The 54,544-nt window shown below is 71.4% G+C and carries 52 protein-coding genes and 1 tRNA gene (2 of these 53 only partly in view); 30 read left to right on the top strand and 23 right to left on the bottom strand.

Annotation, left to right across the window (positions count from 1 at the left end; all coding sequences use genetic code 11):
* Window positions 1-147 carry the 5' end (the start) of an AMP-dependent synthetase/ligase gene (locus tag QTI20_RS24015; RefSeq protein WP_286553766.1) on the bottom strand. Its footprint begins 1,818 nt before the window's first position, so 147 of the gene's 1,965 nt are visible here — the first part of the coding sequence; its start codon is at window positions 145-147; its stop codon lies off the left edge, out of view.
* A gap of 84 nt (window positions 148-231) precedes the next feature.
* Here QTI20_RS24015 and QTI20_RS24010 point away from each other — a divergent pair, with 84 nt between their 5' ends.
* Genes QTI20_RS24010 through QTI20_RS24000 form a run of 3 tightly spaced genes read left to right on the top strand, consistent with a single transcriptional unit; the run spans window position 232 to window position 2,023 of the window.
* Window positions 232-1,002 carry a Crp/Fnr family transcriptional regulator gene (locus QTI20_RS24010; RefSeq protein WP_286553767.1) on the top strand — a complete coding sequence of 257 codons (771 nt, stop codon included), beginning with the start codon at window positions 232-234 and terminating at the stop codon, window positions 1,000-1,002.
* Window positions 999-1,763, top strand: a complete 765-nt coding sequence (locus tag QTI20_RS24005) for an SDR family NAD(P)-dependent oxidoreductase (protein WP_286553769.1) — start codon at window positions 999-1,001, stop codon at window positions 1,761-1,763. The genes QTI20_RS24010 and QTI20_RS24005 overlap by 4 nt, the downstream gene beginning before the upstream one ends.
* A 2-nt stretch (window positions 1,764-1,765) precedes the next feature.
* On the top strand, window positions 1,766-2,023 hold the full coding sequence (locus tag QTI20_RS24000; protein ID WP_286553770.1) for a hypothetical protein: 258 nt from the start codon (window positions 1,766-1,768) through the stop codon (window positions 2,021-2,023).
* A gap of 61 nt (window positions 2,024-2,084) precedes the next feature.
* On the opposite strand, the gene QTI20_RS23995 is transcribed toward QTI20_RS24000, so the two are convergent.
* From QTI20_RS23995 to QTI20_RS23985, 3 genes are all read right to left on the bottom strand, one after another.
* Window positions 2,085-4,556, bottom strand: coding sequence for a TonB-dependent siderophore receptor (locus QTI20_RS23995; RefSeq protein ID WP_286553771.1), 2,472 nt, complete (start codon window positions 4,554-4,556; stop codon window positions 2,085-2,087).
* A gap of 118 nt (window positions 4,557-4,674) precedes the next feature.
* The gene (locus QTI20_RS23990) at window positions 4,675-5,634 is read right to left on the bottom strand and encodes a FecR domain-containing protein (RefSeq protein WP_286553772.1); all 960 of its coding nucleotides are present in this window, start codon (window positions 5,632-5,634) and stop codon (window positions 4,675-4,677) included.
* A complete protein-coding gene (locus QTI20_RS23985; protein WP_286553774.1) occupies window positions 5,631-6,164 on the bottom strand; it encodes a sigma-70 family RNA polymerase sigma factor in 534 nt (177 codons plus the stop codon). Before QTI20_RS23985 ends, QTI20_RS23990 begins: the two co-directional genes overlap by 4 nt.
* 174 nt (window positions 6,165-6,338) lie before the next feature.
* Here QTI20_RS23985 and QTI20_RS23980 point away from each other — a divergent pair.
* Window positions 6,339-6,414, top strand: a tRNA-Gly gene (locus QTI20_RS23980).
* 85 nt (window positions 6,415-6,499) lie between these two features.
* On the opposite strand, the gene pdxR is transcribed toward QTI20_RS23980, so the two are convergent.
* Complete coding sequence (gene pdxR / locus QTI20_RS23975; RefSeq protein WP_286553776.1) at window positions 6,500-7,993, bottom strand: MocR-like pyridoxine biosynthesis transcription factor PdxR; 1,494 nt, start codon at window positions 7,991-7,993, stop codon at window positions 6,500-6,502.
* A 110-nt stretch (window positions 7,994-8,103) separates the two neighbouring features.
* Between pdxR and gabT the strand changes: the two genes are divergently transcribed.
* The 3 genes from gabT to QTI20_RS23960 are packed head-to-tail and all read left to right on the top strand — an operon-like array spanning window position 8,104 to window position 11,316.
* The gene (gene gabT / locus QTI20_RS23970) at window positions 8,104-9,375 is read left to right on the top strand and encodes a 4-aminobutyrate--2-oxoglutarate transaminase (RefSeq protein WP_286553778.1); all 1,272 of its coding nucleotides are present in this window, start codon (window positions 8,104-8,106) and stop codon (window positions 9,373-9,375) included.
* Complete coding sequence (locus QTI20_RS23965; protein ID WP_286553780.1) at window positions 9,372-10,847, top strand: NAD-dependent succinate-semialdehyde dehydrogenase; 1,476 nt, start codon at window positions 9,372-9,374, stop codon at window positions 10,845-10,847. Before gabT ends, QTI20_RS23965 begins: the two co-directional genes overlap by 4 nt.
* Before the next feature lie 37 nt (window positions 10,848-10,884).
* Window positions 10,885-11,316 (top strand): DUF4189 domain-containing protein, encoded by a 432-nt coding sequence (locus QTI20_RS23960; protein ID WP_286553782.1) that lies wholly within the window; start codon window positions 10,885-10,887, stop codon window positions 11,314-11,316.
* A gap of 21 nt (window positions 11,317-11,337) precedes the next feature.
* Here the strand turns inward: QTI20_RS23960 and QTI20_RS23955 are convergent, their stop codons facing one another.
* The 5 genes from QTI20_RS23955 to QTI20_RS23935 are packed head-to-tail and all read right to left on the bottom strand — an operon-like array spanning window position 11,338 to window position 16,812.
* Window positions 11,338-12,477 carry an ABC transporter permease gene (locus QTI20_RS23955; protein ID WP_286553784.1) on the bottom strand — a complete coding sequence of 380 codons (1,140 nt, stop codon included), beginning with the start codon at window positions 12,475-12,477 and terminating at the stop codon, window positions 11,338-11,340.
* Entirely contained in the window at window positions 12,477-13,661 is a 1,185-nt protein-coding gene (locus QTI20_RS23950; protein WP_286553785.1) for an ABC transporter permease, read from the bottom strand. The genes QTI20_RS23955 and QTI20_RS23950 overlap by 1 nt, the downstream gene beginning before the upstream one ends.
* Window positions 13,662-13,668: 7 nt before the next feature.
* Window positions 13,669-14,655 carry an HlyD family secretion protein gene (locus tag QTI20_RS23945; protein ID WP_503011431.1) on the bottom strand — a complete coding sequence of 329 codons (987 nt, stop codon included), beginning with the start codon at window positions 14,653-14,655 and terminating at the stop codon, window positions 13,669-13,671.
* Complete coding sequence (locus QTI20_RS23940; protein WP_286553790.1) at window positions 14,655-16,082, bottom strand: TolC family protein; 1,428 nt, start codon at window positions 16,080-16,082, stop codon at window positions 14,655-14,657. The genes QTI20_RS23945 and QTI20_RS23940 overlap by 1 nt, the downstream gene beginning before the upstream one ends.
* Before the next feature lie 4 nt (window positions 16,083-16,086).
* Entirely contained in the window at window positions 16,087-16,812 is a 726-nt protein-coding gene (locus tag QTI20_RS23935) for a MerR family transcriptional regulator (protein WP_286553793.1), read from the bottom strand.
* Window positions 16,813-16,965: 153 nt separating this feature from the next.
* Between QTI20_RS23935 and QTI20_RS23930 the strand changes: the two genes are divergently transcribed.
* Window positions 16,966-17,595 carry a TetR/AcrR family transcriptional regulator gene (locus QTI20_RS23930; protein WP_286553795.1) on the top strand — a complete coding sequence of 210 codons (630 nt, stop codon included), beginning with the start codon at window positions 16,966-16,968 and terminating at the stop codon, window positions 17,593-17,595.
* 21 nt (window positions 17,596-17,616) lie between these two features.
* Here QTI20_RS23930 and QTI20_RS23925 read toward each other — a convergent pair whose 3' ends face one another.
* On the bottom strand, window positions 17,617-18,849 hold the full coding sequence (locus QTI20_RS23925) for a branched-chain amino acid ABC transporter substrate-binding protein (RefSeq protein ID WP_503011445.1): 1,233 nt from the start codon (window positions 18,847-18,849) through the stop codon (window positions 17,617-17,619).
* 448 nt (window positions 18,850-19,297) lie between these two features.
* On the opposite strand from QTI20_RS23925, the gene QTI20_RS23920 reads away from it, so the two are divergent.
* From QTI20_RS23920 to QTI20_RS23870, 11 genes are all read left to right on the top strand, one after another.
* Complete coding sequence (locus QTI20_RS23920) at window positions 19,298-21,115, top strand: acyl-CoA dehydrogenase family protein (protein WP_286553798.1); 1,818 nt, start codon at window positions 19,298-19,300, stop codon at window positions 21,113-21,115.
* Complete coding sequence (locus QTI20_RS23915; protein ID WP_286553799.1) at window positions 21,112-21,471, top strand: SDR family NAD(P)-dependent oxidoreductase; 360 nt, start codon at window positions 21,112-21,114, stop codon at window positions 21,469-21,471. Before QTI20_RS23920 ends, QTI20_RS23915 begins: the two co-directional genes overlap by 4 nt.
* A 28-nt stretch (window positions 21,472-21,499) precedes the next feature.
* Window positions 21,500-23,029, top strand: coding sequence for a class I adenylate-forming enzyme family protein (locus QTI20_RS23910; RefSeq protein WP_286553800.1), 1,530 nt, complete (start codon window positions 21,500-21,502; stop codon window positions 23,027-23,029).
* A gap of 12 nt (window positions 23,030-23,041) precedes the next feature.
* Window positions 23,042-23,806, top strand: a complete 765-nt coding sequence (locus QTI20_RS23905) for an SDR family NAD(P)-dependent oxidoreductase (RefSeq protein ID WP_286553801.1) — start codon at window positions 23,042-23,044, stop codon at window positions 23,804-23,806.
* A gap of 228 nt (window positions 23,807-24,034) precedes the next feature.
* Window positions 24,035-24,133 carry a K(+)-transporting ATPase subunit F gene (gene kdpF / locus QTI20_RS23900; RefSeq protein WP_183027985.1) on the top strand — a complete coding sequence of 33 codons (99 nt, stop codon included), beginning with the start codon at window positions 24,035-24,037 and terminating at the stop codon, window positions 24,131-24,133.
* 2 nt (window positions 24,134-24,135) lie between these two features.
* Window positions 24,136-25,938 (top strand): potassium-transporting ATPase subunit KdpA, encoded by a 1,803-nt coding sequence (kdpA, locus tag QTI20_RS23895; RefSeq protein WP_286553802.1) that lies wholly within the window; start codon window positions 24,136-24,138, stop codon window positions 25,936-25,938.
* 123 nt (window positions 25,939-26,061) lie between these two features.
* Window positions 26,062-28,155, top strand: coding sequence for a potassium-transporting ATPase subunit KdpB (gene kdpB, locus QTI20_RS23890; RefSeq protein ID WP_286553803.1), 2,094 nt, complete (start codon window positions 26,062-26,064; stop codon window positions 28,153-28,155).
* A 13-nt stretch (window positions 28,156-28,168) separates the two neighbouring features.
* Complete coding sequence (kdpC, locus tag QTI20_RS23885; RefSeq protein WP_286553805.1) at window positions 28,169-28,741, top strand: potassium-transporting ATPase subunit KdpC; 573 nt, start codon at window positions 28,169-28,171, stop codon at window positions 28,739-28,741.
* A gap of 9 nt (window positions 28,742-28,750) precedes the next feature.
* Window positions 28,751-31,528, top strand: coding sequence for a DUF4118 domain-containing protein (locus QTI20_RS23880; protein ID WP_286553806.1), 2,778 nt, complete (start codon window positions 28,751-28,753; stop codon window positions 31,526-31,528).
* 8 nt (window positions 31,529-31,536) lie between these two features.
* Window positions 31,537-32,241 (top strand): two-component system response regulator KdpE, encoded by a 705-nt coding sequence (kdpE, locus tag QTI20_RS23875; RefSeq protein ID WP_286553807.1) that lies wholly within the window; start codon window positions 31,537-31,539, stop codon window positions 32,239-32,241.
* 108 nt (window positions 32,242-32,349) lie between these two features.
* Complete coding sequence (locus QTI20_RS23870; protein ID WP_286553808.1) at window positions 32,350-32,907, top strand: hypothetical protein; 558 nt, start codon at window positions 32,350-32,352, stop codon at window positions 32,905-32,907.
* A 16-nt stretch (window positions 32,908-32,923) separates the two neighbouring features.
* Here QTI20_RS23870 and QTI20_RS23865 read toward each other — a convergent pair whose 3' ends face one another.
* Window positions 32,924-34,102 (bottom strand): mechanosensitive ion channel family protein, encoded by a 1,179-nt coding sequence (locus tag QTI20_RS23865; protein WP_286553809.1) that lies wholly within the window; start codon window positions 34,100-34,102, stop codon window positions 32,924-32,926.
* Between the two features lie 231 nt (window positions 34,103-34,333).
* Here QTI20_RS23865 and QTI20_RS23860 point away from each other — a divergent pair, with 231 nt between their 5' ends.
* Entirely contained in the window at window positions 34,334-35,815 is a 1,482-nt protein-coding gene (locus QTI20_RS23860; protein ID WP_286553810.1) for an iron-containing redox enzyme family protein, read from the top strand.
* A gap of 19 nt (window positions 35,816-35,834) precedes the next feature.
* On the opposite strand, the gene QTI20_RS23855 is transcribed toward QTI20_RS23860, so the two are convergent.
* The 3 genes from QTI20_RS23855 to QTI20_RS23845 all read right to left on the bottom strand — a co-directional run bounded on the left by QTI20_RS23855 (window position 35,835) and on the right by QTI20_RS23845 (window position 38,454).
* Complete coding sequence (locus QTI20_RS23855) at window positions 35,835-36,248, bottom strand: DoxX family protein (RefSeq protein ID WP_286553811.1); 414 nt, start codon at window positions 36,246-36,248, stop codon at window positions 35,835-35,837.
* A 6-nt stretch (window positions 36,249-36,254) separates the two neighbouring features.
* Window positions 36,255-36,704, bottom strand: a complete 450-nt coding sequence (locus QTI20_RS23850) for a hypothetical protein (protein ID WP_286553813.1) — start codon at window positions 36,702-36,704, stop codon at window positions 36,255-36,257.
* Window positions 36,705-36,804: 100 nt separating this feature from the next.
* A complete protein-coding gene (locus tag QTI20_RS23845) occupies window positions 36,805-38,454 on the bottom strand; it encodes an adenylate/guanylate cyclase domain-containing protein (RefSeq protein WP_286553815.1) in 1,650 nt (549 codons plus the stop codon).
* A gap of 58 nt (window positions 38,455-38,512) precedes the next feature.
* Here QTI20_RS23845 and QTI20_RS23840 point away from each other — a divergent pair, with 58 nt between their 5' ends.
* Window positions 38,513-39,223, top strand: coding sequence for a Crp/Fnr family transcriptional regulator (locus tag QTI20_RS23840; protein ID WP_286553817.1), 711 nt, complete (start codon window positions 38,513-38,515; stop codon window positions 39,221-39,223).
* Here the strand turns inward: QTI20_RS23840 and QTI20_RS23835 are convergent.
* Both QTI20_RS23835 and QTI20_RS23830 read right to left on the bottom strand, forming a co-directional pair.
* Complete coding sequence (locus tag QTI20_RS23835; RefSeq protein WP_286553818.1) at window positions 39,220-39,648, bottom strand: PPC domain-containing DNA-binding protein; 429 nt, start codon at window positions 39,646-39,648, stop codon at window positions 39,220-39,222. The two genes, QTI20_RS23840 and QTI20_RS23835, sit on opposite strands and share 4 nt — an antisense overlap.
* A gap of 27 nt (window positions 39,649-39,675) precedes the next feature.
* A complete protein-coding gene (locus QTI20_RS23830) occupies window positions 39,676-40,563 on the bottom strand; it encodes a YihY/virulence factor BrkB family protein (RefSeq protein WP_286553819.1) in 888 nt (295 codons plus the stop codon).
* Window positions 40,564-40,801: 238 nt separating this feature from the next.
* Between QTI20_RS23830 and QTI20_RS23825 the strand changes: the two genes are divergently transcribed.
* The 6 genes from QTI20_RS23825 to QTI20_RS23800 all read left to right on the top strand — a co-directional run bounded on the left by QTI20_RS23825 (window position 40,802) and on the right by QTI20_RS23800 (window position 44,996).
* Window positions 40,802-41,158, top strand: a complete 357-nt coding sequence (locus QTI20_RS23825) for a hypothetical protein (RefSeq protein WP_286553820.1) — start codon at window positions 40,802-40,804, stop codon at window positions 41,156-41,158.
* Window positions 41,159-41,350: 192 nt separating this feature from the next.
* Window positions 41,351-41,575 (top strand): DUF3606 domain-containing protein, encoded by a 225-nt coding sequence (locus QTI20_RS23820; RefSeq protein ID WP_183028000.1) that lies wholly within the window; start codon window positions 41,351-41,353, stop codon window positions 41,573-41,575.
* Between the two features lie 51 nt (window positions 41,576-41,626).
* Window positions 41,627-42,439, top strand: a complete 813-nt coding sequence (locus QTI20_RS23815; protein WP_183028001.1) for a pseudouridine synthase — start codon at window positions 41,627-41,629, stop codon at window positions 42,437-42,439.
* A gap of 69 nt (window positions 42,440-42,508) precedes the next feature.
* Window positions 42,509-43,168 (top strand): response regulator, encoded by a 660-nt coding sequence (locus QTI20_RS23810; protein WP_286553823.1) that lies wholly within the window; start codon window positions 42,509-42,511, stop codon window positions 43,166-43,168.
* Window positions 43,165-44,541, top strand: a complete 1,377-nt coding sequence (locus tag QTI20_RS23805) for an ATP-binding protein (RefSeq protein ID WP_286553825.1) — start codon at window positions 43,165-43,167, stop codon at window positions 44,539-44,541. Before QTI20_RS23810 ends, QTI20_RS23805 begins: the two co-directional genes overlap by 4 nt.
* A 113-nt stretch (window positions 44,542-44,654) precedes the next feature.
* Entirely contained in the window at window positions 44,655-44,996 is a 342-nt protein-coding gene (locus QTI20_RS23800; RefSeq protein ID WP_286553827.1) for a hypothetical protein, read from the top strand.
* Window positions 44,997-45,009: 13 nt separating this feature from the next.
* Here the strand turns inward: QTI20_RS23800 and aqpZ are convergent, their stop codons facing one another.
* The 5 genes from aqpZ to QTI20_RS23775 form a co-directional block, all read right to left on the bottom strand.
* On the bottom strand, window positions 45,010-45,708 hold the full coding sequence (aqpZ, locus tag QTI20_RS23795) for an aquaporin Z (RefSeq protein WP_286553828.1): 699 nt from the start codon (window positions 45,706-45,708) through the stop codon (window positions 45,010-45,012).
* A gap of 186 nt (window positions 45,709-45,894) precedes the next feature.
* Window positions 45,895-46,893 (bottom strand): Csu type fimbrial protein, encoded by a 999-nt coding sequence (locus QTI20_RS23790; RefSeq protein WP_286553830.1) that lies wholly within the window; start codon window positions 46,891-46,893, stop codon window positions 45,895-45,897.
* A complete protein-coding gene (locus tag QTI20_RS23785) occupies window positions 46,893-49,253 on the bottom strand; it encodes a fimbria/pilus outer membrane usher protein (RefSeq protein WP_286553831.1) in 2,361 nt (786 codons plus the stop codon). The genes QTI20_RS23790 and QTI20_RS23785 overlap by 1 nt, the downstream gene beginning before the upstream one ends.
* 11 nt (window positions 49,254-49,264) lie before the next feature.
* Entirely contained in the window at window positions 49,265-50,065 is an 801-nt protein-coding gene (locus tag QTI20_RS23780) for a fimbrial biogenesis chaperone (RefSeq protein WP_286553832.1), read from the bottom strand.
* 30 nt (window positions 50,066-50,095) lie between these two features.
* A complete protein-coding gene (locus QTI20_RS23775; RefSeq protein WP_286553834.1) occupies window positions 50,096-50,590 on the bottom strand; it encodes a Csu type fimbrial protein in 495 nt (164 codons plus the stop codon).
* 339 nt (window positions 50,591-50,929) lie between these two features.
* Between QTI20_RS23775 and htpG the strand changes: the two genes are divergently transcribed.
* The 3 genes from htpG to QTI20_RS23760 all read left to right on the top strand — a co-directional run bounded on the left by htpG (window position 50,930) and on the right by QTI20_RS23760 (window position 53,697).
* On the top strand, window positions 50,930-52,975 hold the full coding sequence (gene htpG, locus QTI20_RS23770; RefSeq protein WP_286553836.1) for a molecular chaperone HtpG: 2,046 nt from the start codon (window positions 50,930-50,932) through the stop codon (window positions 52,973-52,975).
* A gap of 59 nt (window positions 52,976-53,034) precedes the next feature.
* On the top strand, window positions 53,035-53,418 hold the full coding sequence (locus tag QTI20_RS23765; RefSeq protein ID WP_286553837.1) for a hypothetical protein: 384 nt from the start codon (window positions 53,035-53,037) through the stop codon (window positions 53,416-53,418).
* 63 nt (window positions 53,419-53,481) lie between these two features.
* Window positions 53,482-53,697, top strand: coding sequence for a 4-oxalocrotonate tautomerase (locus tag QTI20_RS23760; protein ID WP_183028011.1), 216 nt, complete (start codon window positions 53,482-53,484; stop codon window positions 53,695-53,697).
* A gap of 51 nt (window positions 53,698-53,748) precedes the next feature.
* Here the strand turns inward: QTI20_RS23760 and QTI20_RS23755 are convergent, their stop codons facing one another.
* Window positions 53,749-54,544, bottom strand: the 3' portion of a protein-coding gene (locus QTI20_RS23755; protein ID WP_286553838.1) for an IclR family transcriptional regulator. It continues 26 nt past the right edge of the window; only the last 796 of its 822 coding nucleotides appear in the window; its start codon lies off the right edge, out of view — the gene reads right to left on this strand; the stop codon is at window positions 53,749-53,751.

Genomic DNA, 54,544 nt, shown 5'->3' with positions numbered 1-54,544 from the left:
GCGCACCGCTTGCGCGGTCTCGCCCCAGGTCCAGGTCTGCCAGATGCCCAGGTCCTTCTCGCGCACGGCCGGCGCGTCGGGCTGCGCGGCGGCATGGGCGCGCAGCAGGCGGGGAAAGGTGGTGTCGGCCGGTGTGCTTGTGTTCACGATGGGGCGACTGTAGGACCGACTTTGACGCCAAGTTGTCGTTCCAACGACAATCTCAGGGTCTCCACTCCCCGGACTTTCCCCATGCTTCACGCGACGCCCGCTGCCGGTTCGATCCGTGACCGCGTGCGCGCGGCCCGGCCCGACGAGCTGCGCAACATCCCCTGGCTCGATGCACTCGCGCCCGCGGAGCGGCAGCGCACCGAGCTGGCGCTGGTGGTCGGCGAGGCCGAGCCGGGCGACCTGATCTGCCGCGTGGGGCGTCCGCCCACCTACTGGTTCGGCGTGGTCGAGGGCCTGCTCAAGATGAGCAACGACAACGCCGACGGCACCTCGATGACCTACAGCGGCCTGCCGCCCGGCGGCTGGTTCGGCGAGGGCACGGCGATGAAGCGCGAGCCCTACCGCTACAACATCCAGGCGCTGCGCCGCAGCGTGATCGCGGGCCTGCCCATCGACGACTTCCACTGGCTGCTCGACCACTCGATCGGCTTCAACCGCTTCGTGATGAACCAGCTCAACGAGCGCCTGGCCCAGTTCATCGCCGCGCGCGAGGCCGACCGATTGAACAACCCCGACGTGCGCGTGGCGCGCAACCTCTCGGCACTGTTCAACCCGGTGCTGTTCCCCGGCGTGGGCCAGCTGCTGCGCATCACGCAGCAGGAGCTGGCCTACCTGATCGGCCTGTCGCGCCAGCGCGTGAACGAGGCGCTGCGCACACTCGAGGCACAAGGCATGATCCAGGTCGAGTACGGCGGCCTGCGCGTGCTCGACCTGCCGGCGCTGCGCGCCAGCGTCTCGGCCCCTTCTTCCAGTTCTTCTTCCGCCATCTTCCTTCAGGACAAAAAGCAATGAGCGCAAAGCACCTCACCCTCCTCACCGGCGCCTCCCGCGGCATGGGCCGCGCCATGGCCGAACAGCTGCTCGAGGCCGGCCACACGCTGGTCTGCATCTCGCGCAAGACCGACGACGCGCTGGCCGCCAAGGCCGCGCAGCACGGCGCCAAGGTCGAGCAGTGGTCCTTCGACCTGTCCGCGCCCGCCGGCGCTGCCGAGCGCGTGGCCGCCTGGCTCGCCACGCAGGACGCGCAGGCCTTCGACAGCGTCACGCTGATCAACAACGCCGGCACCGTCGGCCAGCTGGGCCCGCTGGAGAAGGCCGATGCGGCCGACCTCGCGCAATCGCTGCGCATCGGGCTCGAGGCGCCGCTGCTGCTCACGGCCGCCTTCCTGCGCGCCACGCAGGACTGGCGCGGCGCCCGCAAGGTGCTCAACATCTCCTCGGGCCTGGGCCGCAACGCCATGGCCAGCCAGGCGCCGTACTGCGCGGCCAAGGCCGGCATGGACCACTTCTCGCGCGCGGTCGCGCTCGAGGAGGCGCTGCGCCCCAACGGCGCGAAGATCGTCTCGCTCGCGCCCGGCGTGATCGACACCGACATGCAGGTCGCGATGCGCGGCACCGAGGCCGGCCTGTTCCCCGACCGTGCGCGCTTCGAGAAGCTCAAGGCCGACGGCCTGCTCGACTCGCCCGCCACCGCCGGCGCCAAGGTGCTGGCCTACCTGGCCCGTGCGGACTTCGGCAGCAAGCCGGTGGCCGACGTGCGCGACCCCGCCTGAGCATGGCCACCGCCCAGGCCCTGAGCACCGCGGAGTACAAGCTCTTCCCCAATCCGCGCAACCAGCACCGCGTGGTGTTCGCGCACCAGGTCTTCGTGCCTTATCCGTACATGCTCATCGAGATGGAGAGCTACTACCTCCAGGGCCGCTACAGCCTGTTCGCGGCCCACCGCATCGTGGACAACAAGGCCGGCCAGCTGGCGACCTTCGAGGACGCGGCGGACGAGGCGAAGTTCAAGGCGAAGTTCGTGCCGGACTGAGGGGGCATACCCGCCCCTCCCGCTGGGCGCGGCACACGAGCGCCGCGCCGCCTTCGTCCGCTCAGAACTGGTAGCGCATCTTCAGCCACGCGTTGCGCGGCGCGCCGTAGCTGTAGCCGTTGTAGCCCCCCAGGCCCGCGTAGTAGGCCTTGTCGCCCACGTTCTCGATGTTCAGCGAGGCGCTCAGCTGCTTGCTGATGTCGTAGCGGGCCATCAGGCCGATCAGCGCCAGGCCGCCCTGGGTGACCACGCCCTGGGGATGCGCGTAGGAGATGGCGTTCTGCCAGCTCAGGCTGCCGCCCACCGTGAGCCGGTTCCAGGCGCCCGGCAGCCGGTGGCTGGTCGCGATGCGCAGCAGGCGCGTGGGGAAGCTCGGGTTGAGCAGCACATCCTCGCGGTCGCGCTTCGCGTGGTAGGTGTAGCCGCCCATCAGCTGCCAGCCGGTCGCGAGTTCACCCGCCACCGTCGCTTCGAAGCCCTTGCTGCGCGCGCCCTTGACCGCGCGGTAGGGCTGCGTGCCGTCGGGCAGTGGCGCGGCGCCCAGGTCCTCGACCGCCACGTTCTCCTCCTGCGTCCTGAACACGGCGAAGCTGGTCTGGAGCCTGCCGCCCCAGTGTGCGCCCTTGATCCCGGCCTCGAGGTTGGTGCCGCGCTGCGGCGCGAGCACCGTGTTGTTCGCGTCCTTGTAGACGTTGGGAATGAAGATGTCGGTGTAGCTCGCGTACACCGAAAAGGTCTTGTCCAGGTCGAGGATGACGCCCGCATAGGGCGTGAACACGCCGTTCGCACGCGTGGGCGGGTTGGTGCTGACGCCGCCCGTCGCCAGCAGGTGCAGCTGCTCGTCGTTCTCGTACCAGGTGGCACGTCCGCCCAGGATCAGGGCCAGCGGCTCGGCCAGCTGGAAGCGCAGCGCGCCGTACAGCGAGGTCTCCTCGGTCTTGCCGCGCGTGCGGTAGAGCGGGTAGGCGAACTCGGGCTTCGGCACCTCCTGCAGCGTGTAGAAGTTGAAGGGCCGCCGATCGATCGCGCCGGGCACCGAGGAATTGATGTCGATGTGGTAGTCGTAGCGGCTGAAGCTGCTGCCGACGACGGCCTCGTGCGTCCGGCCGAACAGATCGAACGGGCCCTTGGCCTTGATGTCGAGGGACTTGTTGGTGCCCGCCGCCGGGTTGTCGCGCATGTCGATGAGCGCGTCGCCGGTCTGCCGGTCGACCAGCGAATAGGCATAGAAGTCGCCCGAGCTGCGCTGGCGCTCGCTCTTGAGATAGCTCGCGTCCAGCTTGAGCTGCCAGCCGCCGTCGAACTGGTGGCTCAGGTTGACGAAGGCGCGCTGGCTCTCCATGTCCCAGTTGCTCCATCGCGCGCTGTGGTTGTACGAACGCGGGAACCGTGTGCGCGAGCCGTCGCTGAAGAACAGCGGCGTCTGGCCGAACTCGGCGCCGTCGATGGCGGTCTTCTGGTATTCGAGGCCCAGCGCGAGCACGGTGCCGGGCGCCAGGTCGGCCTCGACGATGCCGTAGAGCACGTCCTCGCGGCGCTTCTTGAACTCGGTGAAGCTGTGGCCTTCGTTGTGCGAGGCGACCACGCGGGCGCGCAGCGTGCCGGCGGCGTTGAGGCTGCCGCCCAGGTCGGCCTCGGCGGCGTAGCGGTCCCACGAGCCCACGCCCGCGCTCACATGGCCGGAGAAGTCCGTGCCCGGGCGCTTGCGGATCAGGTTGATCGCACCGCCCGGCGCGCCCACGCCGTCCATCAGGCCCGAGGCGCCGCGCACCACCTCGACCCGGTCGTAGACCGTGGTGCTGAGCATGTCGGAGGCGCCCGCGACCGTGGTGAAGGCCTTGGTCGGCACGCCGTCGAGCAGGGTCACGAGCTCGAAGCCGCGCGAGGTGAAGAGCACGCGTTCGTCGAGCGTGTCGGTGGCGATGCCCGGTGTCTGGCGCAGCACGTCGGTCAGCGTCGAGAGGTTCTGGTCGTCCATCTGCTGGCGCGTGACCACGCTCATCGACTGCGGCGTCTCGCGCTGCGTCAGGTCCAGGCCGGTGCCGGCCGCGGCGGAGCGCGTGGCGTAGGCGCCCGTGCCTTCGCTGGTGGCGTCGCGCCCGGCCTGGGCCGTGACGGTGATCGAGGGCAGTGCCGGCTCCGCGGCCGCGGCACCGGGCGCGACAGGTGCGGCGGTCGGCACGCGGCGCAGCACGTACTCGCCGTTGCTGCTGCGCGCGGCCTCGAGGCCGCTGCCCGCGAGCAGCGCGGCCAGGCCCTCGCGCGGGCCGTAGCTGCCCGACAGGCCGGGGCTGCTGCGGCCGCTGGTCAGCGCGCCGTCGATGGCCAGCAGGATGCCGGCCGTGGCGGCGAAGCGGTTGAGTGCCTGGTCGAGCGTGCCGGCCGGGATGTCGTGGCGCATGACGGCGGGCGTGCCTTGCGAAGGCTGGGCCGCAGCGAATGGCGTGGCGGCGCCGAGGCCGATGGACAGGCAGGCGAGCAGCACGGCGTGCGACAAGGGCGCGCGCGGCGTGCGCCGGATGGTGGATGGCATGGACGTTTCCCTCTTCGATGGTTGGTATGAAGCGGGCCGCTGCGCGCGGCCTCTTCCTGTTTCCCGAACGAAAGAAGAAAAGTGCTACTGCCGGGCGGTGTTTTTTTTTCGGGTGCGCTCAGTCGCGCGGCCCCACGCTGACCCAGTAGCGCGTGGCGTAGCGCACGCGGATCGGCAGCGCCTGGGCCAAGGTGGCGAGCACGCGGTCGGTGTCCTGCAGCGGATACACGCCCGAGACGATCTGCCCGGCCACCGCCGGGTCGCAGCGCAGCACGCCGCTGCGGTAGCGCCCGAGCTCGGCGAGGAAATCCGCCAGCCGCATGCGCTCGGCCACCAGCAGGCCGCGCGTCCAGGCCGCCGCGACCGCGTCGGTCGGCTCCGGCGTGGTCACGGCCACGCGGTCGAAGCGGGCCTGCTGGCCGGCATCGAGCCGTCGCAGGGCGTTGGGGTCGTCGGCCGGGCGCAGCTCGACCGCGCCTTCGAACACCGCCACCGCCGAGGCATCGTCGGCCTGGCGCACGCTGAAACGCGTGCCCAGCGCGCGCACGCTGCCCTGCGCGGTCTGGACCACGAAGGGGCGCGGCGCGGCGGCGTCGTCGTCGTGCGCGGTGGTGACGAGGATCTCGCCCGCGCGCAGCAGCACGCGACGCTGCGCTGCATCGAAGTGCAGGTCGATGGCGCTCGCGGTGTTGAGCACGACCCGCGTGCCGTCGGGCAGCACCAGTTCGCGCCGCTCGCCGCGCGCCGTCCGGTGCGCGGCCATCGCGGTCTGCCACTGCGGCGTCTGGCGCACCCCGTAGGCCGTGACCCCCGCGGCCACGGCCAGTCCGCCGAGGGTGCGCAGCACCGCGCGCCGCGCCGGCGGCGGCTTGGGCGCGCGCAGCACCTGCGCGGCCACGGGCGCCGGCAAGGCATGGATCTGTTGTTCGATGCGCTGCACCTGCTGCCAGGCGCGCGGGTGTTCGGCGTCGGCCGCCAGCCAGCGCTGGAATGCCGCCTGCTCCGCTTCGCTCGCCTCGCCCGACCAGAGCGTGACCTGCCACTCGAGCGCCTGGCGCCGGACCGTCGCGGCGCTCATGGCCGGGCGTCCTCGGGCGCGTCGTCGTCGAGCGCTTCATGGCAGGCCAGTGCCGCCTGCAGCATGTACTTGCGCACGGTCGCCACCGACATGCCGATGCGCTGCGCGATCGCGCTGTAGGTCAGGCCGTCGAACTGCGACAGCAGGAAGGTCTCGCGCACCCGCGTGGGCAGGCGGTCGAGCATGGCGTCGATGCGCAGCAGGGCCTCGAGGGCGAGCGCGCGTTCCTCGGGCGAGGGCGCCAGCGCGGCCGGCCATGCGGCCAGCGCCTCGAGGTAGGCGGCCTCGAGCTGGCGGCGCCGGTACAGGTCGACCACCAGGCCCTTGGCGATCTGCGTCAGGTAGGCGCGCGAGGCGTCAGGCTGCGGCGTGCGGCCACCGACGATCAGGCGCACGAAGGTGTCCTGCGCGAGGTCGGCCGCGTCGAAGGCGTTGCCGAGCTTCTTGCGCAGCCAGCCCTGCAGCCAGCGGTGGTGCTCGCCATAGAGCGTTTCCACGGCGGAAGAGGGCGCGAGGTGCGGCGCAGTCACGGGGCAGAACGCCCGGCGGCGTGCGGGGCCAAATAAGAATGAATATCAATTATCCGTGGTGACCCGCCTGCTTGGCAATCGCCGGCGCCGCGCTTCCCGGCGGGCCGGCAGAAAATTTGATGCCGAGCGTTGCAAACCCCCAAAATCTCGGGTTAGAATCGTAGGCTTGGAAATGCGGGATTAGCTCAGTTGGTAGAGCGCAACCTTGCCAAGGTTGAGGTCGAGAGTTCGAGTCTCTTATCCCGCTCCAGATTCAGTCGAAAAAGGCCACCCTCTCGGGTGGCCTTTTTCATTTCCGGGCCGGTACGCCAAGGCGATGGCGCCCATCGCTGCGTCTACGCGGCCCGGCTGCTCGAGGACTGCAGGCAGCGCAGCAACACCCCGAACGCTGGCCCGATGTGCGCCTCCTGCACGCACGCATACCCCAGCAGCAGCCCGCGCTGCGCACCGCCGCGCTGGTAGTACGCCGACAGCGGCCGTGTGAGCACGCCGCGCGCCTGCGCCGCCCGGGCGATGGCCACGTCGTCGCTGCCGTCGGGCAGCCGCAGCACCAGGTGCAGCCCTGCGTTGCTGGCCTGGGGATGCAGGTATTCCGGGCCCAGGTGCTCGGCGATCAGTCCGGCCAGCAGGGCGCGCCTGCGCGCGTAGAGCACGCGCATGCGCCGGATGTGGGCCGCGTAGTGGCCCTGGTCGATCAGCGCGGCCAGCGCGGCCTGCGTGATCGCATGGCCCTCGCGGTACAGGTCGGCGTGCGCGGTGCGAAAGGGCTGGGCCAGTGCGCGCGGCAGCACCATGTAGCCCACGCGCAGGCCCGGGAACAGCGTCTTGCTGAAGGTGCCGACGTAGATCACCGGGCTGTCGGGCTCCAGGCCCTGCATGGCCGGGATGGGCCGGCCGGCGAAGCGGAACTCGCTGTCGTAGTCGTCCTCGACGATCCAGCTGCCGGCGGCGCGCGCGAAGTCCAGCAGCTCGCGCCGCCGCGCCAGGCTCATCACCGACCCCAGCGGGTACTGGTGCGAGGGCGTGACGAAGATCAGCCGCGGCGGTTTGCCGCCCCTGGGCCAGCCCGCGCCCGGACCTTCGTCGGCGCTCTCCACATGCAGCGGTCGCACGCGCACGGCGTCCATCTGCAGCACCTTGTGGAAGCCCCAGTAGCCGGGCTCCTCCACCCACACCGTTTCGCGCGGGTCGACCAGCATGCGCAGCGTCATGTCGATGGCCTGGTGCACACCTTCGGTCACCAGGATCTGGTCGGCGTCGCAGCGCACCGAGCGCGCCACGCGCAGGTGCTCGGCGATCGCGGCGCGCAGGGCGGGGTGGCCGCCGCCGTGCGAGTAGGTCAGCAGCTCGGGTGCGGGCGCGCGCCACAGCCGGTGGAGGATGCGGCTGTACTGCCGGTGCGGGAATTGCGTGACGTCGGGCACGCCGGGCATGAAGGCGCCCCACTGCACCGGAGCGGCCGAGGCGTTGGCCAGCAGGGTCTGCGCGCGCTTCGACAGCCGCACGGGCGCGCTCGCGGCAGCGGCGGCCGTGACCGGGCGGCCGGCACTCAGGAAATTGTCGGGTGCGGTGTCGGCGACGAAGGTGCCGCTGCCCACACGCGAATGCACATAGCCCTCGGCCTGCAGCTGCGCATAGGCGTGCAGCACGGTGTTGCGCGACATGCCGATCTCGCGCGCCAGGTCGCGTGACGCGGGCAGCAGGCTCGACGGCGGCAGGCTGCCGTCGAGGATGGCCTCGCGCAGGCAGTCGTAGAGCTGGCGGTTGAGGGCCGCGCCGGCATCGGGTGCCAGGCGCTGCAGCACCAGGTCGGCGCAGATGGACTTCATGGTGTGGATTCTTGATTGGCCCTAACAAGATAACGCAAGTGGATCTTTTCGATGGGGCCAATCCGGCTTTCAATCATGCACCACCCATCGACATCCCTCCGGACCGCTACATGACCCGCAACACCGAACTCCATGGCAGGCGCCTGGCCGCCACACCGCGCGGCGTGGGCGTGATGTGCGACTTCTTCGCCCAGCGCGCCGAGAACGCGAGCCTGTGGGACGTGGAGGGCCGCGAGTACATCGACTTCGCCGCCGGCATCGCGGTGCTCAACACCGGCCACCGCCATCCGCGCGTCGAGGCCGCCATCGCCGCGCAGCTGAAGCAGTTCACCCACACCGCCTACCAGATCGTGCCCTGCGAGAGCGTGGTGACGCTGGCCGAGCGGCTCAACGCGCTGGTGCCGATCAGCGGCCCGGTGAAGACGGCCTTCTTCACCACCGGCGCCGAGGCGCTGGAGAACGCGGTGAAGATCGCCCGTGCCCACACCGGCCGCGCCGGCGTGGTCACCTTCGGCGGCGGCTTCCACGGCCGCACGCTGATGGCGCTGGCCATGACCGGCAAGGTCGCGCCCTACAAGATCGGCTTCGGGCCTTTCCCGGCCGACGTGTTCCACGTGCCTTTCCCGAGCGCCATCGAAGGCGTGAGCGCGGCGGATTCGCTGGCGGCACTGGCCCGGCTGTTCAAGACCGACATCGATCCGCAGCGCGTGGCCGCGATCGTGATCGAGCCGGTGCAGGGCGAGGGCGGCTTCAACGTCGCGCCGACCGAGCTGCTGCAGGGCCTGCGCGCGTTGTGCGATGCGCACGGCATCGTGTTCATTGCCGACGAGGTGCAGACCGGCTTCGCGCGCACCGGCAAGCTGTTCTCGATGCAGCACCACGGCGTCGAGCCCGACCTGATCACCTTGGCCAAGAGCCTGGCCGGCGGCATGCCGCTGTCGGCCGTGGCCGGCCGCGCCGCGATCATGGACGCGCCCGCGCCGGGCGGCCTGGGCGGCACCTACGCCGGCAACCCGCTGGCCGTGGCCTCGGCCCATGCGGTGCTCGACGTGATCGCCGACGAGCGGCTGTGCGGGCGCGCCGCCGCACTGGGCGCGAAGCTGGTGGCGCGCTTGCTGAGCGCCAGGGAATCGAACCAGGCCATCGCCGACGTGCGGGCCCAGGGCTCGATGGTCGCGATCGAACTGCGCGACCCCGCCACCGGCGCCCACGACGCCGAGGCCGTGAAGCGCGTGCAGGCCCGGGCGCTGGCGCAGGGCCTGCTGCTCTTGAGCTGCGGCATGCACGGCAACGTGATCCGCTTCCTCTACCCCCTCACCATCCCCGACGCACTGTTCGACCGCGCGCTCGACATCATCGACCAAGCATTGCAAGAAGCATGAACGCACGCCTCCCCACCGACACCCTGGGCCTCGCCCGTCCCGACCTGCTGCAGCAGGCCTGCCTGATCGACGGCCGCTGGGTCGGCGCCGACGACGGCCGCACGCTCGAAGTGAGCGATCCCGCCACCGGCGCAGTCCTCGCCAGCGTGCCGCTGATGGGCCGCGCCGAAACCGAACGCGCCATTGCCGGCGCCGCCGCGGCGCTGCCGGCCTGGCGCGCGCGCAGCGCACGCGAGCGCGCCCAGGTGCTGCGCCGCTGGGCCGACCTGATGCTCGCGCACCAGGACGATCTCGGCCGCCTCATGACGCTCGAGCAGGGCAAGCCCTTGGCCGAAGCCAGGGGCGAGATCGCCTATGCCGCCTCTTTCATCGAGTGGTTCGCCGAAGAGGCCAAGCGCGTCGACGGCGAGGTGCTGCAGCCGCAGCGCGGCGGCCAGCGCATGGTGGTGCTCAAGCAGCCCATCGGCGTCTGCGCCGCCATCACGCCCTGGAACTTCCCGGCCGCGATGATCACGCGCAAGGTCGGCCCGGCGCTGGCCGCGGGCTGCACCATCGTCGTGAAGCCGGCCGAGCTCACGCCGCTCAGCGCCTTCGCGCTCGGCGTGCTGGCGCTGGAGGCCGGCCTGCCGCCGGGCGTGCTGCAGATCCTGACCGGCGACGCGCCGGCCATCGGCGGCGCGCTGTGCGAGAGCGCGGTGGTGCGCAAGCTCAGCTTCACCGGCTCGACCGGCGTGGGCCGCACGCTGATGCAGCAGTGCGCGCCGACCATCAAGAAGCTGTCGCTCGAGCTCGGCGGCAACGCGCCCCTGATCGTGTTCGACGATGCCGACCTCGACACCGCCGTGCAGGGCATCCTCGCTTCCAAGTTCCGCAACGCCGGCCAGACCTGCGTGTGCGCCAACCGCCTCTATGTGCAGGCCGGCATCCACGATGCGCTGGTCGAGCGGCTGGTGCAGGCGGTGGCCGCGATGCCGGTGGGCAACGGCCTCGAGGCCGGCGTCACGCAGGGCCCGCTGATCGACGCGCGCGCGGTCGCCAAGGTGCGCGAGCACATCGACGACGCGCTCGCGCAGGGCGCGCAGTTGCGCACCGGCGGCCAGCCGCATGCGCTGGGCGGCAGCTTCTTCGAGCCCACGGTGCTGACCGGCGTGACGCAGGCCATGCGCGTGGCGCGCGAAGAGACCTTCGGCCCGCTGGCGCCGATCTTTCGTTTCGAGACCGAGGACCAGGCCGTCGCGATGGCCAACGACACCGAGTTCGGCCTCGCGGCCTACCTGTTCACCGAAGACCGCCGCCGCATCTGGCGCGTGGGCGAGCGGCTGGAGACCGGCATGGTCGGCGTCAACACCGGCCTGATCTCCAACGAGGTCGCGCCCTTCGGCGGCGTGAAGCAGTCGGGCCTGGGCCGTGAAGGCTCGCGCCATGGCATCGAGGACTACCTCGAACTCAAATACCTCTGCTTGCAAGATTGAGCGCGGGGCCGCGCGCGCCGTGGTTAACCTCAGGGGCATGGCTGTTGCATCGACCCTTTCCCTCGTGCGGCGCTTCGCCGCGATCACCCTGTGCTGCGTGGGCCTGTCGGTGGCCCAGGCGGCCCCGACCGCCGCCGCCGCCGCGCCCCCGCCCAGCTGGGGCGCGATCGCGGCCAAGCCCGGCGCCCATGGCTATGCCTTCAACCAGCCCTCGCGCGCCACGGCCGAGCGGCTCGCGCGCGCGCAGTGCGAACGCGCGACCGGCGCCAAGCGCGTGCCGGGCGCCTGCGAGGTGCGCGTGTATTTCGACCGCAGCTGCGGCGCGCTGGCGACCGGCAACTTCGGCGAATGGGCCGGCGGGCTCGGGCCCGATGCCAAGGCCGCGGGCCAGGCGGCCGTGACGGCCTGCGATGCCCACCTGCCGACCGAACCCTGCAAGCTCGCGGTGAGCGTCTGCTCGCTGTCCTGAGCGCGGAGGTCTGGATCGGGATCAGCGCCTGTCGGCGCGCGGCCTGGCCGCGAACCACAGCGTCAGCAGCCCGGCCAGCGTCAGCGCCCCCAGCGCGCCGAGATAGGGCAGCACATCGTGCAGCGGCGCCCCCATCTGGTTGAGCCGCAGCGAAGCCTGGATGCCGGCGGTGCTCGGGAAGAGCCAGCGCAGCGCCTGCAACGGACCGGGCAGTGCCTCCACAGGCCATGAGAAGCCCGAGAGAAAGGCCATCGGCAGGGCGGTGAACAGCAGCACCTGCAGGGCCCGCTCGCGGTCGCGGAACCAGCAGCCCAGCAGCAGGCCGAGCGTGCAGATCGCGGGCACGTAGAAGGCCAGCAGCAGCAAGGCGCCCCAGGGATTGCCGCCGCGCGGATAGTCCTGCAGGAAGAATACCCAGCCGAAGTAGAACAGCCCGCTGAGGATGCCGAACACCGAGAGCGCGCCCAGCCGCCCCAGCCAGGCGCCCATCGAGGCGCGCAGCCGCCCGGCCTCGGCCCAGGTGCCGGCCAGCATGGCGGCGCCCATCAGCAGCGTCTGCTGCAGGATCAACAAGGCCACCGCCGGCACCACGTAGCTGCCGTAGCCCTCGGTCGGGTTGAACAGCGCGACCAGCTGCGTGTTGAGCGGGCTGCGGCTGCGCGCCGCCTGCGCGGCGCTCTGGCCGCCGGCCTGCAGCTTGCGGATCTCGACGCCGGCCGACACCGTGCCCACGGCCTCGGAGAAGCCGTAGAGCACCGCCTTGTTGAGCAGCGCATAGGCGCCGTTGCCTTCGATGCTGACCACGGCCGAGCTTCCGCGCAGCACGTTGCGCTTGAGGTCGGCCGGCAGCAGCGCATAGCCCTCGATCTCGCCGCGCCACAGCGCCTGCTGCGCCTCGTGCACGTCGGCCGTGACCAGGCGCACGTCGAGCCGCGGGTTGGCCATCGCGAAGCGCGCGATCTGGCGCGACAGCGCGCTGTGGTCCTGGTCGACCACCGCCACCGGCACGCGCGTGACGGCCTGGGTGCCGTAGGGCCAGGGATAGAAGAAGCCGTAGAGGATGGGCGCGAGCAGCATGATCAGCAGCACGCCCTTGTCGCGCAGCACGGCCAGCGCGGTGTCGCGCCAGGCGGCGCCGAGGTGGAGGCGCTCGTCGGTCATCAGCGTCCGCCCCAGCTGTCCGGCGCGCCGGCCGCGCGCACCAGCGTGCCCGCCGTGGCGGCCAGCAGCACGGCCGTGCCCAGCACCATCCACAGCGGCGTGGCCACCGAGTAGGCCAGCGGCGCGCCCATCTGCAATTGCTCCATCTGCACGCGGATGTAGTGGGTGTAGGGCAGCAGCGTGGCCCACAGCTGCGCGAAGAAGGGCATCGCGACCAGCGGGAAGCCTACGCCGCCGAAGGCGAAGGCCGGCGCGGTGAGGAAGCCCGTGGCCGACAGCGCGGTGCGCAGCGAGCGCGTGAGGCCGGCCACGAAGGCGCCGAGCGCGATCGACAGCGCGAGGAACACCACCAGTGCGATGAGCGTCCAGCCCAGCGAGCCGACCGGATGCCAGCCGCGCCCGGCCGTGATCCACAGCATGGCGACGATGGCCACGGCCGACAGGCTCGCCAGCGGCAGCGCCAGCTTGCCCGCGAGCGCGGCCAGCGCCTCGTGCCAGCGCGGCGCGGCGCCCAGCCAGCCGCCGAGGCTGCGGTCGCGCAGCTCGCGGCCCACGGCCCAGGCGCCCGCGGTCATGGCCAGGATGTGCAGCACGGCCGGAATGAGCGCGGCGCCCAGGAATTGCTCGTAATCGGTCGAGGTGTTGAACAGCGCCACCGTGCTGGCCTTGATCGGCTCCATGCTCACGCGCGCCGCGCTCATCGATTCGCCGCGCTTGTTGCGCACCGCGAGCTCGACGCCGGCCGACACCGTACCCACGGCCGTGCGCACGTCGCGCTGGATCAGGCTCGAATGCGTGCCCAGCTGCGCGTTGTGCAGCAGCACGACCTGGCCGACCCGGCCCTGCTTGACGTCGCGGCTCAGGTCGCGCGGCAGCTGCACTGCGGCATCGACCGCGCCGCTGGTGAGCGCGCGCGCCATCTCGCCTTCGTCGCGGTACTGCTGCACCACGCGCAGGCCCGGCGTGGCGTCGAGAAAGCGCACCAGCTGGCGCGACAGCGCGGAGTGGTCCTGGTCGAGCACGCCGATCGGCAGGCGCTGGGGCAGGCCGGCCGAGAAGATCCACCAGATCAGGAACCCCGCGAGCAACGGCACCCACGAGACCATGGCCAGGTCCCAGGGGCGCGTGCGCAGCAGCGCGAACTCGCGCCGTGCACTGGCGGTGGAGAAGCCGCGCAGGCTCATGGCCGCTTCAGTCGACGAGCACGCTCATGCCGGGGCGCGCGCCTTCGATGGGCTGGAGCGGCCGTGCGCGGACCTCGAAGGTGCGCACGTCGAAGCCCGCGCCGCCGCGCGTGGCGCGCCAGGTCGCGAAGTCGGGCAGCACGGCGCTGTAGTAGACCTTGAAGCGGGCCGTGCGCTGGCCTTCGGGCAGCGCGGGCAGGCGGGCGTCGAACTCCTGGCCCATCGCGAAACGCGAGAGCCGGTCTTCGCGCACGTTGAGCACCAGCCACTGGTCGCTCAGGTCGACCACGGTCACCACCGCCACGCCCTGCGGCGACAGCTCGCCGACCTTGGCCAGCACCTTGGCCACCTCGCCGCCGACCGGGCTGCGCAGTTCGGTCTCGGCCTTGGCGGCCTCGGCTTCGGCCAGCACGCCGGCCACCTGGCGCGCCTGCGCGCTGGCCGCGGCCTTGTCTTCGGGGCGGGCGCCGCTGCGCGCCATGTCGTACTGCGCGCGGGCCGCGATGGCGGCGTCGCGCGAGGCCTTCCAGTTGGCCTCGGCCTCGTCGCGCTTCTGGTCGGCCACCAGGCCTTCGCGCGCCAGGCCGTCGACGCGGCGGAACGAGGTCTGCGCGAGCTGGGCCGCGGTCTCGGCGCGCTGCCATTGCATGCGGGCCATCTCGACCTCCTGCGGCCGCGCGCCGTTCTGCGCCTTGTCGGCCACGGCCTGCGCGGCCTGCTCGGCGGCGGTGGCCTGCGCGAGCTTGGCGCGCACCTCGGGGCTGTCCATGCGCACCAGCACCGCGCCGGCCTGGATGCGGTCGCCTTCCTTGACCGCCACCTCGGCCACGCGGGCCGTCACCTTGCCGGCCACGTCGGTCTCGCGCGCCTCCATCTGGCCCTGGAACACCTCGGGCGCGGGCTGCGACGCGCGCCAGAAGCCCCAGACCAGCAGCGCGAGCACGAGCAGCGCGGCGAGGATCGCGATCAGTTTTCGGGTCTTGGCACTCATCATCAATTCACCTTCACGTCAGCACGCGCGATGTAGTCGGAAAAGCTGTCGGACAGGCCGGCGCTCTCGAGCAGCTGCGCGAGCGCCTGCACGTAGTCGTTGGCGGCCTGCGCGCGTTCGGTCAGCACCTTGGCCTGGTTGGTCTCGGCGTCGATCAGGTCGAGCGTGGTGCTGGTGCCTTCGCGCAGGCCCGAGGTGCGCAGCCTGAGTACCTCCTGCGCGAGTTCGACCGAGACCTTCATCTCCAGGTACTGGCGGCGTGCGTTCTCCAGCGCGCGCCAGTTGCGCTCGACCAGCAGCGCGATGTCGCTGCGGGCCTGCGCGTCGGTGCGTTCGGCCTGTTCGATCTGCTTCAGCGAGGCCGCCGACAGCGCGTTGCGGTCGACCGAGTCGTAGAGCGACCAGCGCACGCCGATGCCGGCCACCCAGTCGGCATTGCCGCTCTTGAGCTCGCGCGTGCCGAAGGCGATGACCTGCGGGCGGCGCAGCGCCTCTTCGCCTTCGTGCAGCTGCTCGGCCTGCGACTTCTTGGCCGCGACCTTGCCCAGGCCCGGGTGGCGCACGAGCGCCGAATCGATGAAGTAGCCCAGCGGCTCGACCGGCGTGCTGAGGATGAACAGCGGCGTCTGCGGCGCGACGCTGCCCTCGGCGCGCACGGTGCGGGCCAGCGCCACGGCGGCCAGGGCAGCGTCGTCCTCGGCCTTGCGCGCGTTGCGCCGCGCCTCTTCATAGGCCGCGCCGGCCTGCAGCCGTTCGACGCGCGAGATCACACCGGCCGCGAGCATCTTCTGCGCCGCCGCGTCGTGCTGCGCGATGGTGCGCTCGGCCTGCGCGCGCAGCAGGGCCGCGCGCTGCGCGAGCTGGGCGCTGAAGTAGCGCTGCACCAGCAGCGTGTCGACCTCGTGGCCGGCCTGTTCGGCATCGGCCTGCGCCTCGCGCGTCTGCGCCGACACGAAGCCGCGCACCGCATCGGTCGCGCCGCCGAGGTAGAGCGGCCAGACGGCCGAGACCGAGGCGTTGGTGCCGGTGTCGTGCCGGTTCAGCGTGTAGCTGTTGGGCAGCTGCGGGATGGGCAGGCGCGAGACGAAGCCCTGGAGCGAAGGCGGCAGCATCGCGCCGACCTGCCCGAGCTTCTGGTTGAGCGGGTCCAGGTCGAGGTTCAGGTTAGCGTTGTAGGCATAGGCCAGCCCGGAGATGCTGACCGTCGGCCCGCCCAGGCCCTGGAGGCCCTGGCGCTGCAGCTCCTTGGCATCGACCGCGGCGCGCGCGGCGGCCAGCTTGTCGGAGCGGTCGAGCATGCGGGCGCGGGCCGCGTCGAAGCTCAGCGCGAGGGTGTCGGTGCGGGGTTGCGCCTGCGCGATGGCCGGGGGCCCGATCAGGGCCGGCAGCAGCAGCAGGCAGGGGAGGAGGGCATGGCGGGCTTTGGGCATCGGTTCAGGCAGCCTTGTGCAGCAGGGTGTCGAGTTCCTGCTGCAGGATCACGGGGAACGCGGCCTGCACCGCGCCGGTGGCGAGCGGACGCGCCTTCTCCAGCAGCTGGGCCAGGCGGTCGGCGTCGAGGGCGTCGCCGCTCAGCAGGCTGTCGGCCAGGGTGCGCAGCCAGTGGCGCGCCACGGTGCGCAGCGTGCGCGCCATGGTCTCCTGCATGCCGATCACGTCTTCCAGCGGCAGGCCGAGCGCGGCCAGCTGTTCCGCGACCTGGCCCAGCGCGGGGCTGAGCAGCTGGATCCGGCCGTCCGGCAGTTCGTGCATCAGGCCGGCCTTGGCGGCGCGCGCCAGCAGGGCGGGCGTCATCTGGCCCTTCCACTTGGCGGCCAGGGCCTTGGCCGAGACGACCACAGGGGTCTCCTCGGCGAACAGGCTGCCCGAGACCGAACGCGCCACGGCGAGCAGGTCGCGCCAGGACGCGGCCGGCGTGCGGCCGAAGATGCGGCGGATGGCCTCGATGCCGAAGCCCTGCTCGCGCAGTTCGCGGATCAGCGCCAGGCGCTGCACGTGTTCGTCGCCGTAGAGGCCCAGGCGCCCCTGGAGCCGGGGCGGCGGCAGCAGCCGGGCCGTGGTGTAGGCGCGGATGTTGCGCACCGTGACGCCCGTGCGCGCCGCCAGGGCCTCGATGGCGAGGTCCTGCGCGGGGGCTGCGGTGGCGGGGGCGGCATTCATGGAGCGGATCGGATGTTACATCGGTGATGTCACATGGGGCAAGCAGGCCGCGCTCGCCGGTCTCGTGGTTTCCACAGGGCGGCGGGTGGGCAGAATGTCTCTACAGTGCGACCGGGACGACCTCGTCGGTCCTTCTCCTGCGCCCTTCCAGACATGACGATCTCGAACTCAGACCTCAAGCCACGCCGCAAGCCTTCGCAGTCCCGCGCGTGGATGACGTCGGAGGCGATCCAGGATGCCTTCCTCATCGTGCTGCTGGAAAAGGGCTACGAGGCGGTGTCGATGCGCGACATCGCCGGCGTGGCCGGCGTCGGCCTCGGCACGCTGTACCTGTACTTTCCCAACAAGGGATCGATCGCCGCGGTGGCGGTACGCCGGTGGGTGCGCACGCTCGCGGCGGCGCTGGCCAAGGCCGGCGAGGACGCCACGCCGCCGCATGTGCTGGGCAAGGCGGATGCGCTGGTGCGGGCCTATGTGCGGCTGGTGCTCGAACGGCCCGATCCGTGGCGCGCGCTGATCATGCTCGAGCGCCGCATCTCCTCGCTGGAGATCTACGGCCAGCTCTACCGGGACCATGTGGAGATCGTGCGCCAGGCCCTGGCCACGGCCGCCGACCCGATGACCGGGCCGCGGCTCGAGGCCGCCGCCTTCACGGTCTTCACGATCGTCGACGGCATGGTCCGCAATTCGCTGCTGACCCTGCCGCGCGTGCCGGAGGAGGCGGCCCTGACGCACGAGATCCGCCAGGCGGTGCGCGGCTACCTGCAGGCCGCGCGCGGCTGATTGCGCCGGCCGCCGGGCGCGTCAGCCCGGACGCTTCATCTTGCAGCTGGTGGGCAGCATGGCGTCGCTGGCGCTCACCACGTCGACCTGCTTCCAGCCCAGGCCGGTGTTCTCCTGGTCGTGCAGCACGCTCTTGCCGTCCACTTTTTCCCAGCTCAGCACGAACACCGGCTGCTGCGCCTGGTGGTCGTCCCTGCGCAGCTCGATCGGGCCGTTGAGTCCCTGGAAGCGAAGGCCTTCGAGCTTGGCCGCGACCTTCACCGGGTCGGTCGACTGCGTCTCGCGCATCGCCTGGGCCAGCGCCACGATCGCGTTGTAGCCCATGCCGTTGATGAAGTCCTCCTTGAACTCGCGCTTGAAGTCCGCGGGCAGGCTCTTCGGCGCCAGGGCCGGGTCGTTGGGGTGGAAGGTCGAGACCAGCTTCACGCGGCCCTCGCCGGCGCTGCCCATGGCGCTGGGCACGCCGAAGTTGTTGCCGTTCAGGGTGTAGAAGTCGACGTTCAGGCCGGCGTCCTTCGCGGCGCGCACGATCAGCGCCAGGTCGGTGCCGAAGTCGGCGGTGATCACGGCCTCGGCGCCGGCCTGCTTGATCTTGGCCATGTAGGGCGAGTAGTCCTTGACCTGGCCGGTCGGATGGAAGTCGTCGCCGACGATCTTCATGTCCGGGCGCTTGCGCGCCAGCTGCTCGCGCGCCGAGCGCGACACTTCCTGGCCATAGGAGTAGTTCGGGTTCAGCAGGTACACCTTCGTGACGTTCTTCTGGCGTGCCGCGAAGCTGGTCAGCGCGTCGACCTTCATGTCGGAATTGGCGTCGGTGCGGAAGTGCCAGTAGTTGCACTTCTCGTTGGTCATCGCGGGTGCCTGGGCCGCGTAGTTGAGGTAGACGATCTCCTTGCCGGGATTGCGGCCGTTGTGCTTCTCGATGGCTTCCGACAGCGCCGCGCCCACGGCGGAGGAACTCGCGCCCTGCACCACGTAGCGGATGTCCTGCGCGATGACCGAGTTGAGCAGGCTCAGCGCCTCCTGCGGCGAGAGCTTGTTGTCGAAGGGCACGATCTCGAATTTGACCGGGCCGGCCCAGCCCTCTTCGTTGGCGCGCCGGGCCGTGTACTGGAAGCTCTTGAGCACGTTCAGCCCCAGGCCCGCCATGGGGCCGGACATCTGGTCCATCGAGGCGATCTTGACCGTCTGCGCCTGGGCCGAAGTCAGCGCCAGCAGGCCGCAGGCGGCCGCCAGCCATGGCCAGCGCGCCATCTTGAAATTCGTCGTCATCTTGTCTCCTGTGTGGGAAGGGCGCAGCCTCGGCTTTCGGTCTGCGGGCCGGGCCGGCCTGAAAAAATTCTAGGAAGGCCGGGGTCGCCGGGTGTTCGGCTTTTGCCGTGCATGGCCGTCATCCGCCCGCAAGGCCGCCGCGGCTCTGGGGGATGCGCCGCGCGTCGGCGGCGATGACCGGTGGCGTGACGCGGTGTTCATGTTTGAGGCGGCCGTGCCACGGGACCCCACGCTTCGACGCAAATGCGAACAGGCAGGCCGCGGGCACGGTCGGGAACGGTCCCGGCCCCAGTGCCGGCACGGGCGAACGGGGTGCCGCGCAAAGCTGAACACCCCGCGGCCGCCGGATTTCTACACTGACTTCGGCCCGCACGTCCCCCGCCGGGCGGCCGGGATGCCAACCCCCGACCAGACCTCCACACCGCCCCGCATGAGCCCCATCGCCCCCGCTTCATTCCCCGCCTACGTGGTCCCGCAGGACGAGCTGCGCTTCGTGCTGCACGACTGGCTGGGGGTCGAGTCCGGCCTGCGGCAGCTGGCGCCCCATGCCGGAACGCGGCGGGCCGATGTCGATGAGCTGATGGCCCAGCTGGCCCGCTTCGCGGAAACGTCGGTCGCGCCCCTGAACGCCATCGGCGACCTCGAGGGCTGCTGGTTCCGGCCGGACGCACACGGCGGCAAGGTGCATGCGCCCAGCGGCTTCGTCGACGCCTACCGTGCCTTCTGCGCCAAGGGCTGGGCCGGCCTCGGCGCCGACCGGGCGCATGGCGGCCGCGGGCTGCCCCACGTGCTGACCCACCTGAGCACCGAGATCTTCGGCTCGGCCAACCATGCCTGGCTGATGTACAGCAGCATGTCGCGCGGCGGCTACGAATGCATCCGCGCCAACGGCTCGCCCGCGCAGCAGGCGCTGTACCTGCCCCGGCTGGCCAGCGGCCGCTGGACCAGCAGCATGTGCATCACCGAGGCCGAGGCCGGCACCGACGTCGGGCTGCTGCAGACGGCGGCGCAGGCGCGGGACGACGGCAGCTTCAGGCTCGACGGTCTCAAGCGCATGGCGACCAATGCCGAGCACGACCTGGCGGAGAACATCGTCCACCTGGTGCTGGCGCGCATCGAGGGCGCGCCCGCGGGCACGCGCGGCCTCTCGCTGTTCATCGTGCCCAAGCACCTGCCCGACGCCCAGGGGCAGCCGGGCGCGCGCAACGCGGTGCGCTGCGAGGGCCTGGAGGACAAGATGGGCATCCGCGGCACGCCGACCTGCTGGATGCGCTTCGACCAGGCCACCGGCTTCCTGCTCGGCGAGGCCGGCAAGGGCCTGCAGGCGATGTTCGTGATGATGAACATCGCCCGCCTCGCGACCGGCATGCAGGGCGTCAACCAGGCCGAGCGCGGCTACCAGCTGTCGCTGGCCTACGCCGGCCAGCGGCTGCAGGGCCGCAGCCCGCGCGGGCCGGCGCTGCCGCAGCAGCCGGCCGATCCGCTGCACGTGCATGCCGACGTGCGGCGCATGCTGCTCACGCAGCGCGCCTGGCTGCAGGCCGGCCGCGCCTTCGCCTACTGGATCGCGCTGCAGGTGGACATCGCGCAGCACCATGCGGAGGCCCCGATGCGCCGCGCGGCGGACGAGACGGTCTCGCTGCTCACGCCGGTGCTCAAGGCCTTCGCCACCGACAACGGCCACGCCTCGACCGTGCTGGCGCAGCAAGTGCTGGGCGGGGCCGGCTACCTGCGCGAGAGCGGCGCCGCGCAGTTCGTCTGCGATGCGCGCGTCGGGCAGATCTACGAAGGTGCCAACGGCATCCAGGGCCAGGACCTGCTGGGACGCAAGGTGCTGGGCGACCGCGGCGCGCGACTGGAGGTCTTCTGCGCGCGCGTGCAGGAGGCCCTGAACCGGGTGCCGGCCGATTCGGCGCTGCAGCCGCATGTGCAGGCGCTGCGCGCGCTGCCGCCGCGCATCGCGGCGCTCACGGCGCGCATCGGCGAACGCGCCGCGGCCGACCCCGACCAGATCGGCGCCAGCGCCCATGCCTACCTGCGGCTGATCGGGCACCTGGTCTACGGCTGGCTGTGGATCGACATGGCGCGCGTGGCGGAAGCCAAGGTCGCCCCATCACCGCTTCATGCCGCCAAAGTCGCGACCGCGCATTTCTATTTCAGCCACCTGTTCCCCGAAGTCGAGCAGCTGCTGCAGGTGGTCGATGCGCCCGCCCGCGTGCTGGCCGGCCCCGAAGGCCTGTTCCTGTGAAGGCCTTCCACGACCGCGTGGCCGTGGTGACGGGCGCGGCCTCGGGTCTGGGCGCGGCCCTGGCCGAGCAGGCCGCCGCGCTGGGCATGCAGCTGGTGATCGCCGACATCGACGCGCCGGCGCTCGAACGCATGGCCGGGCGCCTGCGCGATGCGGGCGTGCCGGTGTTGTCCCAGGCCTGCGATGTGGCCGATGCGCGGCCGTGCAGGCCCTGGCCGATGCCGCGCGGCAGCTCGGTCGAGCGGCGCATGCAGGCCACCCTGGCGCAGCAGGCGCCCGCGGACCCCTTCACCTTCCGCCCCGAGATCCTCGAGGGGCTGAAGCAGAGGCTGGCCCTGGCCCGCTCGACGAGCTGACCTTTTCCCACCCGGAGACACAAGCACCATGAACCTGGCCTCGATGTTCGACGAGAGCGCCCACCGCTTTCCCGACAAGATCGTGCTGCGCTACGGCGCGCGGCACTACAGCTATGCCGAGATCCGCGCGCTGAGCCTGCGCGCGGCCGCGGTGCTGCAGGACCAGGGCGTGGGCGCCGGCGACCGCGTGGCGCTGATGTGCTTCAACACGCCGTACTTCCTGGTCGGCGTGCTGGCGGCGCTGCGCCTGGGCGCGGTCTTCGTGCCGGTCAACCACAAGCTGCAGGCGCCGGAGGTGGAACACATCCTCCAGCACAGCCGGGCCGGCGTGTGCATCGTCGACGGCGCGCTGGCGCCCGTGATGCGGAAGGTGCGCGGCGCCGTGCGCTGGCTGGCCACCGATTCCGCGATCGAAGGCGTGCCGCTGTTCGAGTCGCTGGTCGAGGCGGCCGTGCCGCGCGCCCTGCCCACGCCCTGCGAGCGCGAGGCCGTGGCGCAGATCCTCTACACCTCGGGCACCACCGGCCAGCCCAAGGGCTGCGTGCACAGCCATCGCAATGTCTACACCACCGCCATGATCGCCGCGCTCGGCCTGGAGATCACGCGCCACGAGCGCATGCTGATCGCGATGCCGATCTGGCACGCCTCGCCGCTCAACAACTGGATGTTCGGCACGCTGCTGATGGGCGGCTCGCTGGTCTTCCTGCGCGAGTACAGCCCGCGCGGCATGCTCGAGACCATCGCGCGCGAAAAGACCACGCTGCTGTTCGCCGCCCCGATCGCGCTGCTGGCGCCCATCGACGCGGTGCCGGACTTCAATGCCTTCGACCTGCGCTCGATGCGCGCCTGGATCTACGGTGGCGGCCCGCTGGGCAAGGACATGGCGCTGCGGCTGATGGAAGCCTACGGCAGCGACCAGTTCATCCAGGTCTACGGCATGACCGAGGCCGGGCCGCTGGGCACGGTGCTGTTTCCCGAGGACGCGCTGCGCAAGGCCGGCTCGATCGGGCGCTCCAGCCTGCCCGGCGTGCGGGTGCGCGTGGTGGACCCCGACGGCCGCGACACCGCCAGCGGGCACATCGGCGAGATCGTGCTGCAGTCCGAAGCCGCGATGCAGGGCTATCTCGACGCGCCCGAGGCCACGGCCGCCGCCTACGACGCCGAGGGCTGGTACCACAGCGGCGACCTCGCGCGTGTGGACGACGACGGCTACTTCTATGTGGTCGACCGGCTCAAGGACCTGATCGTCACGGGCGGCGAGAACGTCTATTCGAAGGAGGTCGAGGACGCGCTCTCGCCGCACCCGGACATCGCCGACGTGGCCGTGATCGGCCAGCCCCATGCGCAGTGGGGCGAGACCGTGGTGGCGGTGATCGTGGTGAAGCCCGGCCGGGCACCGAGCGACGAGGCGCTGAAGGCCTTTCTCGCCGACCGGCTCGCGCGCTACAAGATCCCGCGCCTCTACCGGCGCGTCGAGGCCCTGCCGCGCACGCCCTCGGGCAAGCTGCAGAAACACATCCTGCGCGAGCAGATGACCGCCGGCACCGTGCCGGCCTGAGGAGCAAGAAGCATGAACGACCTGTTCGACCTGCGCGGCAAGGTGGCCGTCGTCACCGGCGCGAGCCGGGGCATCGGCCGCGCGACCGCGGAACAGCTGGCGGCGCGCGGCGCGAAGGTGTGCGTCTCCAGCCGCAACCTGGAGGCCTGCGAAACGGTGGCCGAGGGCATCCGGCGCAACGGTGGCGAGGCCATGGCCTGCGAGGCCAGTATCTCGCAGCAGGGCCAGCTGTCGGCGATGGTGGCGCAGGTGCGCGCGCGCTACGGCGCCATCGACATCCTGGTGTGCAACGCCGCCACCAATCCGCACTACGGCCCGCTGGAGGGCATCGAGGACGAGGTGTTCCTCAAGATCGTGCGCAACAACGTGCTGAGCAACCTGTGGCTGGTCCAGCTGGCCAGCCCCGACATGCGCGCGCGCGGTGGCGGCGCGATCGTCATCATCTCGTCCATCGCCGGGCTCAAGGGCTCGGCCACCATCGGCGCCTACGGGCTGTCCAAGGCCGCCGACATGCAGCTGGCGCGCGACCTGGCGGTCGAGCTCGGTCCGCACAACATCCGCGTCAACTGCATCGCGCCCGGCCTGGTCGAGACGAAGATGGCACGGGCGCTGATCGAGGACCCGGCGATGCAGGCCTTCACCCGCGACACGCTGCCGCTGCGCCGGCTCGGGCAGCCGCCCGAGATCGCGGGCGTGGTCGCGCTGCTGGCCTCGTCCGCGGGCGCCTTCATCACCGGCCAGACCCTGGTCGCCGACGGCGGCGCCACGATCGTCTGATCGCCCCCGAAGCCCCGCGTTTTTACGCTTTCTTTACGCCCCCCACACGCCTCTGTTCCCCGTTTTTACGCCCCTCTGCCGAGACTGACACCCGTGTCTCGAACTTGAGGAGTGACGTATGGACATCGTATGGATGGCGGCGGTTGCCGTGCTGTGGGTGGTGGTCGCGGAGATGGTGGTCGGCCTGAACAGGCTGGCCCGGCCGAAGGCCACCGAAGGAGATCGCTCGTGATCGGCCTCGACGTGCTCTACGGCGCGGGCGGCCTGATCGCGGTGATCCTGTTCACCTACCTGGTCTTCGCGCTGATCTGCGCGGAGGAGTTCTGACCATGACTTCCTCCGCCTGGGGCCTGCTGGCCCTCCTGCTGGTCGGGCTCGTCGTGCTGGGCTGGCCGCTGGGCCGCTTCATCGCGGCGCTGTGCGACGGCCGCCTGCCGCGCTGGATGCAGCGCATCGAGGCGCCGCTCTACAGGCTGGCCGGCGTCGCGCCCGGCGAGGCCATGCACTGGCGCACCTACGCGCTGGCGCTGCTGGCCTTCAATGCCATCGGCACCTTCTTCGTCTACGGCCTGCAGCGCCTGCAGGCCGTGCTGCCGCTCAACCCCGCGGGCATGGCGGCGGTGTCGCCCGACTCGGCCTTCGACACCGCGGTCAGCTTCGTCGCCAACACCAACTGGCAGGGCTATGCCGGCGAGTCGACCATGAGCTATCTGACGCAGATGCTCGGCCTCACGGTGCAGAACTTCCTCTCGGCCGCGACCGGCATCGCGGTGGCCTTCGCGCTGGCCCGCGGCTTCGCGGCACGCCGCACCGACGGCAAGGGCTTCGTCGGCAACTTCTGGGTCGACATGACCCGCATCACCACCTGGCTGCTGCTGCCGATCTCCTTCGTGCTGGCGCTGTTCTTCGCCGGCCAGGGCGTGATCCAGAACTTCGATGCCTACAAGACCGTGACCACGCTCGAGGCCACGGCCTACCAGGCGCCCAAGCTCGACGCGGCCGGCCAGCCGCTGCTCGACAAGGCCGGCGCGCCGGTGACCGACGACGCCACCACGACGACCCAGACGCTTGCGATGGGCCCGGTCGCGTCGCAGGAGGCGATCAAGATGCTGGGCACCAACGGCGGCGGCTTCTTCAACGCCAACTCGGCCCATCCCTACGAGAACCCGACGGCGCTCACCAACTTCGTGCAGATGCTGGCGATCCTGCTGATCCCCGTGGCGCTGTGCTTCGCCTTCGGCCGCGTGGTCGGTGACCTGCGCCAGGGCTGGGCGGTGCTGGCCGCGATGACGGTGCTGTTCGTGATCGCCGTGATCGTGGTGATCCCGGCCGAGCAGGTGGGCAACCCGCTGCTCGCGCCGCTGGGCGTCGACCAGGTGCAGTCCGCGCTGCAGGCCGGCGGCAACATGGAAGGCAAGGAAACCCGCTTCGGCATCACCGCCTCGGCGCTGTTCGCTGCCGTCACCACCGCCGCCTCGTGCGGCGCGGTGAACGCCATGCACGATTCCTTCACGCCGCTGGGCGGCATGGTGCCGATCGTGCTGATGCAGCTGGGCGAAGTGGTCTTCGGCGGCGTCGGCAGCGGGCTCTACGGCATGCTGATCTTCGCCATCCTCGCGGTGTTCATCGCCGGCCTGATGATCGGCCGCACGCCCGAGTACCTGGGCAAGAAGATCGAGGTGCACGAGATGAAGCTGACCTCGATCGCGATCCTGGTCACGCCCATCCTGGTGCTGGCCGGCACGGCCGTCGCGGTGAGCCTGGGCGTGGGCAAGGCGGGCATCGCCAATCCCGGCGCGCACGGCTTCTCCGAGATCCTCTATGCGCTGACCTCGGCCGCCAACAACAACGGCAGCGCCTTCGCCGGCCTGTCGGCCAACACGCCCTTCTACAACGCGCTGCTGGCCATCGCGATGTGGTTCGGCCGCTTCGCGATGATCGTGCCGGTGCTGGCCATCGCCGGCGCGCTGGCTGCCAAGAAACGCCTGCCGGTGACGGCCGGCACCATGCCCACGCACGGACCGCTGTTCGTGGCGCTGCTGATCGGCACCGTGCTGCTGGTCGGCCTGCTCAACTACGTGCCGGCGCTCGCGCTGGGCCCGGTGGTCGAGCACCTGATGCTCTGGAGATAGGCCCACCCCCAGTCTTCGCGCACTTCGTGTCGCTACGCCAACCCCCTTCGAGGGGGCAACACCAGCGGCCCGGCAAAGCCGGTTCCGCGGTGTTCCTGGTAAAGACATTTGCTGGAACCGTTCATGACAAACCAAACTTCTCTCTCGCTGTTCGACATGGCGCTGGTCCGGCCGGCCCTGTGGGGCGCGGTCGCCAAGCTGAGCCCGCGGGTGCAGTGGCGCAACCCGGTGATGTTCATCGTCTACATCGGCAGCATCATGACCACGCTGCTGTGGCTGCATGCGCTGAGCTTCCCGGGCGACAGCGGCATGCCGCCGGCCTTCGTGCTCGCGATTTCGGTCTGGCTCTGGTTCACCGTGCTGTTCGCCAACTTCGCCGAAGCCCTGGCCGAAGGCCGCAGCAAGGCGCAGGCCGCCTCGCTGCGCGGCCTGCGCAAGGACACCTGGGCCAAGAAGCTCAGCGAGCCTTTCCATGGCGCGGCCTTCCTGCCGGAGCAGGCGCCGAACCTGCGCAAGGGCGACGTCGTGCTCGTGGAGACGGGCGATGTGATCCCGCTCGATGGCGAGGTCATCGAAGGCGTGGCCTCGGTCGACGAGAGCGCCATCACCGGCGAATCGGCACCCGTGGTGCGCGAGTCGGGCGGCGACTTCTCGGCCGTGACCGGCGGCACCCGCGTGCTGTCCGACTGGCTGGTGGTGCGCATCAGCGTGAACCCGGGCGAGTCCTTCCTCGACCGCATGATCGGCATGGTCGAGGCCGCCAAGCGCCAGAAGACGCCCAACGAGGTCGCGCTGACCATCCTGCTGGTCGCGCTCACGCTGGTGTTCCTGATGGTCACGGTCACGCTGCTGCCGTACTCGGTGTTCAGCGTGGGCGCGATGGGCACGGGCACCGTGGTCTCGCTCACAGCGCTGGTGGCGCTGCTGGTGTGCCTGATCCCGACCACCATCGGCGGCCTGCTGTCGGCCGTGGGCGTGGCCGGCATGAGCCGCATGATGCAGGCCAACGTGATCGCCACCTCGGGCCGCGCGGTGGAAGCCGCGGGCGACGTCGACGTGCTGCTGCTCGACAAGACCGGCACCATCACGCACGGCAACCGCCAGGCCAGCGCCTTCATCCCGGCGCCGGGCGTGACGCCCGAGCGCCTGGCGCGCGCCGCGCTGCTGGCTTCGCTGCCCGACGAGACGCCCGAGGGCCGCAGCATCGTCGAGCTGGCACGCCGCGGCGGCACCGACGACAGCGCCATCGCCGATGCGCGCTTCGTGCCCTTCACCGCGCAGACCCGCATGAGCGGCGTCGACCTGCCGGCGGCGCCGAACAGCCTGGACACTGACCCGGTGCTGCTGCGCAAGGGCGCGGTCGAGGCCCTGCGCCGCCACGTCGAGGCGCTGGGCGGCAGCGTGCCGGCCGAGGTGCTGCGCGCCGCCGAGGAGGCGGCCCGCCGCGGCAGCACGCCGCTGGCCGTGGCCGAAGGCAACCGGGTGCTGGGCGTGGTCGAGCTCAAGGACATCGTCAAGACCGGCATCAAGGACCGCTTCGCCGAGCTGCGCGCGATGGGCATCAAGACCGTGATGATCACCGGCGACAACAAGCTCACGGCCGCGGCCATCGCGGCCGAGGCCGGCGTCGACGACTTCCTGGCCGAGGCCACGCCCGAGGACAAGCTGGCGCTGATCCGCAAGTACCAGGCCGAGGGCCGGTTGGTCGCGATGACCGGCGACGGCACCAACGACGCCCCCGCGCTGGCGCAGGCCGACGTGGCGGTGGCCATGGGCAGCGGCACGCAGGCCGCGAAGGAGGCCGGCAACATGGTCGACCTCGACTCCAACCCGACCAAGCTGCTCGAGGTGGTGGAGACCGGCAAGGCGCTGCTCATGACGCGCGGCTCGCTCACCACCTTCTCGATCGCCAACGACGTGGCCAAGTACTTCGCGATCATTCCCGCGATCTTCGTCAGCACCTATCCGCAGCTGGGCGCGCTCAACGTGATGCGGCTGGCGAGCCCCTCGTCGGCCATCCTGAGCGCGGTGATCTTCAATGCGCTGGTGATCGTGTTCCTGATCCCGCTGGCGCTCAAGGGCGTGCGCTACCGGCCCGTGGGCGCGGCCGCGCTGCTGCGCCGCAACCTCGCGATCTACGGCCTGGGCGGCCTGCTCGTGCCCTTCATCGGCATCAAGCTGATCGACTGGCTGCTGGTCGCCATCCATCTCGTCTGAGGACACCTCCATCATGAAAAACATCCTTCGCCCCGCGCTGGTTCTCTTCGTCGCGCTCAGCGCGCTCACCGGCCTGCTCTATCCGCTGGCCGTGACCGGCGCCGCCCAGGCCGTGTTCCCCGACCAGGCCGCGGGCAGCCTGGTCGAGCGCGACGGCCTGGCCGTCGGCTCGCGGCTGATCGGCCAGAACTTCAGCGATCCGAAGCACTTCTGGGGCCGTCCCTCGGCCACCGCGCCCATGCCCTACAACGCCGCCGCCTCGGGCGGCTCCAACCAGGGCCCGCTGAACCCGGCGCTGGTTGATGCGGTCAAGGGCCGCGTCGAGGCGCTGCGCGCGGCCGACCCGGGCCACACCGCATCGGTGCCGGTCGACCTGGTGACCGCGTCCGCCAGCGGCCTCGACCCCGAGATCAGCCCCGCGGCCGCGCTCTACCAGGTGCCGCGCATCGCGCGCCTGCGCCAGCTGCCGCTCGACCAGGTGACGGCGCTGGTGCATCGCCAGACCGAGGCGCCGCTGGCCGGCTTCCTGGGCGAGCCGCGGGTCAATGTGCTGGCGCTGAACCTGGCACTCGATGCGATGAAGTAAAACCCCGGCATGGACGATTCCCGCCCGGACCCCGACGCGCTGCTCGCGCAGATGCGCAGCGACGAAGCCCGCGCCCGCCGCGGGCGGCTGCGCATCTACTTCGGCGCCACCGCGGGCGTCGGCAAGACCTGGGCCATGCTCTCGGCCGCGCAGCGCGAGCGCGCCGCGGGCCGCGAGGTGCTGATCGGCGTGGTCGAGACCCACGGGCGCAGCGAGACCGCCGCGCTGCTCGACGGCCTCGAGCGGCTGCCGCTGCGCGACGTGGACTACCGCGGCCGCACGCTGGCCGAGTTCGACCTCGATGCGGCGCTGGCGCGCAAGCCCGCGGTGCTGCTGGTCGACGAACTCGCGCACTCCAACGCGCCGGGCTCGCGCCACGCCAAGCGCTGGCAGGACGTGCAGGAGCTGCTGGCCGCGGGCATCGAGGTCTGGTCGGCGCTCAACGTGCAGCACCTCGAGAGCCTCAACGGCACGGTCGGCACCATCACCGGCGTGCGGGTGCACGAGACCGTGCCCGACAGCGTGCTCGACGAGGCCGACGAGGTGGTGCTGGTCGACGTCACGCCCGACGAGCTCACGGCGCGGCTGGCGGCCGGCAAGGTCTACCTGCCGCAGCAGGCCGAGCGCGCCAAGCAGAACTTCTTCCGCAAGGGCAACCTGATCGCGCTGCGCGAGATCGCCCTGCGCCGCACCGCCGAGCATGTGGAAGACGACGTGCGCGGCTGGCGGGTCGAGCAGTCCGGCCCGGGCCGCAAGGGCAACGGCCTGCAGGCCTGGAACACCTCGGGCGCGATCCTGGCCTGCGTCGGCCCGCACGAGGGCGCGGCCCAGACGGTGCGCAGCGCCGCCCGGCTGGCCGGCCAGCTCAGCGTGCGCTGGTACGCGGCCTACGTCGAGACGCCGGCGCTGCAGCGGCTGCCCGCGACGCAGCGCGACCGCGTGCTGGCGGTGCTCAAGCTGGCCGAGGAACTGGGCGCGGTGACCGCGGTGCTGACCGGCGACGACGTGGCGCAGGCGCTGGCCGCGCAGGCCCAGCGGCTCAACTGCGCCACGCTGGTGGTGGGGCGCGCCGAGCCGGCCACCGGCTGGCGGCGCTGGTGGCCGTCGCCCTCGCTGACGCGCGAGCTGGCGCGCCGCGGGCCCACGCTCGACATCGTCGAGACGGCCCGTGCCGACAGCGCGCGCCGCCTGCCGCGCACGCCGCTGGGTGCGGCGCGCGAACTGGCCAACGGCGACGAGCGCTCCGACGACGATGCCGGCCGGCCGCATGCGCGCTGGCCCGGCTACGTCTGGGCCGCGGCGATGGGCATCGCCGTCACGCTGGTCGCGACACCGCTGTCGGGCGTGCTCGAGCAGGTCAACATCGTGATGCTGTTCCTGCTCGGCGTGGTGGGCATCGCGATGCGCTTCGGCCGCGGGCCGGCGGCGCTGGCCGCGATGCTCAACGTGGCGGCCTTCGATTTCTTCTTCGTCTCGCCGCGGCTGTCGTTCGCGATCGGCGACGTGCAGTACGTCGTGACCTTCGCCGTGATGCTGGGCGTGGGCCTGCTGGTGGGCCAGCTCACCGCGGGCCTGCGCTTCGCGGCCAGCGTGTCGACCAGCCGCGAGCGCCGCGCGCAGTCGCTGTTCGAGCTCACGCGCGAGCTTTCGGCCGCGCTGCAGAGCGAGCAGGTGGTGGCGCTCGGCGCGGCGGCGGTGCAGGGCCATTTCGGCGGCCATGCGCTGGTGCTGGTGACCGATGCGGCCGACCGGCTGCAGCTGCCCGACAGCCCGCCGCCCGGCTTCGATGCCAGCGTGGCCGACTGGGCCTTCCGCCAGGGCCAGCCGGCCGGTCTGGCCACCGCCACGCTGGCCGCCCAGCCCTGGCACTACGTGCCGCTGCAGGCGCCGATGCGGGTGCGCGGCGTGCTGGCGCTCGAGCCCGCGCAGCCGCGCTGGCTGCTGATCCCCGAGCAGGCGCAGCAGCTCGACACGCTGGCGCGCCAGATCGCGATCGCGCTGGAACGCGTGCACTACGTCGAGGTCGCGCAGCAGGCGGTGGTCGAGATGGAATCGGAGCGGCTGCGCAACACGCTGCTGGCCGCCATCTCGCACGACGTGCGCACGCCGCTGACCGCGCTCATCGGCCTGGCCGAGTCGCTGCAGACCGCCGACGCCGACACGCGCCAGCAGGCCACGCAGGCGATCGTCGGGCAGGCGCATGCGCTCAACGCGCTGGTCAACAACCTGCTCGACATGGCGCGGCTCGAAAGCGGCATCGAGGGCGGCGCGGTCAACCTGCGGCGCGACTGGCAGTCGGTGGAGGAGGTGGTGGGCTCGGCCATCCGCGCGGCCGCCTCGGCGCTGGGCGGGCGTGCCGTGCAGACCGCGCTGCCGTCCGAGCTGCCGCTGGTCGAGTTCGACGCGGTGCTGATGGAACGCGTGCTGGTCAATCTGCTGGAGAACGCGGCCAAGTATGGCGCGCCGCCGATCGTGGTCGGCGCCCGCGCCGAGGCCCGCAGCCTGGTGCTCAGCGTGCGCGACCACGGCGCCGGCCTGCCGCTGGCGCTGCGCGGCCGCGAGCACCTGCTGTTCGACAAGTTCACCCGCGGCCAGGCCGAGTCGGCCACGCCCGGCGTGGGCCTGGGGCTGGCCATCTGCAAGGCCATCGTCTCCGCGCACGGCGGCGAGATCGCCGCCGCGAACGCGCCCGGCGGCGGCGCAGAATTCACCGTCACGCTGCCGCGCCGCGCGCCGCCAGACGTGCCGGACGCGCCGGTCGCATCCGAAGATCCCTTTCCTGCCTGAGCCCCGACATGCCTTCACCCATTGCCATCGTGATCGAAGACGAACCGCAGATCCGGCGTTTCGTGCGCGGCGCGCTTGAGGCCGAGGGCTGGCAGGTGCACGAGGTCGGCAGCCTGCGCGACGGCCTGGCGGCGGCCGGCACGCGCCAGCCCGACCTGGTGGTGCTGGACCTCGGGCTGCCCGACGGCGACGGGCTCTCGCTGATCCGCGACGTGCGCGGCTGGTCGGCGGTGCCGATCATCGTGCTGTCGGCGCGCGTCGACGAGGCCGACAAGATCGCGGCCCTCGACGCCGGCGCCGACGACTACCTGACCAAGCCCTTCGGCACCGGCGAGCTGCTGGCGCGCGTGCGCGCCAACCTGCGGCGCCCGCGCGCGGCGGCGGGCAGCACCGCCACGACGGAGGTCGGCGAGCCGGTGTTCCGCTTCGGCGAGATCGAGGTCGACCGGGCCGCGCGCCTGGTGCGCCGCGCGGGCGCCGAGGTGCACCTCACGCCCACCGAGTACCGGCTGCTGGGCGTGCTGGTGGCCAACGCGGGCCGCGTGCTCACGCAGCGGCAGCTGCTGCGCGAGGTCTGGGGGCCTTCGCATGCCGAGCAGAGCCACTACCTGCGCATCTACATGGGCCACCTGCGGCAGAAGCTCGAGGCCGACCCGGCGCAGCCGCGGCATCTGCTGACGGAGACCGCGGTGGGGTACCGGCTGGTGGTCTGAGGGCGGCGGCCGGATTTTTCGCCGCCGTTGCGGGCACTTTGTCACGCTTTGCGTGCGCGAAGCCGGCCCGGCGCGCATCCGGCACCGGGGGTCGTGCGTAAGCGGGTCATGAACCCCCTGTCGAAACCCCTCTCGCTGCTGCGGGCCGTCACGCCGTGGCCCCGCGCCGTGAAGGCGCTCGACATCCGGCCCGCGGTGCGCCAGGCGCTGGCGACGGGCGGGCTGCAGGAGGCGGTCCGCCTCCTCAACACCCGCGTGCCGCACCGCTACACCGCCATCCACCGGCTCGTGATCGACCAGGTCGCCAGCCTGGCGATCCACGACCTCGAAGGCGGCGACGTCCGGGCGCTGCAGGTGCCCGTGGACCGGGGGCACAGCTTCTGCCAGTACGCGATCGCGGCCGGCTGCTTCGTCACAGAGAACTCGGCCGGCGATCCGCGGCTCGACGGTCATGCGGCGCAGGGGCGGATCGCGGCCTACCACGGCGTGGCGCTGGTCGACGACACCGGCCGCGCGTTCGGCGCGCTGTGCCATTTCGACCTGACGCCGCGCTTCCTGAGCGCCGCGGCCTTCGAGGAGATGGGCCAGGCCGCCGTCGAGATCGCGGCCTACCTCGGCCAGTCCTGCGCCGCCCGGGTGCAGGCCGAGCTGTTCGAGGCCTGCTGAGCGGAAGCGGCGGGCCTCAGGGCGCGGCCTCGGCGCCGCGACCGGCCACCGCGGCCGGCGGCACGCTGCGCGTGACCACCTCGGGCTCGGCGGACCGCCGGTCGCCGTCGTCCGCCGTCGGCTGGGGCGGCGGCGAGGCGATGTAGACGGTCCGGCTCGGGAAGGCGAACTGCACGCCCAGCCTGGCGAAGGCGCGCATCATCTCGAGGTTGAGCCGCTGCTGCTCGTCCATGTAGAGCCCGTAGTTGGGCGTGGTCACGAAATAGACCACCTCGAAGGTCAGCGCGCTCTCGCCGAAGGACTGGAAATGCACCCGGTCCAGGCGCAGCGCCTCGCGGGCCTCGATCAGCTGGCGCACGCTGCGCTGCACCGCCTCGATCTGCTCGGGCGTGGTGTCGTAGCTCAGGCCGAAGGTGAAGGCGATGCGCCGCTCCTGCATGCGGCGGTAGTTCTTCACCACCTGCTTGAGCAGGTCGGTGTTGCTGATCACGATCTCCTCGCCGCTGGTGCTGCGCAGGCGCGTGGTCTTCAGGCCGATGTGCTGCACCGTGCCCGAGATGCTGCCGACCCCGATCGCGTCGCCCACCTCGAAGGGCTTGTCGACCGCGATCGAGAGCGAGGCGAACAGGTCGCCCAGGATGTTCTGCACCGCCAGCGCGATGGCGATGCCGCCGACCCCCAGGCTGGCGACGAAGGCCGTGATGTTGACGCCCAGGTTCGACAGGATGGCCAGCAGCACGATCACCCACAGCACCGTGCGCAGGGCCCAGGACATCAGGGTCGAGGAGGCGCTGACCTGGGTCATGCCGGCCGAGGTGTGGCGGCTCACGTAGCGCCGCAGCGCGATGCCGATGGCCCTGTTGAGCCAGAGCCCGAACTGCAGCGCGAGCGTGAGGAACCACAGCTGGCCCACGCGGGTGCCCCAGCGACCGCCCAGGTCCAGCATGCCGACGCCGATCAGCACCGCGGTCAGGACCAGGAACACGCGGTTGGTGTCGCCCAGCACCTCCACCAGCGTGTCGTCCACGTGGTTGTCGGTGCGCTCGGCGATCGCCTTCATGCGGCTGACGGCATAGCGCAGCGCGAGGCTCATCACCAGGTAGGCGATCAGGGCCACCGCGATGCTCAAGGCCCAGTTCTGGACGGAAATGCCCCCGATCAGGAGCTCGCGAAAGGGTTCGGTCAGTGCGTTCATGGGAAGAGGGGACGACAGGCTCGCCGGCAACGGAACAAGGGCCCGAGGCTCCCAGAGACGGGCCGCCGCGGGCGTAGGCCTGGCCCGACCCGGCGTGTGGGCGTGCGCTGCGTGCAGGACGGCAACCACGCCGCCGCGGCCGGCCGGCGACGCCGTGCAGGCTCTTCGTCCGACACGCTGACTGCACACCCGCCTCGCGGGCGGGGCCGGCGCGCTTTGCACCATGGCTGCATGCACGCCACCCCCATCGCTTCCGCCTCCGCGTCACCCCGGCCCCTGGCCGCCCCCGCCTTCGGCCGCCAGGCCTATGCCTGCGCCGACGACCGCTACACCGCAGCGCTGCGCCTGGTGCCTACGGCGGCGCCCGCGCCGCCTTCCCTGCGCGAGGTCTACCAGCGCCTGATGAACTTCCACAGCGACCGCTCGCGGCACGGCCAGGAGGCGCTGCGCTTCCTGCAAGACGCGCTCGCCGCGGTGGCGGATGCGCCCGACGACCTGCCCGAGACGCCCGAAGGCCTGGTCGCCTGGATGCAGCAGGCGTCCGACCGGGCCACCGCCGCCTACGCCGAATACCTGGCACAGCGCAAGGCCGGGGCGCCGCGGCGCTACTTCTCCAACCGCACCCATGCGCTGTACTTCCTGCAGGCGGTCGCGCCCACCAAGCTGGTGGACGGCGCCTGGCTCTACGGCACGCTGCGGCATGCACGGGACCCGCGGCTCGCGGGGCTGGCGCAGACCTACCTCGAGGAACTGGGCAACGGCGACGACAGCAAGAACCATGTGCTGCTCTATCGCCAGCTGCTGCAGTCGCACGGCCTGGGCGAGGGCCAGCATCTGTCGGACGCTTACTTCCACCAGGGTGCGATCCAGCTGGCGCTCGGCCACAGCGCCCAGCAGATGCTGCCGGAGGTCATCGGCTTCAACCTGGGCTACGAGCAGCTGCCCTTGCACCTGCTCATCACGGCCTACGAGTTGAACGAGCTGGGCATCGACCCCTACTACTTCACCTTGCACGTGACGGTGGACAACGCCGACAGCGGCCATGCGCGCAAGGCCGTCGACGCGGTGTTCATGAACGCCGCCCGCTATCCCGATGCGGCCGCGTTCTGGCGCCGCGTGCGCAGCGGCTACCGGCTCAACGACCTGGGCGTGGGAACCACCGAAGCCATCTGCGGCTTCGACATCGACGCCGAGGTGATCCGCTTCTTCATGGACAAGAGCAAGGCCGGCGCGGGCGCGCATTCGGACTACTGCCGCATCGAGGGCCGGACGGTCAACGAGTGGCTGCAGAGCCCGACGCAGGTCGGCGCCTTCCTGCAGGCGCTCGAGCGCAAGGGCTGGATCGTGCGCGGCGCCGAGCCGCAACAGAGCCGTTTCTGGCAGCTGCTGGTCGGGGAGCGGGCCGAGATGTTCGGCGTCTTCAGCGACTACGAACTCCAGGCCATCCACGACTGGATGCGCGGGGCACCCAGCGCCGACGGCCGTGCCTTCGACGACAGCGCCGCGGGCGCGGCGCCGGTGCGCAGCTTCCGGGCGCAGCAGCGACTGCGCGGCGCCGGCCGCCCGGGGGGGCGGCCCGAGAGTGTCGCCGCGCGCATCGCGGGCGCACCACGCGCAGTCGGCGGCCTCGGCGACCTGTCACCCGAGACCCACTGGACCCCCGAAGGCCTCGCCACCACCCGGGTGCTGGTGGCCGACCTGCGCGGCCGCTGAGCCGGCGGCGGCGGGGCGCTCAGGCCCACCAGCGCGCGTCGGGCTTGCCCACGCGCAGCGCGCCGGCCCCGATCACCGCGATGGTCAGCGCGTTCAGCAAGAAGAAGGCCTGCAGCTCGAGCGACCAGCCGCCCATCTTCGACAGCGAGAAGAACTGGCCGGTGTGCACCAGCAGCAGCGCCACCAGCATGTTGAAGGCGATCACCAGCGCGGCCGGCCGGGCGAACAGGCCCAGCAGCACCAGCAGCGGGGCGACGAACTCGCCCAGGTACACGCCGTAGGCCAGCCAGTCGGGCAGCCCGGCGGCACCGACCATGCGGTGGATGCCGTCGGCCCCCTGGAAGACTTTCGACAGGCCGTGGAACAGCAGCAGCCCGCCGAGCGTGATGCGCAGCAGCAGCTTGCCGAGATCGTCGTTGCGTGTGGCGGTCATCGGGGCTTACTGCGCGTTGACCGAAGGGGTGCCGGCGACGGCGTTGGCGCCACCCTGGACGCGCTGGACTTCGGCGGTGTAGACATCGCTGCCGCGGGCGCGCGTGTAGGCGGCCAGCTGCTGGGCGTAGCGCGGGCTGGCGCTGTCGGTGGTGTTGGCGATCGAGGCGCTCTCGAGGCCGGCGCGGCGCCACAGGTTCAGGTCGGCCACGACTTCGGCGCGGCTCAGCGTGCCGGCAGGGGTGCCGGCCGAGGCCAGCGAGCCGACCCATTGTTCGGCCGGGGCGCTGGGGGCGCGGGCGCTGCGCTGCAGCTCGGCCACGACGTCGGCGCGCTTGACGGCGCCGGTGGTGGCGAGCGGCGCGCCCACCCATTGTTCGGCCGGGACGGTCTGGGCGGAAGCGGCGCCGACCGTGGCGACCAGGGCGGCGAGGGCGAGGGTGTGCTTGGCTTGCATGAGGAACTCCTGTTCGTGTCACCGCAGGGAACAGCAGTGACGAGGCCCTCAGTCTCATCGCCGGCGCCGGATCGCGATGTGCGCCAGCGCACAGTTTTGCTCAGCTGGCCGGCGCCGGCCGCGGCACGTGCAGCACCTCGAGCGCCTCGCTGCGCCCGCGCAATTGCACCGTCTGCACCGCCTGCGTTGCGCTCAGCCGCTCGGCGATGCCCGCCTGTCGCGCGGCGAACAGCGAGATCACCAGCCGGGCGTCGGCCACCTTGGAATGGTCCTGCAGCCGGCTGGCGGTGTTGACCACCTCGCCGACCGCGGTGAAGGTGGTGGTCTCGAGGTAGCCCACCTCGCCGACCGCGGTGCGGCCCGCGTGCAGGCCCATGCCGAAGTCCAGCCGGTGGCCGAACTGCGACTCGAAGCCGGTGCTCCAGGCGTCCATGCGTTCGCCGATCAGTTCGGCCGCCCGCACAGCCTGGCGGCAGGCGGTCGGCAGGTCGACCTCGAGGCCGAAGATCGCCATCACGCTGTCGCCGATGAACTGGTTGGGCACGCCGCCGCTCTCGCGCACCGCGGCGCCCACGGTGGCGAAGTAGCGCTCCAGCAGGTAGGCCAGGTCGAAGGGCCATTGGTTCTCCGACAGGCCCGACCAGCGCCGCAGGTCGACGAACAGGATCGCCACATCGCGCTCGCGGCCGAAATGGCCCGAGCGCTCGGTGGATGCGGGCGCGAACAGCGGTGTGACCGCAATGTCGCCGCGCGGGCGCAGCTGGCAGGCCAGGCGCACGTCGGCCGGCGCGCGCACCCGGTCCAGCGTGCGGCGCTCGTCGCGGCCCGGCGGTTCGAGGTGCGCGGGCGGGCCCTGCACCCGCACCCGGCAGGTCGAGCAGCGCGCGCGCCCGCCGCAGACCGACAGGTGCGCGATGCCGTGGGCGCGGCTGGCGTCGAGCACGCTCCAGCCGCGCGGCACGTGCACGCTGCGCTCGGGGTAGCGCAGCGTGATCGAGGCGCCGCCGGGCCGGCGCTCGCGGCGGCTGCGCAGCTGGCGCGCCGCGAACAGCGCGAGCAGCAGCAGGCCGTAGAAGACTTCGATGCGGCGCTCGGTCGCCTCGATGGCTTCGCCCTGCGCCGGCGTCGGCCCCTGGACCGCCATCGGGCCCGACCACTGCAGCTCGCGGCCCATGCTGAGGAAACCCGCGACCGCCAGCACCGGCAGCAGCACCGCCGCCACCAGCAGCCCGTGCGAATGCCGGCGGTAGCCCGGCTTCGCGCGCAAGGCCATGTGCACCCCCAGGCAGCCGTGCGCCCAGGCCGCGGCCATCAGCGCGAACTGGCCGCCCGCGCCGGCGAAGCTCCACAGCGCGCCGACCACGCGGGCGTAGGAGGCGTCGAGCCCGAAGGCCTCGTAGGCCCAGCGCATCGCGCTCAGGTGCGAGGCCAGCAGCAGCGGCAGCGAGAAGCCCAGCAGCAGCCGCAGCGCGTCGAGGGGCTGCATGCGCAGGCTGCGGCGGTCCCAGACGCTCAGCAGGGCCAGCACGATGTGGGTGGTGGCCGCGCCGTAGAGCAGCAGCGTACCGGGCGGGCTGCGCCAGAAAGTGTGCACGCCGTGCAGCACCGCTTCGGCAAAAGCCAGAGAGACCAGGCCCAGCGCGTGGTTCAGCAGGTGGGCGCTGACATAGCCCATCAGGACCAGGCCGCTGATCCATCGCAGGTCGCGCCGCGTGGGCAGGGCGAAGCGGGGAGGGGAACGCAGGGGCATGAAGGGGCTCGAAGAGGGCCCCGAGCATAATCCGCGCGGCCCCGCGGCCGGCCCCTCCATGACCTCAGCTGTCCTCCGTTCTTCCCTCGCGCTGCGCCGCGTCGCGCTGTTCGACGCGCTGCCCGACGACCGGCTCGACCGCATCGCCCAGGCCTGCCACTGGCAGAGCGTGGAGGCCGACCATCCGCTGGTGCTGCGCGCGCAGGACCCCGGCGAGGTCTATTTCATCGTCTCGGGGGCCGTGCGCATCACCACCTACGCGGTCCAGGGCCGGCAGGTGACCTTCCGCGACTGCGGCGAGGGCGAGCTGTTCGGCGAGCTGGCCGCGATCGACGGCGGGCCGCGCTCGGCCGACGCCGTCACGCTGGCGCCCAGCGTGCTGGCCAGCCTCGCGCCGGCCGCCTTCCGCGCGCTGCTGCGCGAGGAGCCGCTGCTGGCCGAGCGCGTGATGCTGCGCCTGGCCTCGCTGGTGCGCCAGCTGTCCGAACGCATCATCGACCTGAGCACCCTCGACGTGGCCGGGCGGCTGCACGCCGAACTGCTGCGGCTGGCGCAGGCCGCGGGCGTGGCGGACAACGCCGCGCGGCTCGAGCCGGCGCCCAAGCATGCCGCGCTGGCCAGCCAGATCAGCACCAACCGCGAGCAGGTGACGCGCGAACTCAACGCGCTGGTGCGCCGCGGCGTGCTGCACAAGGACGGCAAGGCGCTGGTCGTGGCCGATGTACGGCAGCTGGCCGACGCGCTGGCGCTGGTGCGCGGCGACCGCTAGGGCGCAGGGTTGCGCCGGACGGCCAGCTCGTTCCAGCCCGTGGCCGGATCGGGTGCGCGCGAGAAGTGCCAGTCGGGCAGCAGGCACAGCAGGATCTCGGCCGTGGTGCGCACGATGCAGCCGTAGCCCGCGTGGCCGCCCGTGACGCGCCCCTGCGCATCGGCCACGCTGAGGTGCAGGTGCCCGCCGCCGACGCCCAGGCTGCCCGACAGGCTCAGCAGTTCCATGTCGCCGGCCAGCGTGATGGCGTCGTCCGCGCCGGCCAGCCGGATGGCCGCGGTCCGCAGGCTGCCGATGCCCGCCACCACGAAGGCCGCTTGCACGGCCGCGGCCGCGACCTGCGACTCCAGCGCGCGCCGCAGGTCGTCGCCGGGCTGCAGCCGCAGCGGCAGGGGGCGCGGGGAGAAATCCGGTGCGGTCGTCATGCGCGGATCATGCCAAAGCGGTGCGGCTCAGTCCGGCCTGGCCGGCGGCTCCAGCTTCGCGCGCAGCACGCCGTTGAGCTCGGCGCCGAAGATCAGCGTGGTCGCGCTGATGTAGAGGAAGACCAGCGTGGCCACCACGCCGGCGAAGCTGCCGTAGAGCAGCGCCAGCTTGCCGGCGGTGCGCAGCGTGTACGACAGCGTGGCGGCCGCGCCCACCCACAGGGCCGCGCCCAGCAGCGCACCGGGCAGCACGGTGTAGAGCCGTTGCCGGATGTCGGGCAGCCAGCCGTACATCAGCGCGTAGAGCAGCGCCAGCACCCCGAAGGCCGAGCCGTAGCGCACGCTGTTGCGCAGCCACAGCGACTCCTGCCCGGCCCCGAGGCTGGCCTCGAGCAGTTGCCACAGGGAGGGCACGATGACCACCGAGCTGAAGGTGGCGACCACGCCCAGGCCCACGATCGCGGTGAACAGGGTGACCTTGATGCGCGCCTTCCAGAAGGGCAGGCCGCGCTCGATGCCGTAGGCCCGGTTGAGCGCGCTGCGCACCGCCTGCATGCCCGAGGACGCGGTCCACAGCGTGGCCAGCACGCCGATGGTCAGCAGCGCCTGGTTGCGCTGGGCCAGCACCTGCCGGATCACCGGCTGCATCGCGTCGCGTACGACCTGCGGCGCATAGCCCATCACCCGGTCGGCCAGCGCCGCCGCATCGCCGGGCTGGCCGATGTAGCCGGCCGCGGCCGACACCAGGATCAGCAGCGGGAACATCGCCAGCACCGAGGAGAAGGCCAGGCTGCCCGCCTGGTTGGCGCTCTGGTGCAGGATGTAGTTGCGGATCGCCAGCAGCACCGTGCGCAGGCCGGGCGTGGCCAGCGCCCCGTCGCGCACGCGGCGCCAGAACTCGCCCAGGCCGCTCATGGGGCGCGTTGTCCGAAGAAGAGGGGGGCGGCGGGCATGAGGCAGACGAAGGAGACCAGGGAAGCGGATAGCTTCGAGGCTATCGCGCGGGCCGCGGGACAGCAATCGCCCGATCCGCTGTAGGCACGGGTCCCGACGGGCATTTACGCCGCCTTTGCACCGCCCGCCCCAAGCTTTGCACCGTTTTGACGGGCCCGTGCCGACACTGGCTTCCTGTTCTTTTCCAAGCAGGACCCCCATGGCCTATGCCGCTTACCGGGAACCTCCCGGTGCCGCCTTCTCCCTCGCCTCCCCCGTGGGCGAGACGGTGTTCCAGGTGCTCGACGTCACCGTCGCCTCCGTCGATGCCTGCCGCGTGCGGCGGGCGCTGGCCGCCTGCCAGGGGGTGGGCGTGCTGCGCTGCGAGCCGCTGCTGCACAGCGGCGCCGCCTGGGCGACGGCCGCGCCGCGCGTGCGGCTGATGGTTCGGCTGCCCTTCGCGCGCTATGCCGAGGTGCTGCATTGCCTGCTCGCGTGTGTGCCGGACGGCGAGATCGGTGCCCTGACCAGCTGGCGCGCCCACCTGAAGCGCTGCGGTGTGGCCCATGGCGGCTGAATGGCTGCGGGCGCTCTGCGCGCTCGGCACGGTCTTCATCCCGCTGGCCATCGCGGGCCTGGCCGTGCACCGGGGCGCGCGGCGCGCCGTGTCGGACACATCCTGCAACGTCGATCCGTTTCGTCCGGTCGCGCCCGGGCTTCCCACAGGGGAAAGTCCCAGCGCATTGACGCAAACGACGGAGACACTGAGATGGCCTACGAACTCGATGTTCGCAGCCCGCGCGACACGGGCTGGATCAACCTGGAAGAACCCCGCGAGGTCCGCTACTGGACGCGAACCTTCGCCGTGACCGAGACCCGCCTGCGCAGCGCCGTGTGCGCCGCCGGCGATTCGACGCAAGCCGTGTGCCGCTACCTGGGCATCCCGCGCGTGAGCCGGCAGGCGCCCGCGCTGCAGGAAGCCGACCAGATCTGAGCGGCCCGCGTCGCGCCCCGGTGAGGGCCGAACGGTAGACTGGCGCCCGACATGACAGCGCCAAACACTTCCGAACCCGTCCGACTCAACAAACGCATGGCCGAGCTCGGCATCTGCTCGCGCCGCGAGGCCGACGACTGGATCGCGCAGGGCTGGGTCCGGGTCAACGGCCAGCCGGCCGAGATGGGCGTGAAGGTCACGCCGGCCGACCGCGTCGAGGTCGACAAGCGGGCGCACGGCCAGCAGGCGCAGCAGGTCACGATCCTGCTGCACAAGCCCATGGGCTACGTGAGCGGCCAGGCCGAGGACGGCCACGAGCCCGCCGCGATGCTCATCAACCCGCGCACCCATTGGCGCGAGGACACCAGCACCCACCGTTTCTCGCCGCCGCAGCTGCGCGGGCTCGCGCCCGCCGGCCGGCTCGACATCGACTCGGTCGGCCTGCTGGTGCTCACCCAGGACGGCCGCGTGGCCCGCCAGCTGATCGGCGAGGACTCGGGCATCGAGAAGGAATACCTGGTGCGCGTGACCTGGTCGCCCCAGGCTGGCGCCACCGGCGGCCCGGGCGCGCACGGCGACGTCACGACCGATGTGCAGCGCGTGTTCCCGCCCGCGATGCTGGCCCGGCTGCGCCACGGCCTGAGCCTGGACGGCCAGCCGCTCAAGCCGGCGCGCGTCGACTGGCAGAACCCCGAGCAGCTGCGCTTCATCCTGACCGAAGGCAAGAAGCGCCAGATCCGCCGCATGTGCGAGCAGGTCGGCCTCAAGGTGGTGGGCCTGAAGCGCATCCGCATCGGCCGCGTGGTGCTGGGCAACCTGCCGGTGGGCCAGTGGCGCTACCTGGGCGCGCACGAGAAGTTCTGAGGCCGGCGGGGGCTCTCAGGCTCCTCTAAGAATCGGCGCCTAGCCTTCGGCTTCTCACTGGAGATTCCGATGCGCACCTTGCTGGTCGAAGACGACGAGATGATCGGCCGCAGCCTGCGGCAGGCGCTCGAGGGCGCGGGCTGGTCGGTCGACTGGGTGCGCGACGGCGGCCTGGCGCAGAGCGCGCTGGACGACGGCGGCTATGCCTGCGTGCTGCTCGACCTGGGCCTGCCGGAGCGCGACGGCACCGACGTGCTGCGCCGGGCCCGGTCGCGCGGCGACGTGACGCCGATCGTGGTGCTGACCGCGCGCGGCGGCCTCGAGGACCGCATCGACGCGCTCGACCTGGGCGCCGACGACTACCTGCAGAAGCCCTTCGCCTTCCGCGAGCTCATGGCCCGCATGCGCGCCGTGGTGCGGCGGCGCGACGGCGCCGCGCAGTCGCTGATCGGCACCCCCGCGCTGCAGCTGGACCTGGGCACGCGCGAGGTGCTGGTCGCGGGCGTGCGGGAGGCGCTCACCGCGCGCGAATTCGCGCTGCTGCACGCGCTGCTCGAGCGGCCCGGCGCGATCCTGTCGCGCGAGCAGCTCGAGCACCGCATCTACGGCTGGGGCGAGGAGGTCAGCAGCAACGCGGTCGACGTGCTGATCTACGGCATGCGGCGCAAGCTCGGCCCCGATGCGATCCGCAACGTGCGCGGCCTGGGCTGGCGGGTGGCGGCGGCATGACGGCCGAGACGCCTGCGCACACCGCGCCCTCGCTGCGCCGTCGCCTGCTGCGCGGGCTGGTGGTGCTGCACCTGCTGGCCATGGCGGCGACCGCGGGCTACTCCTACCTGGCCTTCGGTCGGCTGGTCCATCACTTCCTCGACGAGCAGATGCAGCGGGTGGCGCTGTCGCAGGCGGCGCACCCCATGGCTTCGGCGCTGGTGCCGTTGAGCATCGACGACGTGCAGCGCCATGGGGCGGTGGTGGTGCAGCTCTGGAGCCCGGACGGCACGCGCCTGATCGCGAGTTCGCTGCCGGCGCTCGCCTCCCCGCTGCGCCCGGACAGCGGCTTCGGCGAGGCGCGCACCGGCAACGACGAATCGGTGGCCTGGCGCGTCTACACCGCGCCGGCCGAGGACCCCGCGCTGCCGCGCGTGCAGGTGCTGCAGAGCGAGGCCTACCGCCAGGGCCGGGTGCTGCAGCGCGCGCTGCTCGAAGGCCTGCCGATCCTGCTGCTGCTGCCGGTGGCGTTCTGGATCCTGTGGGCCATCGTCTCGGGCGCCTCGCGTTCGCTGCGCGCCGTGGCACGCGACGTGGCGCGGCAGGACGAGCGCAGCCCCGCGGGCGTCTCGCCGGCGCGCGTGCCCGAGGAGATCGCGCCGCTGGTCGAGGCCTTCAACAGCCTGCTGGCGCGCACCCGCGGCGTGATGCAGACCCAGCGCCGCTTCGTGCAGGAGGCGGCGCACGAGCTGCGCACGCCGATGGCCGCGATCGGCCTGCAGATCGACAACCTGCGCGGCCACGTGCCGGCCGGCGAGGCGACAGAGCGCTTCGCCCAGCTCGAGGCCGGCGTGCTGCGTGCGCAGCACCTGATCGAGCAGCTGCTGCGCATGTCGCGCCAGGACGATGCGCAGGCGGACGGCGCCACCGAGCCGGTCAACATCGCCGTGCTGCTGCGCGACAGCGTGAGCCAGCTGATGCCGCTGGCCGACCAGCGCCGCATCGACGTCGGCTTCGACGGCCGGGCCTCGCTGGTGCTGGTGGCGTCCACCAGCGCGCTGCGCAGCCTGTTCGACAACCTGATCGACAACGCGCTGCGCTACACGCCCGAAGGCGGCACGGTCGACGTGCGGCTGCACCGCGTGTCCGGCGGCACGGTGGTGGTGGACGTGGTGGACAGCGGGCCGGGCATTCCGCCCGACTGCATCGAGCGGGTGTTCGACCGTTTCTACCGGGTGGCCGGCACCGCCGCGGGCGGCAGCGGCCTGGGGCTGGCCATCGCGCAGGCTGCGGCGCGGCGGCACGGGCTGCGCATCGAGCTGCGCAACCGCTGCGACGAGGCGCCGCCCGACGCGGCGACCGGGCTGATCGCGCGCGTGCACATGCCGGCCTGAGGCGGCTTGCTCATTCAGGGCTCATTCTGGCGGCCTAGAGTGGGCGAAGGCCGACCGCGGGGCATTCCGCCTCGCGGCGCCGGTCCCTTCCATTCCTCCCTCAGGAGACAGCCATGACCGCATCCCTCACACGCCGCCTCGCCACCACCGCCTTCGTCACGCTCGCCGCCCTGGGCGCGGGCATGGCTTCGGCCGAGACGACCGACGGTTCGGACTTCCATCCGCTGCTGATGAATTCGCCGACCGATGCCCAGGTGCAGGCCGGCGCCATCGCCGCATCGCATCCCACCGGCACCGAATCGATCGGGCAGTCGACCGCGATGCCGATGCCGACGTCGAACGTGTCGCCCGACGAGGTCTACCGCGGCGCGGTGCAGGCGAGCCACCCGACCGGCACCGAGTCGATCGGCCAGTCGACCGCGATGCCGCGCGTGCAATCGGCCACGGGCAGCTGAGCTGCCCCGGGCTTCACTCGTCCTTGAGCAGCGCGTTGTAGATCAGCGCGCCGATCACGGCGCCGGCGATCGGCGCCACCCAGAACAGCCACAGTTCGGACACCGCGTACGACGGGCCGAACAGCGCCGGGCCGGTGCTGCGCGCCGGATTGACGGAAGTGTTGGTCACCGGGATCGAGATCAGGTGGATCAGCGTCAGGCACAGGCCGATCGCCAGGCCGCCGAAGCCCGCTGCCGCGCGCTTGGCCGTGGCGCCCAGGATCACGATCAGGAAGATCGCGGTGAGCACCACCTCGGTGATCAGCGCCGCCACCATGTTGAACTTGCCGGGCGAGTGCTCGCCGTAGCCGTTGGTCGCGAAGCCGCCGAGTTCGGCGCCGGGCCGGCCGGTGGCGATCAGGTACAGCACACCGGCCGCCACGATCGCGCCCAGCACCTGCGCGATCACGTAGCCTGCGAGCTCCGAGGCCCTGAAGCGCCCGCCGACCACCAGGCCGACCGACACCGCGGGGTTGAAGTGGCCACCCGAGATCGGGCCCAGGGCATAGGCGCCGGTCACCACCGTGAGGCCGAAGGCCAGCGCGACCCCGGCAAAGCCGATGCCCAGCTCGGGAAAGGCCGCCGCGAGCACGGCGCTGCCGCAGCCGCCGAAAGTGAGCCAGAAGGTGCCGATGAACTCGGCCGACCACTTCTTGAAGGTGCTGTGTTCCATTTTTTTAACCCCGTTTTCGCTGTTGTTGAACCAAATGCGGGAAGGGCCTCCGCCCCGGCGCGGGCGGATTCTAGGAACGAAATGTAAGCTTTATTGGTTAACGTTTGTCACCGCGCTGGCATCTGTTCACGGATCGATGGGCTTTGTGCGGAACTGTCGCGACCTGGTGAGGAATGGTCATCGAGCTCAGTAGGTGATGGTCGCGGTGATGGTGTCGCTGTAGATGCCGGCTGGCACGTTCTGCCCGGACGGGACCCGCCCGTAGACCGTGCGGGTGTCGAGCGCGCCGGTGCCGCTGCCGGCCAGCGTGTCGCCCGCGCTCTGGCCCCAGGGGAGGCTGCGGCCGGTGTCGTGGTACAGGCCGTAGCGCACGTATGAATCTGTGCCGTCGATGCGCATGCGGCGGGTGCCGCTGTCGAAATACTTGCCGTTGTCCAGGCTCAATGTCCAGGGCGTGCCGCCCCGACACTGCACGCTCAGCGTGGTGCTGTTGTCGTACACCGCCGCGATCGGGCCGGGGTGGGGGCCGAAGTCGAGGTCCGACCCTGTCAGCAGGGTGCAGCTGGGCGGGACCGAGGCCGACACGGTGAAGCCGAAGGGTCGGTTGGTGGCGCCTCCGGCGCCCCCGGTGGTGCAGGTGTCGGGGTAGGGCACGGGCACCACAGTGAGCGGTTCGTCGTAGCGATAGTCGAGCGCCGTGCTGAGGGCGTAGTCCGCGCTGTAGCTGCCGGCCCAGGCGGCCGATTGGCTTGGGGTGGCCGCGTAGACCGTGATGTTCTGGCTCTTGCCACCGGTCAGCAGCACGTCGTACTCCATGTCGAGCAGCACGGCGCTCGGGGTCCCGCCCCGGGTGCCCCAGATGTTGGTGCGCGCCGCCTCCTTGTAGATCTGGAAATTGAGCCCATGGCTGCCGCCGTCGGACATCGTGCGCGGTTGGGTGGCATTGCCGATCCCCAGGCACATGCGCACCTTGACCCGCGCCAGCAGGCCCAGCGAGATGGTGGTGTCGCAGCGCACGGCCAGGGTCGCGGTGGTGGTGCTCGGCGTCGCCGGGTCGGTGATGCTGCCGAAGGCCAGCGGGGTCATGCTGGCCGTGCAGGTGGTCATCGCCCTGGCGGTCGACGGTGCGCCAAGCGCCAGCAGCAGGACCAGCAGCGCGAGTGCGGACAGGGCGGCGCGATGCATCAGGGGCGTCTCTCCGTCAGGCAGGTCAAGGGGCCGATCCGCTGGATGCCCCCGGCCGTGGGCGGCAGTTCGAAGCGGAGTTCGCAGCCGGTGCCACCTTCGGGCAGCCGGACCCGCAGCCGATTGTGCGTCTGGAGATCGTCCAGGTACAACTCGCCGTCGTAGCCGACGATGGCCTGTGTGGCCGTCCCTCCGTCGCCGAGGGCCGTGGCCCGGCTGCCCATCGGCAGCGGCCTGCCCTGCGCGTCGTGAACCACCAGCAGGGCCGCGCGCACCGGATGCAGCGCGAAGTGCACCAGCGCGCCCGCGCGGTCGCTGGGAGTGACGTTCTGTTCGGTCTCGCGCACCCGCACGTCGGCCGGGAGGTCCATCGGGTCGATGCCGATCCGGTTGTACTGCCAGGCATTGAGCCGCGTCACGAGCAGCCGGCCATCGGCGCCGGTGATGCCGACCACGCGGTTTTCCAGTTTCACCGGCACACCGACCAGCCCGTCGGTGCTGACCACCGCGAATCCGTCGCTGATGTCGCGCGTGGCGAACAGGCCGCCGTTCATCAGGACCAGTGCGCCACTTGCGCTCGCGTAGCCGTAGCTGCTGCCCGCGAAGCTGGCGGCGCCCACCCCAAGGCGGCCGTAGCGATTCAGCCAGCTGGCCTCGGCCTGGCCCCCAGGTTGCCCCGCGTCGTTGCGCAATTGGGTCCGCCAGCCCACGCCGCCCTCGCCCTGCACGGGGCTCGACACGTCGATGCTGCTGCCCGTCCGGCCGTAGGCGCGCTGCAGGGCCGCACTGGCGTAGAGGCCGTCGTCGAGGCGCCAGCTGGCGCCGAAGAACACCGCCAGGCTCCGACGGTCGTTCAGCTGCCGGGTGAGCGAGGCGCTGAGCGAGAGCCGACCGCCGAGCTGGCGCGACCAGGACACGCTCGCATAGCGCGCATCGTCGCCCTGCGGATAGGCCAGCCGCACGTAACTCAACGCCAGGTTGCCGATCGGCGCCAGGTCCAGGCCGGCGCTGGCGCGCTCGCTCAGGCGGGCCGGCGGCTGGCCGTAGCGCGAGGCGATGTCGCGGTACTCGCCTTGGGTGCGCTGCGTGTGCAGGTCGACGAACAGGCTGTTGCGGTTCCATTGGTAGCCCAGCGCCCATTGACGGCCACTGTCGGCGTGCAGCGCGCCATAGGCGGCCGAGGCGCGCAGCACGCCCGCCGTGCCTTCGGCGCCGAGCAACCACAGGCCGCCGAGGCCGCCGTTGCGCACGCCAGCCCCGGCCTCCGCGTGCGCCTCGAGCGTGGCGCGCTCGCTCCAGCCATGGCGCAGGCTGCTGCTCATGACCGTCGCGCTGTCGTAGGAGAAGGATTTCTGGCCGTAGTCGAGGCGCACCCGGCCGAGCGACGCCGACCAGTCGCTCAACCCGGCGGCCAGCAGCTGCTGCGTGCCGTAGAAGGGCAGGGTCAGCGTGCGCGTGCGGCCGAAGGCGTCGCTGATCACGACCTGGGCCTGGCCGGCGCCCGTGATGCCCGGGCGGCTGTCGATCGCGAACGGCCCCGGTGGCACCTGGCCGCTGTACTGCTTGAGGCCGTTGACGAAGAGTTCGACCGTCGAGGGCACCGCGACCTCGCCGTAGAAGGCCGGCTGCGGCGTGGTGGCGCGGTAGGGCTGCAGGCCGAAGTCGCTGCCGATGCGCACGCCGCCCATGCGCAGCGCGCGACTCCAGTCGAGCGCGCCGCTCACGCTGTCACCGAGCTGCAGCGTCAGCAGGCGCTCGGGCCAGGCGAACTGCCATTGGGTGTCGAGCCGCACGGATTGGCTGTGCCAGGTATCGCCGCCCGGGCCCTCCGCGCGCAGCACGCGGTTGAGCATCGTCTGGCTCACGATGCCGGCACCGAAGCCGAACAGGCGTGTCTCGTGGGCTGCGTTCCACTGGCTGCCCCCGCGACCGTGCGAGGCATAGAGGTCATAGTTGAAGAGCGCTCCGGGCGCCGAGGGACTCAGTGCCGGTGCGCTGCTGCGTTGGGCGTCCAGCCGTGTCATGGGCAGCGACAGCAGGGCGATCGGTGCCTGCAATGCCACGCGTTGAAGTCGGCTGTCGAAGACGATGTCGACGCCCTGCAGTTCGCTCAGCGCGAGCAGCCGGTCGGCGGGTTGACCGTCCAGTGCGAAGCCGAGTTCGCGCAGGGTGCCCACGGTGGCGTGCAGGCGGCCGTCACGCAGCAAGAAGGGCTGCAACTGGGCGCTGGCGCGCTGGTTGAGCGTGACCTCGAGGTAGAGGGCGATTTCGGTTTCCGGCTTTTCCACCGTCGGCGCCGCGAAACAGCTCACGCACAGCCCCGCCAGCACGGCGACGATGGCGGTGCGCGGGAAGCCCATGCGCGACTGCGTCAGCGCGGGCCATGGGCCTGCGGCAGCGTGGCTTCGGACGGCAGCAAGGCGCTTTCTTCCATGGCGCCGTTGATCCGCGCCTTGAAAGTGCCTCGGCGCGCGGCATCGGCCCCGCCCGGGGCGGCCACCGGCCAGCGCCTGACGGCGCCGGGGAGCACGTAGCCGGCCAGCCCCTGGCGCAGCACCAGTCGCTTGCCGGCGGCATCGACGAAGACGAGGTCGGCGAGCTGGACATGCCCGCTGCCGCGGTTCTCGAGCTGGAGCTGCGTCCGGCCGCCGTCGTCGACCAGGGTCGCGGCCAGTGCCGCCATCGGCGCGGGAGGGGTGGCCGGCGCGGCGCGGTCGGCATCGGACAGTGGACGCAGGAAGATCGGCAGCGAATAGCGCAGCACGAAATCGAGCCCCGGCCGTGGAGGCGCGTCGGCGGCCACCGAGACCGGCAGCTCGTCGACGATCACGCGGTAGCTGGCTTCGACGGTGTCCGGCGGCGGCCCGAGGCGGATCACGCGCACCAGTTGCCGCTCGCCGGGGCCCACCTGCAGCATCGGTGGACTGAGCGTCAGGTCGCGCGTCGGCTCGAGCCGGTCTTCGCCGTCGACCTGGGTCCAGCGGTAGATCCGGGCCTGGGCCTGCAGCGGCGCATCGCCGTTGTTGCTCAACCAGAGCCCGTCGGCGTTCTGGCGCGGTGTGAGCGTGAGCGTGACCGGCGCCACCTGCAGGCTGGCGGCATGGCCGGGCTCGACCGCCAGCGCGAGGCCGCACAGGGCGACCAGTGACAGAACCCGCGCGGTGGTCGTCATGATGGCCGGGCCCTCATGCCTCGGCGAGGATCAATAGGTGACGGTGGCCACGATGATGTCCTTGTAGCTGTCGGCCGGAAAGTTGGCGCTCGGCACCCGGCCGTAGACCTGGATCGCCTGCTCGGTGCCGAGGCCGGAGGAGCTCAGGGTGTCGGGGCTTGCGGCATCGCCCCAGTTCAGCGTGCGCCCGCTGTCGCGGTAGAGCGCATAGGGCACCTCCTCGGTGTTGCCGGCCGTGGTGGCCTTCATCTTGCGCGCGGCCGTGGTGGCGCCCGTGCCGTTGCCGGCGCCGAGGCCGATGGTGAAAGGCGTGCCCTTGGTGCAGGTCACGCGCAGGGTGCCGGCGTTCTCGATGCTGGTGGCGGTCGACAGGTTCGAGCCGAAGTCCACGTCGCTCGCGGCGGTCGTGAAGTTGCAGGCCTTGGTGATGGTCAGCAGCACGTTGAAGTTGGTGGTCTTCGTGTCCGCGATGGCCGTGGAAACGGCACTCAGAGCGACAAGGACGGCAAGCGTGAGTTTGAGCATGGTGTGTTCCCGAACGGTTGAAGAAAACGGATACCGACACACCGGAGGCGTTGAGGCGCGTCATCCAGTGCTTGCCCAAATGCTAGGTGGGCAGCGAATCCAACGGACAACTCAAAAGAACATGTAAGTGATTGAAACGTTAATTTCGCACCAAGTAGGGATGGCTTTCCCTTAGCCGTGGCGTTGAAGAAACGGCAAGGCGAAGGCCCTTTAGGGGCAAAGTATTCATTTCGTCGGTGCGGCGGCACCGAGGCCCAGTGCATTGAAAATGCGGGCACGGCCGCCACCTTTCGAGACGGGCACTGCGGCCCCTTTCCATTTCTCTAGGCTTTCGAATCCATGACCTCCTCCGCCTCCACCAAACTCCCCTTCCAGGCCGAAGTCGCGCAGCTGCTGCACCTGGTCACGCACTCGCTCTACTCGAACAAGGAAATCTTCCTGCGCGAGCTGATCTCGAACGCTTCGGATGCCTGCGACAAGCTGCGCTTCGAGGGCATCAACAATGCCGCGCTGTATGAAGACGCGCCGAACCTCGAGGTGCGCGTGTCCTTCGACAAGGCGGCCCGCACGCTGACCATCGCCGACAACGGCATCGGCCTGTCGAAGCAGGAAGCCATCGACAACCTGGGCACCATCGCCAAGAGCGGCACCAAGGACTTCATGAGCAAGCTCTCGGGCGACCAGAAGGCCGATGCGCAGCTCATCGGCCAGTTCGGCGTGGGCTTCTACTCGGGCTTCATCGTGGCCGACCGCATCACGGTCGAGTCGCGCCGCGCGGGCCTGCCCGCCGACCAGGGCGTGCGCTGGGCCAGCACCGGCGCCGGCGACTTCGAGGTCGACGAGATCAACCGCGCGCAGCGCGGCACCAGCGTCACGCTGCATTTGCGCGACGACGCCGAGGACTACCTCAACGCCTGGAAGCTCAAGTCGGTGATCGGCAAGTACTCCGACCACATCTCCCTGCCCATCCTGATGGAGAAGGAGGAGTGGAAGGACGGCGAGAACGATCAGCCCGGCGACATGGTCAAGACCGGCGAATGGGAGCCGGTCAACAAGGCCAGCGCGCTGTGGGCGCGTGCCAAGAAGGACATCACGACCGAGGAGTACAGCGAGTTCTACAAGAACATCAGCCACGACTACGAGGCGCCGCTGACCTGGAGCCACAACCGCGTCGAGGGCAGCACCGAGTACACGCAGCTGCTCTACATCCCGTCGAAGGCGCCGATGGACCTGTGGAACCGCGACAAGACCGCGGGCGTGAAGCTCTACGTCAAGCGCGTCTTCATCATGGACGACGCCGAGGCGCTGATGCCCAGTTACCTGCGCTTCGTCAAGGGCGTGATCGACTCGGCCGACCTGCCGCTCAACGTGAGCCGCGAGCTGCTGCAGGAAAGCCGCGACGTGAAGGCGATCCGCGAAGGCAGCACCAAGCGCGTGCTGTCGATGCTGGAAGACCTGGCGAAGAAGCAGAAGGCCGCGGCCGACAGCGCCGCCGCCAAGATCGACGTGGGCTCGGGCGAGTCGGTGCCGGCACCGGAGCCGACCGAGAGCGAGGTGACCGACGTGGTCGACAAGACGGTCACGCCCGCGGCCGAGGCCGCGGCGGAGTTCGCCGCCGATGCGGACGCGGGCAAGTACGCGGCCTTCTACGCCGAGTTCGGCGCGGTGCTCAAGGAAGGCCTTGGCGAGGACCATGCCAACCGCGAGCGCATCGCCAAGCTGCTGCGCTTCGCCTCGACCGCCAGCGACACCGTGAGCGTGGGCTTCGCCGATTACAAGGCGCGCATGAAGGAAGGCCAGGAGGCGATCTACTACATCACCGCCGATTCGCTGGCCGCCGCCAAGAACAGCCCGCAGCTCGAGCTGTTCAAGAAGAAGGGCATCGAGGTGCTGCTGATGACCGACCGCGTGGACGAGTGGTCGCTCAACTACCTGCAGGACTTCGACGGCACGCCGCTGCAGAGCGTGGCCAAGGGCGCGGTCGACCTGGGTTCGCTGCAGGACGAGGCCGAGAAGAAGGCGGCCGAGGAAGCCGCCGAGAGCTTCAAGCCGGTGCTCGATCGCCTCAAGGAAGCGCTCAAGGACAAGGCCGAGGACGTGCGCATCACCACCCGCCTGGTCGATTCGCCGGCCTGCCTGGTGGTGCAGGACGGCGGCATGAGCACGCAGCTCGCGCGCATGCTCAAGCAGGCCGGCCAGCCGGCGCCGGAACTCAAGCCGGTGCTCGAAGTCAACGCAGACCATCCGCTGGTCAGGAAGCTGGGCGAATCGGCCCATTTCGAGGACCTGGCGAACATCCTGTTCGACCAGGCCCTGCTGGCCGAAGGCGGCCTGCCGGCGGACCCGGCGGCCTACGTGCGGCGCGTCAACGCGCTGCTGGTCTGAGACACCACGAGGCGGCCGACGGTCGTTTCATCATCACTCGCGAGGGAGCGACCGTCACCATGAAGCCCGCCACACGTCTTGCCACTTCCGCCGCCGCGCTGCTCGCGGCCACCCTGCTCGCGGGCTGTGCCGGCGGCGTGGGCATCGGCATCCCGCTGGTGCCCGGCCTCTCGCTCGGCGTCGGCATGGGCTCGGGCGGGCCCAGCGTCGGGCTCGGCACCGGCTGGGGCCCGCTGGGCGCCGGCGTGGGCGTGAACGCGGGCGGACAGGTCTACGGCAGCGCCGGTGTGGGGGCGAGCACCGGTGTCGGCGGTGGCGCGGCCGTGGGGGCGGGCCTGGGCACCAGCGTGCTGCTGCACGACCCGAACGCGCCGCCGCGCCTCAATGCGGTGCCGCCGGCCGAGCGCGCGCTCGGTACGCCGGCCCAGCCGATCGCCCCCTGAGGTCCGCCACGTCTCTTTCGCGCATAGTCACGGTTCCCACTTCATCTCATCCAAGGAAGAACCATGCCTCTGATCCGCGTCGAACTCTTCGAAGGCCGCACCGTCGAGCAGAAGCGGGCCCTCGCGGCCGCGCTCACCGAAGCCACCATGAAGACGCTCGGCAGCCCCGCCGATGCGGTCGACGTCATGTTCTTCGACGTGCCCAGGCACAACTGGGCCAGCGCCGGCGTGCTGTCCAGCGACAAGGCGGGCGCGCCGCCGGTGCCGTCCGCGTCCTGACGATGGGCGAGAACGTCCGCATCGTGGACGTCTGAAGGGTTTCCCCCGATTTCAGTTGCCGCCCTGGCGGCCGCCCCTGCGCCGCGCGAGCTCGGCCGCCTGCGCGCCGATCAGTGCCGCGCGCTCCTTCATGTGCGCGACCACCGAGGGCACGCGTTCGTCGGGCAGGCGCTCGGTGATGGTGGCGATCGCCAGGCCGGCGATGGTGCGGCCGTCGGCCACGCAGACCGGCACCGCCACCGCGCGCGAGCCCGGCACCACGCCGACCGGCGCGTAGGCGTAGCCCTGGGCGCGCGTGCGCACGGCACGCTCCAGCAGCTCCGCCGGATCGATGTGCAGCGCCTGCAGCCGCCGCGCGTTGCGGCGCACCACCTCGGCCGCCTCCTCGGCGGGCAGCGAGGCCAGCAGCACCAGGCCGCTCACGCCCACGCCCAGCGGGCGCCGCGCGCCGATCTCGATCGACAGCACCTTGACCGGAAAGCTGCCGGGCCGCCGGTCGATGCAGACCGAGTCGGCGCCGTTGCGGATGGTGAGGAAGGCGGTGTCGCCCAGGATCTCGCTCAGGTGGCGCAGGTGCGGTTCGGCGATGGCGCGGATCGGGAAGCGGGTCGAGCGCGCCAGGCCCAGCAGCGAGACCTCGCCGCCGATCAGGTAGCGCCGCGTGGCCGGGTCCTGCTCGACCGCGCCTTCTTCGACCAGCACGCGCAGGATGCGGTGCACCGTCGGCCGGTTGAGGCCGGTGTGGGTCACGACGTCGGTGAGCCGCACGCCGCGCTCCTGGCCGGTGGCGAGCACGCGCAGCACCGCGAGCGCGCGGCGCACGCTCTGGGCGCCGGCGGTGGCGCCT

This window comes from Variovorax sp. J2P1-31, assembly GCF_030317215.1.
Taxonomy (GTDB): domain Bacteria; phylum Pseudomonadota; class Gammaproteobacteria; order Burkholderiales; family Burkholderiaceae_C; genus Variovorax.
This window is presented reverse-complemented; position numbering and strand designations above follow the sequence as displayed.

What these genes read in the sequence shown, in the direction of transcription:
- QTI20_RS24010 (WP_286553767.1), top strand. Translation starts at nt 232, where the DNA reads ATGCTTCACGCGACGCCCGCTGCCGGTTCGATCCGTGACCGCGTGCGC.
- QTI20_RS24005 (WP_286553769.1), top strand. Translation starts at nt 999, where the DNA reads ATGAGCGCAAAGCACCTCACCCTCCTCACCGGCGCCTCCCGCGGCATG.
- QTI20_RS24000 (WP_286553770.1), top strand. Translation starts at nt 1,766, where the DNA reads ATGGCCACCGCCCAGGCCCTGAGCACCGCGGAGTACAAGCTCTTCCCC.
- QTI20_RS23995 (WP_286553771.1), bottom strand. Translation starts at nt 4,556, where the DNA reads ATGCCATCCACCATCCGGCGCACGCCGCGCGCGCCCTTGTCGCACGCC.
- QTI20_RS23990 (WP_286553772.1), bottom strand. Translation starts at nt 5,634, where the DNA reads ATGAGCGCCGCGACGGTCCGGCGCCAGGCGCTCGAGTGGCAGGTCACG.
- pdxR (WP_286553776.1), bottom strand. Translation starts at nt 7,993, where the DNA reads ATGAAGTCCATCTGCGCCGACCTGGTGCTGCAGCGCCTGGCACCCGAT.
- gabT (WP_286553778.1), top strand. Translation starts at nt 8,104, where the DNA reads ATGACCCGCAACACCGAACTCCATGGCAGGCGCCTGGCCGCCACACCG.
- QTI20_RS23965 (WP_286553780.1), top strand. Translation starts at nt 9,372, where the DNA reads ATGAACGCACGCCTCCCCACCGACACCCTGGGCCTCGCCCGTCCCGAC.
- QTI20_RS23960 (WP_286553782.1), top strand. Translation starts at nt 10,885, where the DNA reads ATGGCTGTTGCATCGACCCTTTCCCTCGTGCGGCGCTTCGCCGCGATC.
- QTI20_RS23955 (WP_286553784.1), bottom strand. Translation starts at nt 12,477, where the DNA reads ATGACCGACGAGCGCCTCCACCTCGGCGCCGCCTGGCGCGACACCGCG.
- QTI20_RS23950 (WP_286553785.1), bottom strand. Translation starts at nt 13,661, where the DNA reads ATGAGCCTGCGCGGCTTCTCCACCGCCAGTGCACGGCGCGAGTTCGCG.
- QTI20_RS23945 (WP_503011431.1), bottom strand. Translation starts at nt 14,655, where the DNA reads ATGATGAGTGCCAAGACCCGAAAACTGATCGCGATCCTCGCCGCGCTG.
- QTI20_RS23940 (WP_286553790.1), bottom strand. Translation starts at nt 16,082, where the DNA reads ATGCCCAAAGCCCGCCATGCCCTCCTCCCCTGCCTGCTGCTGCTGCCG.
- QTI20_RS23935 (WP_286553793.1), bottom strand. Translation starts at nt 16,812, where the DNA reads ATGAATGCCGCCCCCGCCACCGCAGCCCCCGCGCAGGACCTCGCCATC.
- QTI20_RS23930 (WP_286553795.1), top strand. Translation starts at nt 16,966, where the DNA reads ATGACGATCTCGAACTCAGACCTCAAGCCACGCCGCAAGCCTTCGCAG.
- QTI20_RS23925 (WP_503011445.1), bottom strand. Translation starts at nt 18,849, where the DNA reads ATGGCGCGCTGGCCATGGCTGGCGGCCGCCTGCGGCCTGCTGGCGCTG.
- QTI20_RS23920 (WP_286553798.1), top strand. Translation starts at nt 19,298, where the DNA reads ATGAGCCCCATCGCCCCCGCTTCATTCCCCGCCTACGTGGTCCCGCAG.
- QTI20_RS23910 (WP_286553800.1), top strand. Translation starts at nt 21,500, where the DNA reads ATGAACCTGGCCTCGATGTTCGACGAGAGCGCCCACCGCTTTCCCGAC.
- QTI20_RS23905 (WP_286553801.1), top strand. Translation starts at nt 23,042, where the DNA reads ATGAACGACCTGTTCGACCTGCGCGGCAAGGTGGCCGTCGTCACCGGC.
- kdpA (WP_286553802.1), top strand. Translation starts at nt 24,136, where the DNA reads ATGACTTCCTCCGCCTGGGGCCTGCTGGCCCTCCTGCTGGTCGGGCTC.
- kdpB (WP_286553803.1), top strand. Translation starts at nt 26,062, where the DNA reads ATGACAAACCAAACTTCTCTCTCGCTGTTCGACATGGCGCTGGTCCGG.
- kdpC (WP_286553805.1), top strand. Translation starts at nt 28,169, where the DNA reads ATGAAAAACATCCTTCGCCCCGCGCTGGTTCTCTTCGTCGCGCTCAGC.
- QTI20_RS23880 (WP_286553806.1), top strand. Translation starts at nt 28,751, where the DNA reads ATGGACGATTCCCGCCCGGACCCCGACGCGCTGCTCGCGCAGATGCGC.
- kdpE (WP_286553807.1), top strand. Translation starts at nt 31,537, where the DNA reads ATGCCTTCACCCATTGCCATCGTGATCGAAGACGAACCGCAGATCCGG.
- QTI20_RS23870 (WP_286553808.1), top strand. Translation starts at nt 32,350, where the DNA reads ATGAACCCCCTGTCGAAACCCCTCTCGCTGCTGCGGGCCGTCACGCCG.
- QTI20_RS23865 (WP_286553809.1), bottom strand. Translation starts at nt 34,102, where the DNA reads ATGAACGCACTGACCGAACCCTTTCGCGAGCTCCTGATCGGGGGCATT.
- QTI20_RS23860 (WP_286553810.1), top strand. Translation starts at nt 34,334, where the DNA reads ATGCACGCCACCCCCATCGCTTCCGCCTCCGCGTCACCCCGGCCCCTG.
- QTI20_RS23855 (WP_286553811.1), bottom strand. Translation starts at nt 36,248, where the DNA reads ATGACCGCCACACGCAACGACGATCTCGGCAAGCTGCTGCTGCGCATC.
- QTI20_RS23850 (WP_286553813.1), bottom strand. Translation starts at nt 36,704, where the DNA reads ATGCAAGCCAAGCACACCCTCGCCCTCGCCGCCCTGGTCGCCACGGTC.
- QTI20_RS23845 (WP_286553815.1), bottom strand. Translation starts at nt 38,454, where the DNA reads ATGCCCCTGCGTTCCCCTCCCCGCTTCGCCCTGCCCACGCGGCGCGAC.
- QTI20_RS23840 (WP_286553817.1), top strand. Translation starts at nt 38,513, where the DNA reads ATGACCTCAGCTGTCCTCCGTTCTTCCCTCGCGCTGCGCCGCGTCGCG.
- QTI20_RS23835 (WP_286553818.1), bottom strand. Translation starts at nt 39,648, where the DNA reads ATGACGACCGCACCGGATTTCTCCCCGCGCCCCCTGCCGCTGCGGCTG.
- QTI20_RS23830 (WP_286553819.1), bottom strand. Translation starts at nt 40,563, where the DNA reads ATGAGCGGCCTGGGCGAGTTCTGGCGCCGCGTGCGCGACGGGGCGCTG.
- QTI20_RS23825 (WP_286553820.1), top strand. Translation starts at nt 40,802, where the DNA reads ATGGCCTATGCCGCTTACCGGGAACCTCCCGGTGCCGCCTTCTCCCTC.
- QTI20_RS23820 (WP_183028000.1), top strand. Translation starts at nt 41,351, where the DNA reads ATGGCCTACGAACTCGATGTTCGCAGCCCGCGCGACACGGGCTGGATC.
- QTI20_RS23815 (WP_183028001.1), top strand. Translation starts at nt 41,627, where the DNA reads ATGACAGCGCCAAACACTTCCGAACCCGTCCGACTCAACAAACGCATG.
- QTI20_RS23810 (WP_286553823.1), top strand. Translation starts at nt 42,509, where the DNA reads ATGCGCACCTTGCTGGTCGAAGACGACGAGATGATCGGCCGCAGCCTG.
- QTI20_RS23805 (WP_286553825.1), top strand. Translation starts at nt 43,165, where the DNA reads ATGACGGCCGAGACGCCTGCGCACACCGCGCCCTCGCTGCGCCGTCGC.
- QTI20_RS23800 (WP_286553827.1), top strand. Translation starts at nt 44,655, where the DNA reads ATGACCGCATCCCTCACACGCCGCCTCGCCACCACCGCCTTCGTCACG.
- aqpZ (WP_286553828.1), bottom strand. Translation starts at nt 45,708, where the DNA reads ATGGAACACAGCACCTTCAAGAAGTGGTCGGCCGAGTTCATCGGCACC.
- QTI20_RS23790 (WP_286553830.1), bottom strand. Translation starts at nt 46,893, where the DNA reads ATGCATCGCGCCGCCCTGTCCGCACTCGCGCTGCTGGTCCTGCTGCTG.
- QTI20_RS23785 (WP_286553831.1), bottom strand. Translation starts at nt 49,253, where the DNA reads ATGGGCTTCCCGCGCACCGCCATCGTCGCCGTGCTGGCGGGGCTGTGC.
- QTI20_RS23780 (WP_286553832.1), bottom strand. Translation starts at nt 50,065, where the DNA reads ATGACGACCACCGCGCGGGTTCTGTCACTGGTCGCCCTGTGCGGCCTC.
- QTI20_RS23775 (WP_286553834.1), bottom strand. Translation starts at nt 50,590, where the DNA reads ATGCTCAAACTCACGCTTGCCGTCCTTGTCGCTCTGAGTGCCGTTTCC.
- htpG (WP_286553836.1), top strand. Translation starts at nt 50,930, where the DNA reads ATGACCTCCTCCGCCTCCACCAAACTCCCCTTCCAGGCCGAAGTCGCG.
- QTI20_RS23765 (WP_286553837.1), top strand. Translation starts at nt 53,035, where the DNA reads ATGAAGCCCGCCACACGTCTTGCCACTTCCGCCGCCGCGCTGCTCGCG.
- QTI20_RS23760 (WP_183028011.1), top strand. Translation starts at nt 53,482, where the DNA reads ATGCCTCTGATCCGCGTCGAACTCTTCGAAGGCCGCACCGTCGAGCAG.